52 protein-coding genes and 1 pseudogene (1 of these 53 running past the window's edge) are annotated in these 57,671 nt (G+C 42.2%); 37 read left to right on the top strand and 16 right to left on the bottom strand.

From position 1 onward, the window contains the following. A pseudogene (locus L2703_RS11125) lies at positions 1 to 208 on the top strand (transposase); the annotation flags it as partial. A gap of 240 nt (positions 209 to 448) precedes the next feature. Here the strand turns inward: L2703_RS11125 and L2703_RS11130 are convergent. The 3 genes from L2703_RS11130 to L2703_RS11140 form a co-directional block, all read right to left on the bottom strand. Beyond that, positions 449 to 721, bottom strand: a complete 273-nt coding sequence (locus tag L2703_RS11130) for a type II toxin-antitoxin system RelE/ParE family toxin (protein ID WP_248971164.1) — start codon at positions 719 to 721, stop codon at positions 449 to 451. Beyond that, entirely contained in the window at positions 721 to 990 is a 270-nt protein-coding gene (locus L2703_RS11135; protein WP_248971165.1) for a type II toxin-antitoxin system RelB/DinJ family antitoxin, read from the bottom strand. Before L2703_RS11135 ends, L2703_RS11130 begins: the two co-directional genes overlap by 1 nt. 635 nt (positions 991 to 1,625) lie before the next feature. Beyond that, positions 1,626 to 2,609 carry an FAD:protein FMN transferase gene (locus tag L2703_RS11140; protein ID WP_248971166.1) on the bottom strand — a complete coding sequence of 328 codons (984 nt, stop codon included), beginning with the start codon at positions 2,607 to 2,609 and terminating at the stop codon, positions 1,626 to 1,628. Between the two features lie 162 nt (positions 2,610 to 2,771). On the opposite strand from L2703_RS11140, the gene L2703_RS11145 reads away from it, so the two are divergent. Further along, positions 2,772 to 3,689, top strand: coding sequence for a 4'-phosphopantetheinyl transferase family protein (locus tag L2703_RS11145; RefSeq protein ID WP_248971254.1), 918 nt, complete (start codon positions 2,772 to 2,774; stop codon positions 3,687 to 3,689). Positions 3,690 to 3,774: 85 nt separating this feature from the next. Here the strand turns inward: L2703_RS11145 and queF are convergent, their stop codons facing one another. Then, positions 3,775 to 4,632 (bottom strand): NADPH-dependent 7-cyano-7-deazaguanine reductase QueF, encoded by an 858-nt coding sequence (gene queF, locus L2703_RS11150; protein ID WP_248971167.1) that lies wholly within the window; start codon positions 4,630 to 4,632, stop codon positions 3,775 to 3,777. A gap of 54 nt (positions 4,633 to 4,686) precedes the next feature. Here queF and syd point away from each other — a divergent pair, with 54 nt between their 5' ends. Next, positions 4,687 to 5,337 carry a SecY-interacting protein gene (syd, locus tag L2703_RS11155; protein ID WP_248971168.1) on the top strand — a complete coding sequence of 217 codons (651 nt, stop codon included), beginning with the start codon at positions 4,687 to 4,689 and terminating at the stop codon, positions 5,335 to 5,337. A 63-nt stretch (positions 5,338 to 5,400) separates the two neighbouring features. Here syd and L2703_RS11160 read toward each other — a convergent pair whose 3' ends face one another. Then, on the bottom strand, positions 5,401 to 6,174 hold the full coding sequence (locus tag L2703_RS11160; protein ID WP_248971169.1) for a Zn-ribbon-containing protein: 774 nt from the start codon (positions 6,172 to 6,174) through the stop codon (positions 5,401 to 5,403). A 3-nt stretch (positions 6,175 to 6,177) separates the two neighbouring features. Then, positions 6,178 to 6,534, bottom strand: coding sequence for a hypothetical protein (locus L2703_RS11165; protein ID WP_248971170.1), 357 nt, complete (start codon positions 6,532 to 6,534; stop codon positions 6,178 to 6,180). Between the two features lie 154 nt (positions 6,535 to 6,688). Here L2703_RS11165 and L2703_RS11170 point away from each other — a divergent pair, with 154 nt between their 5' ends. Continuing rightward, a complete protein-coding gene (locus L2703_RS11170) occupies positions 6,689 to 7,072 on the top strand; it encodes a DUF3192 domain-containing protein (protein ID WP_248971171.1) in 384 nt (127 codons plus the stop codon). Positions 7,073 to 7,101: 29 nt separating this feature from the next. Here the strand turns inward: L2703_RS11170 and L2703_RS11175 are convergent, their stop codons facing one another. Beyond that, positions 7,102 to 7,332, bottom strand: coding sequence for a DUF2789 domain-containing protein (locus L2703_RS11175; RefSeq protein ID WP_248971172.1), 231 nt, complete (start codon positions 7,330 to 7,332; stop codon positions 7,102 to 7,104). 183 nt (positions 7,333 to 7,515) lie between these two features. Here L2703_RS11175 and L2703_RS11180 point away from each other — a divergent pair, with 183 nt between their 5' ends. Together L2703_RS11180 and L2703_RS11185 are read left to right on the top strand one after the other, a co-directional pair. After that, complete coding sequence (locus L2703_RS11180) at positions 7,516 to 8,145, top strand: GNAT family N-acetyltransferase (RefSeq protein ID WP_248971173.1); 630 nt, start codon at positions 7,516 to 7,518, stop codon at positions 8,143 to 8,145. A 55-nt stretch (positions 8,146 to 8,200) separates the two neighbouring features. After that, on the top strand, positions 8,201 to 8,524 hold the full coding sequence (locus L2703_RS11185) for an Mpo1-like protein (protein WP_248971174.1): 324 nt from the start codon (positions 8,201 to 8,203) through the stop codon (positions 8,522 to 8,524). Positions 8,525 to 9,403: 879 nt separating this feature from the next. Here the strand turns inward: L2703_RS11185 and L2703_RS11190 are convergent. After that, positions 9,404 to 10,444 carry a GGDEF domain-containing protein gene (locus tag L2703_RS11190; RefSeq protein ID WP_248971175.1) on the bottom strand — a complete coding sequence of 347 codons (1,041 nt, stop codon included), beginning with the start codon at positions 10,442 to 10,444 and terminating at the stop codon, positions 9,404 to 9,406. Beyond that, positions 10,434 to 11,573, bottom strand: a complete 1,140-nt coding sequence (locus L2703_RS11195) for a GGDEF domain-containing protein (RefSeq protein ID WP_248971176.1) — start codon at positions 11,571 to 11,573, stop codon at positions 10,434 to 10,436. The genes L2703_RS11190 and L2703_RS11195 overlap by 11 nt, the downstream gene beginning before the upstream one ends. 1,023 nt (positions 11,574 to 12,596) lie before the next feature. Here L2703_RS11195 and L2703_RS11200 point away from each other — a divergent pair. Continuing rightward, the gene (locus L2703_RS11200) at positions 12,597 to 13,304 is read left to right on the top strand and encodes a hypothetical protein (RefSeq protein ID WP_248971177.1); all 708 of its coding nucleotides are present in this window, start codon (positions 12,597 to 12,599) and stop codon (positions 13,302 to 13,304) included. Between the two features lie 84 nt (positions 13,305 to 13,388). Here the strand turns inward: L2703_RS11200 and L2703_RS11205 are convergent, their stop codons facing one another. Beyond that, positions 13,389 to 13,775: a DUF3301 domain-containing protein gene (locus L2703_RS11205; RefSeq protein ID WP_248971178.1), complete on the bottom strand. Its 387-nt coding sequence runs from the start codon at positions 13,773 to 13,775 to the stop codon at positions 13,389 to 13,391. After that, positions 13,772 to 14,785: a DUF3549 family protein gene (locus tag L2703_RS11210; protein ID WP_248971179.1), complete on the bottom strand. Its 1,014-nt coding sequence runs from the start codon at positions 14,783 to 14,785 to the stop codon at positions 13,772 to 13,774. The genes L2703_RS11205 and L2703_RS11210 overlap by 4 nt, the downstream gene beginning before the upstream one ends. Positions 14,786 to 14,878: 93 nt before the next feature. Between L2703_RS11210 and L2703_RS11215 the strand changes: the two genes are divergently transcribed. The 6 genes from L2703_RS11215 (at position 14,879) to L2703_RS11240 (ending at position 21,484) form a co-directional block, all read left to right on the top strand. After that, positions 14,879 to 15,196: a YqcC family protein gene (locus L2703_RS11215; RefSeq protein ID WP_248971255.1), complete on the top strand. Its 318-nt coding sequence runs from the start codon at positions 14,879 to 14,881 to the stop codon at positions 15,194 to 15,196. 41 nt (positions 15,197 to 15,237) lie between these two features. Continuing rightward, on the top strand, positions 15,238 to 16,119 hold the full coding sequence (truC, locus tag L2703_RS11220; protein WP_283107864.1) for a tRNA pseudouridine(65) synthase TruC: 882 nt from the start codon (positions 15,238 to 15,240) through the stop codon (positions 16,117 to 16,119). A gap of 355 nt (positions 16,120 to 16,474) precedes the next feature. Further along, positions 16,475 to 16,939 carry a flavodoxin gene (locus tag L2703_RS11225; RefSeq protein ID WP_248971180.1) on the top strand — a complete coding sequence of 155 codons (465 nt, stop codon included), beginning with the start codon at positions 16,475 to 16,477 and terminating at the stop codon, positions 16,937 to 16,939. Next, a complete protein-coding gene (locus L2703_RS11230; RefSeq protein WP_248971181.1) occupies positions 16,891 to 18,372 on the top strand; it encodes a PTS transporter subunit EIIC in 1,482 nt (493 codons plus the stop codon). The genes L2703_RS11225 and L2703_RS11230 overlap by 49 nt, the downstream gene beginning before the upstream one ends. Before the next feature lie 144 nt (positions 18,373 to 18,516). Beyond that, entirely contained in the window at positions 18,517 to 19,386 is an 870-nt protein-coding gene (purU, locus tag L2703_RS11235; RefSeq protein WP_248971182.1) for a formyltetrahydrofolate deformylase, read from the top strand. Between the two features lie 202 nt (positions 19,387 to 19,588). Beyond that, the gene (locus L2703_RS11240; RefSeq protein WP_248971183.1) at positions 19,589 to 21,484 is read left to right on the top strand and encodes an HD domain-containing phosphohydrolase; all 1,896 of its coding nucleotides are present in this window, start codon (positions 19,589 to 19,591) and stop codon (positions 21,482 to 21,484) included. A 407-nt stretch (positions 21,485 to 21,891) separates the two neighbouring features. On the opposite strand, the gene dapD is transcribed toward L2703_RS11240, so the two are convergent. From dapD to map, 3 genes are all read right to left on the bottom strand, one after another. Further along, complete coding sequence (dapD, locus tag L2703_RS11245; protein ID WP_248971184.1) at positions 21,892 to 22,716, bottom strand: 2,3,4,5-tetrahydropyridine-2,6-dicarboxylate N-succinyltransferase; 825 nt, start codon at positions 22,714 to 22,716, stop codon at positions 21,892 to 21,894. 61 nt (positions 22,717 to 22,777) lie between these two features. Continuing rightward, the gene (gene glnD, locus L2703_RS11250; RefSeq protein WP_248971185.1) at positions 22,778 to 25,351 is read right to left on the bottom strand and encodes a bifunctional uridylyltransferase/uridylyl-removing protein GlnD; all 2,574 of its coding nucleotides are present in this window, start codon (positions 25,349 to 25,351) and stop codon (positions 22,778 to 22,780) included. 20 nt (positions 25,352 to 25,371) lie between these two features. Next, entirely contained in the window at positions 25,372 to 26,169 is a 798-nt protein-coding gene (map, locus tag L2703_RS11255; RefSeq protein WP_248971186.1) for a type I methionyl aminopeptidase, read from the bottom strand. 371 nt (positions 26,170 to 26,540) lie between these two features. On the opposite strand from map, the gene rpsB reads away from it, so the two are divergent. The 20 genes from rpsB to L2703_RS11360 all read left to right on the top strand — a co-directional run bounded on the left by rpsB (position 26,541) and on the right by L2703_RS11360 (position 49,810). Then, positions 26,541 to 27,269, top strand: a complete 729-nt coding sequence (rpsB, locus tag L2703_RS11260) for a 30S ribosomal protein S2 (protein ID WP_188739563.1) — start codon at positions 26,541 to 26,543, stop codon at positions 27,267 to 27,269. 117 nt (positions 27,270 to 27,386) lie between these two features. Then, the gene (tsf, locus tag L2703_RS11265) at positions 27,387 to 28,238 is read left to right on the top strand and encodes a translation elongation factor Ts (RefSeq protein WP_248971187.1); all 852 of its coding nucleotides are present in this window, start codon (positions 27,387 to 27,389) and stop codon (positions 28,236 to 28,238) included. A gap of 68 nt (positions 28,239 to 28,306) precedes the next feature. Then, positions 28,307 to 29,056, top strand: a complete 750-nt coding sequence (gene pyrH, locus L2703_RS11270; protein WP_248971188.1) for a UMP kinase — start codon at positions 28,307 to 28,309, stop codon at positions 29,054 to 29,056. Between the two features lie 122 nt (positions 29,057 to 29,178). Next, on the top strand, positions 29,179 to 29,721 hold the full coding sequence (gene frr / locus L2703_RS11275) for a ribosome recycling factor (protein ID WP_283107866.1): 543 nt from the start codon (positions 29,179 to 29,181) through the stop codon (positions 29,719 to 29,721). Between the two features lie 81 nt (positions 29,722 to 29,802). Continuing rightward, a complete protein-coding gene (uppS, locus tag L2703_RS11280) occupies positions 29,803 to 30,627 on the top strand; it encodes a polyprenyl diphosphate synthase (RefSeq protein WP_248971190.1) in 825 nt (274 codons plus the stop codon). A gap of 18 nt (positions 30,628 to 30,645) precedes the next feature. Beyond that, complete coding sequence (locus tag L2703_RS11285; protein ID WP_248971191.1) at positions 30,646 to 31,503, top strand: phosphatidate cytidylyltransferase; 858 nt, start codon at positions 30,646 to 30,648, stop codon at positions 31,501 to 31,503. A 5-nt stretch (positions 31,504 to 31,508) separates the two neighbouring features. Then, positions 31,509 to 32,699 carry a 1-deoxy-D-xylulose-5-phosphate reductoisomerase gene (gene ispC, locus L2703_RS11290; protein ID WP_248971192.1) on the top strand — a complete coding sequence of 397 codons (1,191 nt, stop codon included), beginning with the start codon at positions 31,509 to 31,511 and terminating at the stop codon, positions 32,697 to 32,699. Between the two features lie 12 nt (positions 32,700 to 32,711). Continuing rightward, the gene (gene rseP, locus L2703_RS11295; RefSeq protein WP_248971193.1) at positions 32,712 to 34,082 is read left to right on the top strand and encodes a sigma E protease regulator RseP; all 1,371 of its coding nucleotides are present in this window, start codon (positions 32,712 to 32,714) and stop codon (positions 34,080 to 34,082) included. Between the two features lie 31 nt (positions 34,083 to 34,113). Further along, positions 34,114 to 36,597, top strand: a complete 2,484-nt coding sequence (gene bamA, locus L2703_RS11300) for an outer membrane protein assembly factor BamA (RefSeq protein ID WP_248971194.1) — start codon at positions 34,114 to 34,116, stop codon at positions 36,595 to 36,597. A gap of 64 nt (positions 36,598 to 36,661) precedes the next feature. After that, complete coding sequence (locus L2703_RS11305) at positions 36,662 to 37,159, top strand: OmpH/Skp family outer membrane protein (RefSeq protein ID WP_248971257.1); 498 nt, start codon at positions 36,662 to 36,664, stop codon at positions 37,157 to 37,159. 5 nt (positions 37,160 to 37,164) lie between these two features. Beyond that, on the top strand, positions 37,165 to 38,190 hold the full coding sequence (gene lpxD / locus L2703_RS11310; protein ID WP_248971195.1) for a UDP-3-O-(3-hydroxymyristoyl)glucosamine N-acyltransferase: 1,026 nt from the start codon (positions 37,165 to 37,167) through the stop codon (positions 38,188 to 38,190). 29 nt (positions 38,191 to 38,219) lie between these two features. Further along, positions 38,220 to 38,681, top strand: a complete 462-nt coding sequence (gene fabZ, locus L2703_RS11315; RefSeq protein ID WP_248971196.1) for a 3-hydroxyacyl-ACP dehydratase FabZ — start codon at positions 38,220 to 38,222, stop codon at positions 38,679 to 38,681. Beyond that, positions 38,678 to 39,448, top strand: a complete 771-nt coding sequence (gene lpxA, locus L2703_RS11320; protein WP_248971197.1) for an acyl-ACP--UDP-N-acetylglucosamine O-acyltransferase — start codon at positions 38,678 to 38,680, stop codon at positions 39,446 to 39,448. Before fabZ ends, lpxA begins: the two co-directional genes overlap by 4 nt. Before the next feature lie 8 nt (positions 39,449 to 39,456). Beyond that, a complete protein-coding gene (gene lpxB, locus L2703_RS11325) occupies positions 39,457 to 40,605 on the top strand; it encodes a lipid-A-disaccharide synthase (RefSeq protein ID WP_248971198.1) in 1,149 nt (382 codons plus the stop codon). A 74-nt stretch (positions 40,606 to 40,679) separates the two neighbouring features. Beyond that, positions 40,680 to 41,267, top strand: a complete 588-nt coding sequence (gene rnhB, locus L2703_RS11330) for a ribonuclease HII (RefSeq protein ID WP_248971258.1) — start codon at positions 40,680 to 40,682, stop codon at positions 41,265 to 41,267. 110 nt (positions 41,268 to 41,377) lie between these two features. Continuing rightward, positions 41,378 to 44,854 (top strand): DNA polymerase III subunit alpha, encoded by a 3,477-nt coding sequence (gene dnaE / locus L2703_RS11335; RefSeq protein WP_248971199.1) that lies wholly within the window; start codon positions 41,378 to 41,380, stop codon positions 44,852 to 44,854. A 9-nt stretch (positions 44,855 to 44,863) separates the two neighbouring features. Next, on the top strand, positions 44,864 to 46,360 hold the full coding sequence (tilS, locus tag L2703_RS11340; RefSeq protein ID WP_248971200.1) for a tRNA lysidine(34) synthetase TilS: 1,497 nt from the start codon (positions 44,864 to 44,866) through the stop codon (positions 46,358 to 46,360). Between the two features lie 202 nt (positions 46,361 to 46,562). After that, positions 46,563 to 48,152, top strand: a complete 1,590-nt coding sequence (locus tag L2703_RS11345; protein ID WP_248971201.1) for a M28 family metallopeptidase — start codon at positions 46,563 to 46,565, stop codon at positions 48,150 to 48,152. Positions 48,153 to 48,603: 451 nt separating this feature from the next. Further along, positions 48,604 to 49,128 (top strand): hypothetical protein, encoded by a 525-nt coding sequence (locus tag L2703_RS11355; protein WP_248971202.1) that lies wholly within the window; start codon positions 48,604 to 48,606, stop codon positions 49,126 to 49,128. Positions 49,129 to 49,213: 85 nt separating this feature from the next. Continuing rightward, the gene (locus tag L2703_RS11360) at positions 49,214 to 49,810 is read left to right on the top strand and encodes a DUF998 domain-containing protein (RefSeq protein WP_248971203.1); all 597 of its coding nucleotides are present in this window, start codon (positions 49,214 to 49,216) and stop codon (positions 49,808 to 49,810) included. A 71-nt stretch (positions 49,811 to 49,881) separates the two neighbouring features. Here L2703_RS11360 and L2703_RS11365 read toward each other — a convergent pair whose 3' ends face one another. Next, positions 49,882 to 50,976 (bottom strand): GNAT family N-acetyltransferase/peptidase C39 family protein, encoded by a 1,095-nt coding sequence (locus L2703_RS11365; protein WP_248971204.1) that lies wholly within the window; start codon positions 50,974 to 50,976, stop codon positions 49,882 to 49,884. 74 nt (positions 50,977 to 51,050) lie between these two features. On the opposite strand from L2703_RS11365, the gene L2703_RS11370 reads away from it, so the two are divergent. Then, positions 51,051 to 52,505 carry a RimK family ATP-grasp domain-containing protein gene (locus tag L2703_RS11370; RefSeq protein ID WP_248971205.1) on the top strand — a complete coding sequence of 485 codons (1,455 nt, stop codon included), beginning with the start codon at positions 51,051 to 51,053 and terminating at the stop codon, positions 52,503 to 52,505. 403 nt (positions 52,506 to 52,908) lie between these two features. Here L2703_RS11370 and dgcS read toward each other — a convergent pair whose 3' ends face one another. Further along, positions 52,909 to 53,790: a diguanylate cyclase DgcS gene (gene dgcS / locus L2703_RS11375; protein WP_248971206.1), complete on the bottom strand. Its 882-nt coding sequence runs from the start codon at positions 53,788 to 53,790 to the stop codon at positions 52,909 to 52,911. Positions 53,791 to 53,951: 161 nt separating this feature from the next. Here dgcS and L2703_RS11380 point away from each other — a divergent pair, with 161 nt between their 5' ends. The 3 genes from L2703_RS11380 to L2703_RS11390 all read left to right on the top strand — a co-directional run. Beyond that, a complete protein-coding gene (locus L2703_RS11380; RefSeq protein WP_248971207.1) occupies positions 53,952 to 55,904 on the top strand; it encodes a monovalent cation:proton antiporter family protein in 1,953 nt (650 codons plus the stop codon). 401 nt (positions 55,905 to 56,305) lie between these two features. Continuing rightward, complete coding sequence (locus L2703_RS11385; protein ID WP_248971208.1) at positions 56,306 to 56,638, top strand: hypothetical protein; 333 nt, start codon at positions 56,306 to 56,308, stop codon at positions 56,636 to 56,638. Positions 56,639 to 57,353: 715 nt separating this feature from the next. Next, positions 57,354 to 57,671, top strand: partial view of a DEAD/DEAH box helicase gene (locus L2703_RS11390; RefSeq protein WP_248971209.1) — the 5' portion only. 2,889 nt of this gene lie beyond the right edge of the window; the window shows 318 of its 3,207 coding nt (coding positions 1-318); the start codon lies at positions 57,354 to 57,356; the stop codon falls past the right edge of the window.

Consider the following 57,671-nt stretch of genomic DNA (forward strand, 5'->3'; position numbering starts at 1 on the left):
TAAGCGTGGTGCCATTAGCTCAAGCAGTCAGGACATACTGAATAGGCTAAACATCCCCGCAGAGAATTGGCTTAAAATCACTACAGAGTTTGGTGCATTATTTAAAGGTGCTGTCGGTGCCTTACCAGCATTAACTGAATACTGTGAGCATTTAGAGCGAAAACGACGACAAGGCGCTGCAAATTGTCAGCGCTGGCTGTGCGCTTAAGTCATCATCCCCAATCAAATTACAATTCTTCTAATACTTGATAGCTATCAAGTTTTTCTGATGTGCTAAATTTCTTAGATGACATATATATCACTCATTTAACGATAATATTTTAGCTATATCGATAAAAATTGATGAGTTGTTCACATCGACGATATCTCTCGCCAACACAATGAGAACGGGTAAAGTTATTTTTCAAATAATGGGTGGAACGGTTTTCTGTTTATCCTACCGGCGTTGCTAGCGAAATAACTCACTATGGGAGCCAATTCTAGCTAACTTTAAAGTAATACTTTCTACTTTATAAATTAAAACTAAATCTGGCTTTACATGGCAATCACGATAATTTGCCCAATTACCTGATAACGAATGATCAACATATTTCTCTGCTAACTTTTGCCCTTGCTGCAAACTAGTGATCACGTGGCCAACTTCAATTACATCAGGTATTGGTAATTTTGCTACTTTTTTAAAGTCTTTTTTAAATTGGCTAGAGTACTCTAATTTATACATTAGGCCTCATTAACTCCAAGATCTTTAAACAATTGGCTTACATTTTCCGCTTTATTACCGTTACCACTTTCTAACTCTTTTATAGCTTCAAGTGTTTGTGTGCTTGGTAATTTCGAGCGTAATTCAAATGGTATTCCGCCATAGTTAATTACGGCCTTGGCAAATAGTTTAATCGCCTGTGATGGGCTCAAACCCACCTCATCACATATATGTGTAAATGCCAATTTTGTATCATGATCTATGCGGGCGCTAAGCATTTCAGTTTTCATATAACCACCTTTTGTATTACATAGTATTACAATGGTAGCAAAAAGCACCTAAAGAGTCACTTAAGTAAGACAAGTAAAGTTTGCTCGCTTCACTGCGTTCGCTATTATAGCCAAAACTATATTTGCCTCTTAGTGAGGTGTTCGCCTATAGAAATTTTTATATAACACTCACCTCAGAGCTTGCCACTTAAAACGTTTTTGTCCAAAAACGAGCTGGTTTCTGCTTGAAAATGTCCAAATTCAACTCCGAATTTGAGGCCGTTGAAGACGTTTTATATAAAAGGGCCCGCTAGCTTTTGTGATACAGGATGTACCATCGAAAGCGTTAGCATTTTCATTCTTTACCATAAAAAGGTAGCCGAAGCATGCTACCAATGACGTCCAAAGTTGGATCAATCCCCATAGCGACCTTTTCGCAGCTGTAGCTTTTAAATAGCCAAAATGTTGCGGGGAGGCTGGGCCAATTCTTTGATGAATAGAAAGAGGGAACAGCCGTTGGTTTTCTTTTGGTCTGGTGTGGGCGAAGCGCCACGACGTTAGTGGCCGCAGTACATAAGTTCATAAGTACAAATCAAAATAACCACTTGGATCCCGGCTCAACAGCATTACCGGGACGACGAGAAGATTGCTGATGATCAATCTTGTTGTAACCCCGTCGATACATGTAAGGTTTGTTGGTTATCGATGATGATGGCTTCGTATTCAGGTAACTCATTAATTAATGCCATGCCTTGTTGTAATCCCATCACAAAAATGGCGGTGGACAGGGCATCTACGTAAGTCGGATTTTTGCCAATAATCGATACACTCACCACATTACGGGCAGAGTCGCCTGTTTTGGGGTTAATAATGTGATGGTAACGTATGCCGTCTTCGATGAAGTAACGCTCGTAGTCGCCAGATGTGGATATCGATTCGTTACTAAGAGGTAACTGCACCGCAGTTTTGTCTTCGGCGCGAGGGTGTTTAATGCCTACAAACCACGGGCGACCGATACGATCGCCTAGCAGTGTTGTGTCACCGCCTGCGCTAATAAGTGCATGCTCAATGCCGGCTTCTTTAAGAATGGCGATACAGTTTTTAACCGCATGACCTTTGGCTATACCGCCTAAATCAATTTTAACATCAGCATGAGTAAAACGGACTGAAGAGCTGGATTTATCCAATGTGACAGCCTGGTAGTTTATTGCTTTTAAAGCGTTGTTAATTGTGGTTTGATCGGGCTTTTGATGCTTGCGGTAATCGTATTGATAACCGATAGAGGCATAAGTGATATCAAACATACCGTGAGTTAACACCGCAACATTATGTGCATCTGTGAGTAAATCGAACAGTTCTTTGCTGATGATCACTGGTTTAGTGGCAGCATCACGGTTAATGGCACTCAGCTCGCTGGTGGCGATGTAAGGACTCATCGTTTGATCTATGCGCTGCATTTCCTGTTCAACGGCTAAAATCAGTTTATCTGCTGTTGCCTGTGGGACGCTATCATCTAGCCAAAACTCAACGTGGGCAAGGGTTCCCATGACCTTAAAACTCTTTTTATGCCATTGGGCTAACGCTGAGTGCGAACTTAACGTGAATAACATAATGATAATAACGGCGCTAATTTTACCCATAACTCGATTCATTCTTGTAAGACGTAACGCTGATTGTTGATGAAATGACAGCAATCGGCAACAGCTTAAATCAAAATAAGTGTTTTTAGACAAAAGACTCGCTGAGTTGTCTATATTACGGTACGTTAGCACTATTCGTGTTTACTTGAGTTTTTTGTGTTAATGCCCATTCATGCCGCTGTAAATTCATTGTATCCCTTTACAAAAAGCTACATCTACTTTGTTTCACTCAATGCACAACTGTCAGCAGCAGACTTTGATAAGGGATTAGCTCTAGCCTGGTTAAGCCCTGATGAAGCGGCAAAAGTTGCTCGTTATAAGAGTCCATCTGCGCGTAATAATGCTCTACAAGTTCGCTTGGCCTTAAGGGCTATATTGTCGCGCCACAGTGCCGTTAATCCTGCGCAATGGCAATTTACTTATGGTGAAAAGGGTAAGCCGGCATTAAGCCAAGAATGGTTTGCCAAAACGGGCCTGTATTTTAACTTAAGTCATAGCGGCCAATGGTTAATGATTGGTGTGATAACAGGCACTAAATGTAACCTTAGTACCAATTTTCAAGGCCTTGATGAGTTATTTGTTGGAGTTGATATTGAGCGTGAACGCAGCAGTACCGATATTGTGCCAATATTACATCACTATTTTACTCAGGCAGAAACCGATGCATTATTGCAGTTGCCAATTGAGTTACAACGACAACGTTTCTTTGATTTATGGGCGGTAAAAGAGTCTTACATTAAGGCGCGAGGTTTGGGGCTTGCCTTGTCGTTGAAGTCATTTTCAGTTGATTTTAGTGCGACGGTGCTCAGCAATGCCACTCTAAAACTGCCAGACAATAGCAGTAAAATGATACCTATGTTTGAGCCGGTTAAATTGTCTTTTAGCGACGCGAATGACCCCGCTGCAACCGATGTGACTTGGCAAACGTTAATGGGGCGTTTGAATGAGGGATACCGTTTTTCTATGACATTAGGAATACCCCGTAGAGTTTGCAATAGCACTGATTTGCAGTCTGGCTCGATATCCAACACCTTGACGTGCGTTCAATTAGAACTCGGTGACTTATTAAACAACAAATAAGATGGTGAAAGGCATTGATAAGTGCAAACAAAAAGGCCAATCAAGTGAGATTGGCCTTTTTAAAATGAGTCAGCGTGCACACCATTTATTGTCTTGCGAGACGGTTAGATTCTGGTGGGTTTTCAAAGTCACTGCGATACGGGTTTATGTCTAAGCCGCCACGACGAGTGTAACGCGCATATACAGTTAACTTAGTGCATTGGCAGTATTTTTTTAAATCGACAAAAATACGCTCAACGCATTGCTCGTGAAATTCATTATGCTGGCGGAAAGAAATTAAATAGCGCAGTAGTTTTTCGCGGTCAATTTTAGGACCTTGATACCGGATCATCACGCTGCCCCAATCGGGTTGTGATGTGATAAGGCAGTTTGACTTTAATAAATTTGAGTTTAATGTCTCTGCCACGTTTTTGTCTGGATCTGTGCTGTCGATTAAATGATCTGGATTGAACTCATACTCTGTGACTTCAATGTCTAAATCGTCAATGCAAGACCCCGGTAAATCAACAATACGCTCAAGGTTGAAATGTCTAGGCTCTATGACCTTAACTACAACATCACCTTCGGCACATTTTGCTAAATCACGGCTTATGGTGTCTTGTACATCTTCAACGCTATCAAACTTGGTTTGATTAAAACTATTTAAATACAGTTTAAAGGATTTTGATTCAATTAAATTGCTGCTGTTGATATCAAGTTGTACTTCTAAAAGAGCGACAACCGGCTTGCCTTTAGCATTGAGCCAAGACAATTCGTAGCCTGTCCAAATGTCAGTGCCATGGAATGGGAGATCACCACTTAATTCAATTGCATCTCGATTAAGTTTACGTGGAACCCCTTGCAGCAGTGACGCGTCATACTCAGTTTGATAAGCAGTTGCTTGACCTAAGGTTAGGCCTTTAAGTGCTTCAGCATCACTATAAGGGTCGTGATTGTGTGTCATCTAATCGGTTTCCGTGTCAAAATATGGTTTTATTATAAACTACGAGTGGCTCAAGTGTCTTGTTCATCTGCATTAGATTGCTTCATAAAAAAATATCTTAAATCTTATCAAGATACTCTTTCTGAGTTTCCGCGCTATTATCCTTTGGGCGAAGATTCAATATGTATTCAAGGAACATTTAATCCAGATATCGACGAGACAGTGTTCTGGCAGCCGATGAAGCGTGACAACCTTGCTGACTTTAGTAATGTCGAGCATGCATTAAATATTCAATTACACACAGATATTCATGCATTTTATGGTCAGTATTTTTCAGCGCCATTACAGTTTACCGCTCCATTTGGTGATGGTGAATTATTACAAGTCTGGAATCAAGATGACTTTGAAAATTTGCAACAAAATGTGATTGGTCATTTGATTATGAAACAAAAGCTTAAACAGCCTGCGACTTGGTTTATTGGTGTTTTAGGTGAAGGTGATGAAATGCTCACCGTTAACAATGACGATGGCAGTGTCTGGGTCGAAATTCCCGGTGAAATACAGCGCACTAAGCTGGCGGGATCATTGGCTGAGTTTTTAGGTCTGATTTCGCCCATGATCACACCGCCACAAAAACCAATTGAAGATGAGGTTCTTCGTGTAAATCACCCTGGTATTTGGCCGCGTATTAAAACCATGTGGGATTATTTGGCTCGTAAAAAGTAATAAGACTGAGTTAGCCTGGCTGTTTTACCTTTGTATGTGAATTAATGGCACAATGCTGACGTATTATTGATGATCCCAAGACAAGTTAGACACAATACGGCAAGGTTCACACCTAAAATGAAACATATCTACTAGTGGCTCATCTAATTTCCAATCAGTTGAGCCACAACGAGGGCAGGGACGAGCTAACTCTGCCTGTAATGATTCTCCGCCTACCCGATATAAATAATAATAAGTGGGGATCTGAGTTAAATATTCTATCCGCCCGCGTAAATCCCAACCTCGTCTAAATAAGTCGCTGTCTGCACGACTTATTTCATCTAATGCTGCAAATTCTGCTTTAGTCGCTGCGGCCATTTGTAGCTCATCACAGGCTTGCCATTCAGTTTGCCACTTTATAATTTGCTTGTGATCGCCGTTAAAAGTAGCGGGTAACTGGTAAAGCGGAATGGGTAGCAGGTTGTCACCACTGCGAAGCGGTGAGCACATGTGAACGTAACTGGTGTACAACAATTGCCATGACGGCTTGTCGGTGTTGCTGACCTCTGAGTTTATGTCTTGGCCGATAAACTTTTCTCGCGGCGCAAGCAACTTTGCTTGAGTTAAGCCTTCAAGTGCCGATTTAACCCAGGGGCTATTGAATCGTTTAGCTAAACTGGTTTTTTCGGGTAACAGTAAACGAACCCTAAACTCTCCCTCATTAAACGCAACTGCAAATTCACGCCCTAAAATTTGGCCATTAGCGCGTAATGCTTCAAGCAAGCCGTTAATGGCTTTTTCTGCCGCATCAATGGTGGTGTCGGCATAGCATTCAAAGCGAAGTTCAAAAACAAACATGAATTATTCAGCCTTTAGGTGTTGAGTTGTAGGTAAGTGTTGGCTGAGTTGTTGCTCGAGTGCTGAAACACGACCGGTCAACTGATTAATCACCTGCTGCATGGTATCAATTTGTTGCTGTAACTGCACAATAGGGCCGGCAAGTTCGTCGGTATCATGGTCTGGCGTGGGAATATCGGTCAATTCTGGCAGGTTTTGCCATTCCGATTTAGGTAAGGCTTTAAATTGTTGAAGGCCTTGGATCAGTATCGGCATTGGAAAACGGCTGCCTAAACGGCCTTTTATTAAGGCTAAACTTGGTGAATGGCCATTGATGGCGATGGACTTAGCTGCAGCTAATACTTGTTCAATAGGACTCATTATTAGTTAAATTCCTTAATTATGATAGTCAGAATCACTACCTCTACAGAATGAAAAGGGTAAAACTCTTTTAATTCAATGTTTTGTATTTTGGCACGATCCTCGCTAATAGCTGCTTACCATGCGAGTTATATTTTAACAAAAAGGATGCAACATGAAATCAAAACTTATCGCAGCAAGTGTGATGGCAGTATTATCGTTAGGGTTAAGCGGGTGTGTGATTAGCGTAGGTGATCATGAAACAGATAAAAGCCACGATTATTGGGAAAAACAGCAAGATAAAAATCGTTCACTGTTAGCGGGCTTATCTTTGTCCATGACCAGTGAGCAAGTACAAGCGTTAATGGGTACAGCAGACTTTAGTGAAGCTTACACAAAAGCAGATTCGGCGAATAATGAACAAGCCATAAAAGTGCTGTTTTATCGCACTCAATGGGCTAAAGGCGACGGGAAAACCACAAAGGATGAATGCACCCCTGTGGTATTTAAAAACAATCGTTTAGTTGGCTGGGGCGACACGGCTTTACAGCAGATATAAGCTTTAATCAGTCGAGTGCTTATGGCAAGCTAACTTCTCATCATGACGTCCAACTGGTCGATGACTTCAGACCATTGGGCGTCTTCGCTTAACGCTTCTTTTATAAATGCGCGCTGGCTCTTATTCCAGCAGTCAGCATCAATTAACAGAATATCTTTGCTTAATTTATGGTTACTGACAAAGTTGTCTATTTCTTGTTGTGTATGACCTAATCCTAACTGCTGAAATAAGTGGCTTAAATCATTTTCTGTTGTATCCATTTTATTTCACCTCGTGATGATTAATTAATCAGTTTAAGTATCAAGCCTGATGAATAAAATTGCAAAAAACTGTCCAATAAAACCATTTTATAGGCAGAAAATGTAATCAACATTTGTGGATTGTTTCAATCTTGTTAACTTGGTAAGTTAGAGGTGAGAGTGATAAAACAAGGAATAACAATAATGGATAATACGACCTTGGACAATTTGCGTGCAGTGTACTTAACTGCTGAAGACTTACGCGTGGCGGCTTCAATTCTTTATAATGCCTATCATGACGATGCTTACTTTATGGAGGCGTTGGGCCAACAAGATACTCAACAATACGAGCAAAAGCTTAGGGCTGCAATTCGTGAAGAGTTAAATGAATTGTGGCAACAAGAGCAACCGCTTATTGGATTGTTTGATCAGGCGCGTCTAATTGGCGTGGCCTGTGTTATTACCCAGCAAGTGCCGTTGGGAGAGGCACGTTATTGGCATTGGCGATTAAAAATGGTGTTAGGCACTGGGTGGAAATCAACGCAAAGTCTAATTAATAAAGAAACCCGTATTCTCGAGCATTTACCATCTAATAAGTGCGGTATCTTACAATTTATTGCTTTGTCCCCTAATGAGCAAAATAAAGGTTATGGCGCAAAATTAATTCAGGCAGTGCTAAGTTGGTGTGATGAGCAACCTAACTTAGACGGGATAGGCGTGTTTGTCAGTAACAGCAGACATCACGGTGTATTTGTGCAGCAAGGCTTTTGCAGTATTGCCCAAGTGGATATGGCTAATGTTGCCGGTGAAATTTTGTTTTACACGAAAAAATAGTTTAAATATCAAGCACATTAAGAGTCTCTCTTCATGTTAAAAAAAGGACCGTACAATGCAACCTAAACGCTATTCGTCATTTGCTGAGTTTTATCCATTTTATTTGTCGCAACATCAAGATCCCGTTTGCCGCAAGCTGCATTATGTTGGCAGCACGATTATTTTAATTATTATCGTTAATACGTTAATTAATCAGCAGTGGTGGCAGTTACTCTTGCTGCCTGTGGTGGGTTATGGCTTTGCTTGGTTAGGGCACTTTATGTTTGAGAAAAACCGGCCTGCAACCTTCACCTATCCACTCTATAGTTTGTGGGCAGACTGGGTGATGTTTGGACAAATGTTAACGCGTGTGTGGCGTAAAGTCTTGGGGGCAAAATAGAGCACTAGCGCTAACTGTCTTGTGGTTGTGTGAGCATTATCCTACATCGCTGTAAGTTATCTTACGTAAATATGTGAGCGATCATTATCAAGCTTTATTAAAAAACATTTAAAAACAGTTATTTGTAGTTTTTTGGTTGTTTTTTGATATGTGAAATATTTGTTTCAGTCGTTTTTAGTGACTTTTCATGCAGTGGTTTTTAGCTAGAATGTTTACATCGAAAGCAAATAATTAACTGGTTTTCTTAGGATGAGAAATTAAGGTTAATTGCTGATGAGATATCAGATTTTCAAGGATGATATTAGGACACGTCCAAGGACACAGGGCATAAGCTCGGTAAAAGGATAGCCGAATCAAGGATGGGTGTAGTGCAAACTACACAAGGATAAAAGGATTGGACTGCAGGATGCAGCAAGGATGACTCAACGGATTGAATGCTCAGTCGATGGATAGACTGTTCAATGGAATGACACTCATAAGACGCTGAATATTAGCTCAGCATCACGGAAATGAGAACATGGAAATGGATGCAGGATGCATGATTGCAAGGACGATGCAGGGAGCAAACTTCAGCCGGATTGCTGACAAAAGTGTTAACGGGCGCAACCTTATAACTTAAGGTTGCGCCTTTTTGTTTTTGTACTATTGCACTGTACTAAATCATTGTGCATAGCGACGCTTAGCAGTAGGTGTAGTCGGATTGAACACTTATTAATGTAGATGGGGATTATGCTTGTTGACATTGTGTTGCTTGACCAGAACAGTCTCACCATGCTCATTATGCCTAAATTAGACACGGGCACTTTTATTTATCTGGTGCGAATTGAATAGTAAGGCACTGCTGCTTTGGTTTTGAGTGGATTATGGTTACTGAACACCTTAGGTAAAACAGACCACTTGATTTCGTCCTTGCATTTTAGCTAAATACATTGCTTTGTCTGCGTTGCTTAAGCTGGTTTTAACATCTTGAGTGAAACGACTAACACCAATGCTAACAGTACAAAAAATGGGCTTGGGGGTTATGAGTGTTTTGGTCGGGGTTATTTCTATTTTGCGACATAATTGTTCAGCTCTGGTATGGGCCGTTTCAATAGTCGTAGCATGTAAAAACAGAGCAAACTCCTCTCCACCGAGTCTTGCAACCTTGTCACGAGGTTCACAAAAAGAACGCATTAACGTACTAATGTGTTTGAGTACTTCATCGCCACATGCATGACCAAATTGATCATTAATTTGTTTAAAGTGATCAATGTCTAGCAATAATATGCAGTGCTCTGTGCTGTTGAGCTTATCGCTTTTTAGCTGGGTTAAAAACGCTCTTCGGTTGGCTACTTGGGTGAGTTCATCCATTTCAGATAAACATCTTAACTGCATATTAGTGGCTTTAATGTAATTGAAAAATAGCAAAAATGACCCAAACACAATTGAGCATAACGATATGATTACTGTAGTTTTAATGACCATTAATTCTGGAGCGGGAACCGTGTAAATGGGGCTGAAAATAGTTTGTGTTTCAGCAAAAACAAGTCCTAATGTACATAATACTGCCATTCTTATGCGTGGCCATATTTGACGCCGTGAAACAAAAATGTACGTGGCAGGGATCATGCCTATTGTGTATAAATGCATACCAGAATCACTGCCAATAAAAACAACTGACAGTAGTAAAATTTGCAGTAATGAAAGCACCATTAATAATTCTTTAATTAAGTGTGCATATACAGTAAAAGATAGGGCATATAACGTGATAAAAATGGTGATAAAAATGATATCCATCAATACAATATAATAATATTCTTGATAAAAAAAGTAGCTCACAAAAACCGCATTAATACACAACAACACTAATGAAAAAATCCGGCTGGCTTGAATGCCATAATCGGCTTCATTTATCGTTAAAACATCACGTTTAAGGCTCATTGGTTTCAACTTCCTTAATATCATGTTCTGCAAATACGACACAGTTTCGACCTTGTGCTTTTGCTTGGTAGAGTGCCTTATCAGATAATTGCATAGACAAAGAGTCGTTTTGTGTTAATTGGGCAACGCCAATACTGGCTGTACAGTAAAAATGTTCTCCTTCTGTAGACGTTATATGATGTGTTGCAATTGCTTCTTTGATCTCTTCTGCGATTGCAATGGCATGTTCTTTAAAATCAGTTTGACAGAGAAGGGCAAATTCTTCACCACCTAAGCGAGCAAATAAAGTGCCCTTAGGTATGATCTGATTAATGGTATTGGCAACATGAATGAGGGCATCATCGCCGGTAGCATGCCCATATTGGTCATTGATTTTTTTAAAGTGATCTAAATCTAAAGTGAGGATAAAGTGGGTTTGTTTCGTGTTGATAGCATAGTGTTTTATTGAAGACATAAAAAAACGTCTGTTAGGTATTTGTGTTAGTTCGTCTTTTTGGCTTAACGTGGTTAATTTTGCGCGGTATTTATCGATTGCTTTATTACTCATTTCCATTGCTAAATTAAGCGTAATAACTAAAAGTATACCTTCAATAAAAATTGAGACAGTTCTATAGTCTGTTGGAAAATCAAACAATGGTTCGTAATGAAGGCCAATTTCGCTGACCGTCATACCTAACATGACAGCAACAGCGAACATGAAGTGGTGCCAACGAGAGGCGTTAGGAAGCATTAAAAATGACGCAGGAATAATGGCGATTAAAAACCACTGGAAGCCTGCATTACGATCAAAAATTACTGTTGAGTAAATCATAAAATGGGTGAAAGCGGTAATAAGGCAATGATAAGAAGCGTAGTATGCTTTGCCTATTTTTATCCAAATAAAGCTTAAACCATAGCTGATACAAAATAATGCCGTGAGTAATGCTAATGGATAATACCCCAGCATTATCCATTGGCCTATGTACAGGGCACTTCCGCTAATTAAGAATACGCAAATTAAATTAATGCTTTGAATTGATTCAAAATTAGTTGTTGAATCAGGCTTTGTTCGATAGTTAATTATTGACGTAAATGCAGCCAGAAACAGAGCCTTGAGTCCATTATTTTTTTGTTCGCTTTTAGTGATCATGCTTTAACTTTATTGTTAGCCCAATTACAAGCGTAGTTAACATTCTATCAGTGTGAAATTAAATTAGTTCAAAAAACAGCCTGTGTATAGATTTTAATGTACTTATTCGTGTAAGCGGGTTTGTAGATGGTTAGATTGAGCGTCTACAGATTGCTAATACTCACTTTTTAATGTTTTTATAAGGTTTTTTACACATCATAAATCACGATTAAACCTGACTTTAAGCGAGTGTTATGTTGCGGCCATTAGATGGTAAAGAGTTATCAGTGTTGTAGGGTAAATGTTAAATTTTAACGTTATGTTTACCGCAATTGCCTTTTGTTGTGTGAGATATATCTCACACAACATGTAAGACTAAGTACCTATTTAATTGGGATAGAATAGGTTTGGTTTATTTAGGTTTATGATATTTATGGATTTATTTTTGTGTGGTTACATTTTTTTTGCTTTATTCATTTAGAGGTATCTGTTTACGCTAAGGTAAATGAACTATTATTTATCTCGTTCCTAGGACGGAACAATACAAGGAAGTGAGTAGATCATAGATGACTCGATGTAAACGGATGTTAATGGACGAATAATAGTTTCAGGAAGAAACGCAAAACACGTTAAACGCTTTATAAAGCATGACGGGTTTTAAACATTATTAGGACGATAATGTTGCAGGACGCACAATACTCAGCAAACGATTTGCATCAGGATAAGTAAAGATTTCACGGACGATACAAGGACACGCTTAGGATGGAGCAGGCTCGGTCAATGGATAATCGAGTAAGAAGGACAGTACGTAAGTACACGGATAATCACGGAATGACCAGGGATTGAGCAGGACGCAAGTGACACGCATGGATGGTGCAGGGAGCACTGCAATAGCGGGAAAGCTTAACAAGAGATCAAAAGGCCGCGACATTTTTTGTCGCGGCCTTTCTTTTTGCGTTTTTAAAATGATGGAACTTTATCTGCATAGGTTGTCAAATTGTAAAATACATATCAAATACAAGTTCACACGGTTGAGGAGATGGCATGAAAGGGTTTCGAATTGCTCTACTGATGGGGTTTTCATTAGTTTGCTATAGCGCCAATGCACAAGTTACTGAAGAACAACAGCAATGGGTTGAGCAAGCGTTAACTGATATTAATAACAATACTGATGATACTAAGATGCTTTGGCAGTACTCTCAACAAACTATGATGCCTGATATGGCCCGAGTGGAGCATTTTAATGCTACGTTGCCACAGACCGAGCGCTGGACGTTAGTGTCTGAAAATGGCAAAAGTCCGAGTAAAAAGCGTATAGCTGAATACCGACAACATCAACGCGACCTTTATGAAAGTAAAGATGAAAAAACTCATGAGCTTAAATTCTCTGATTTAATTGATGTGTCTACTTTAGTTTTTATGGGGGAAGATGATGGCTATGTCGCCTTTCGCTTTACTCCTAATATCGATGAACTCGACAATGCTGCGTTAACTGGAGTGATTTATTTGGATAATACATCCAAGCATCTTCGTAAAATACTCATCAGTAACACCGATGAGTTAAATCCGGCTTTTTCAGTTACCTTAACTCAATTTGAATTAGCGTTAGCTTTTGATGTATTTGACGGGATGGTGATGCCTGCTCACACGTCAACGACCATTAGTGGAACGGCGGCAATTTTTAAGTCGCTCGACAGCGTACAAACTGTGACATATCGTGATTATAAGTTGCTCAACAAGCCGCAAACTTAATGTTGTGTTGCAGAAAACGCTATTTTTGCAAATAGCGTTTAGAGGTGCAATACGGATTAACAATGTTTAGGTTAATGTTGTGGGTTAATGGCACTTGCCTGAATGACAGCTTTTACTTGTACCACATCCCCCAAATTTACCGCTTGCAGTAGGCGATTCCATCCATTCTGGTTCTGGGAAAATTGGCCATTCAATCTTTTGGGCGCGGTTTGCGTGCATCACAATATGACCGCGATATTGATTGATACCGTCGGTGCTAAATTCGAACATAAATGTTGCCTTCCAGCAAATGCCGGTACTACCACCAATACTGGGGCGTGCAGACTCCATTGCAATTGCTAATAATTGCACATTTTGCTTTTTACAGGCTTGTTCAGCAAGTACACGACTCAACTCGGCCATTTGTCTAAGTTGCCAAAAAAATGCACCAATAACGACTAAAGCAACAAATAATAAAAAATCACTCATCATAGGCTGGCTGCCTTAAATAATCCGCCAATTGCGGTTGCTAATTGAACACTGCGCTCAGGGTGACGTAAATCGGATAATAATCCCTGGCGCAAGCTAGGTATCGCCACGATATCAGCAAATACTTGATTAAAGAAGTGCTGTGGCTGTTTTGCTAACGCTTCTAAATAGTCTTTGCGAGTTGCATCATCTTTTAATGCTATCCAGTTACGTGCAGCAATGGTGATTAAACCATTGTCGTTTAATAATTGCTGATCATTAAGTTGTTTAATCGCTGCCATACTTAATTGAGGCGCAGAGGCTAAAGCGGCAAGGTACATGACTTTTAAATCAGGTTCTGCTTGCGACATTTTCAGAAACAAGCGCTCAGCTAATCTTTTATCAATAGTGATATGCTCTAAACATTGACACAAGGCCGCTTGCACCTCAATAGGGGCCTGTTCAAATGCATTAATGATGTCATCAAGGTGGTCAAATTGATGTGCACGAACGCAAATATCTGCCAATCCTTGTAGACCTAATTGTTGCCATGTGTCAGCGGGAGCTTGGCCAGATAAATACTGCGCAGCAAATTCGTATTGGCTTGATGCAGCTTGGCCGAGTTGTAATCTAACTAATGCATTAAATAAAGCCAATTTTTGCTGATTTGGTTTAAAACTAAATGGATGATTGGCTAATTGCTCTTGTTGCTCATCTGTTAATGCTTGAGTGGGATCTCGACCGAGGGCTGCTAAAATCATTTTGATAAATTGGGTGCGCGGCGCTGGCGACAATAACCCTTGTTCATCCAATGGCAATTTTACAAACCAAATATAGGGTTGTTGCTGTTGCTGCCAAAATACGATGGCAAATTGCGCGTGTCCTTGTATAGGATAGGGATACGGTGCCAATAAAGAATCAATCTGGTGAAATGCCAACATATCAATGTGCTGAACACGGCGACCTAAATCATAAATTTGGAATTGGGTATTGGCTGTGCTCAGAAATTGGCTAAGTGTGGTTATTTCAGTCATGGTATCTTCACTAAATCAAACAAGTTGGATGGGTATTCAAGAAGCTAAATGATATCATAAACAAACATAGCCTCGGTATTGTCGTTCAAGTTTATGCTTTATTTAGCCAGCAAAAGTCATTTAATTACATTAGAACAACTGCTTAAACAGTGTCAGCTTTGGTCTGACACTCCGCCGAGTGCCTCGGCTTTAGCCAGCAATGCGCCATTTGCATGTGATACGATGACATTTGAACAATGGCTGCAGTTTATTTTTATTCCTAAAATGACTGAATTGATCTATCGACAACACCCATTGCCTTCTTCAATGGCCATTGCACCAATGGCAGAACAACTCTGGCAAGGCATGGCTCAGCGCCAGAGTGTGATTAATCATCTGCGGGCATTTGATGCCTTATTGAATCAGCAATAATCCCAATTAGCTGTTTATTTTTAGACCTAAGTGATACCAAAATGAATGCCAAAGATAGCCATGCCCCACAAGCAATTGATCATGATGAATTATACGATCCAGATTTTGTTGAAGAGGCGATAGACACTAGCGATGTTGATGAGCGTGATGATGTTTTAGCACAACCGCCCAAGATTGAATTATTGTATGAAGATGACCATATAGTGGCCATTCATAAGCCTGCGGGCTTATTAGTTCATCGAAGCTATTTAGCCAGAAAAGAGCGATTTTTTGCGATGCAAATGACACGTGATTTAGTGGGGTGTCATGTTTTTCCTGTACATCGTTTAGATAGACCGACCTCAGGAGTGTTGTTGTTTGCTAAATCAAGTGACATAGCCAGACACTTATGTGAACAGTTTGCTAATCATAGTATTAAGAAACAGTATTTGGCTATTGTACGCGGAAATATGCACGAACAGGGCACATTAGATTATGCCCTCAAACAAGAATTTGATGAACTAGGGGACAAACATGTTGACCCTAATAAAGCCGCTCAAGAGGCTGTGACAGATTACCAACCGTTATTAAATTGCGAGATCCCATTTAGTTCAGGTCGATACCCAACAAGTCGTTATGCGTTAATTCGTTTACAACCTCATACAGGTCGTAAACACCAATTACGTCGACATATGGCACATTTACGACACCCCATCGTCGGTGATACAACCCATGGTGATGGTAAACAAAATAAGTTTTTTCGGGAGCATTTTGCCATTAACCGTTTATGGTTAATTGCCAAAAGTTTAGCGTTTATGCACCCTGTTACTCAGCAAGTTATCCATATTGAAACCGAACTTGAGCCAGAGTGGTTAACCATTTTTGAGGCAATGGGGTGGGATGATGAGCAATTATCTGCGACGGCGAGCATGACGTTGAGCTAACACCGCGCATTTGGGTATAACATTAGCCTATTCCATGTGGTCTGCAATCGCCCTTTTGAGTTTTTCAAACTCTGCGATCGGAGGAAGCTGTTGGTGGTTTTGTTGCTCAATATGAAAATAATAATTACGGCGAATATGGGCGAATTTGTGCTGTAGTTTAAGTTTTCGCTTTCTACCGACTTGTCGCATAATATTGATTCCGTAATGTCTTTATTGGTTTAGAACATAACACCTTATGCCCTTTGCAGATTTAGCCTACGCTATAAAAGACACTTGCGATAAGCGTGATGAATGAAGTAAGTTATTCACTATCAACGTTTTTTATATCGTATTATATTTTAGGGAATAGTATACCATGAAAAAGGTCAATGTTGTTTTTGGTACTGTCTATGGTAGTGCACAATTTACTGCTGAAACCATTACAAAGGCGATTGCAAAATTGGGGTTTAGCACTAAACTTTGGCAGCCAAACGAACTATCAGGGTTTGTACCCGCACAAGATGAGTTGTTGATTGTGGTGTGTTCAACCACAGGTCAAGGTGATATTCCTGACGACATTGCCCCTTGGTTTAATGAATTGAAGCATAATGCGCCTTATTTGCCGGCACTTAAATACAGTTTGATTGGTTTAGGCGATTCAAGCTATGACACATTTTGTGGTGCCATAAAACAGTTTGATGAGCTGTTTACTGAGTTAGGGGCTAAATCGTTACTTGATAGATTAGACATTGATGCATGCGAAACAATGGAACCTGAAATTGAAGCGAAATCATGGATAGCCAGTTGGCAAAACGCAGTCAGTTCGGCAATCGAAGCCTAAGTTTTATTACCCAGCAGTGGTTTAAATTTGCCCAGCGCTTGAGCCAAGCGCTGTTGATCCCTATTGCCATATTACCTGCCGCTGGGGTGATGCTTGGTCTAACCGTTAACCCTTTGCCTTTTATTCCGGCCGAACTCAATATTGTGTTGTCAGCAGTTGGTAATTTGGTATTTACCATGATGCCACTGTTATTTAGTGTGGCAATTGCCATTGGGTTTTGCCGTGATCAAGGTATTGCGGCGTTTTCTGCGGTATTTGGTTTTGGTGTTTTTTTATCAACGATGGGCGCGCTTACTGACATTTATGGTTTAGTGTCACGGCCATTGTGGGGAATGCAAACCATAGATACAGGAATTGCAGGAGGCATGTTGGTTGGCGGCATCACTTGCCTTGCGGTGAATTTAAGCCAACATGTCAAACTGCCGGCAATATTTTCTTTTTTTGAAGGCCGCCGAAGTGCGCCAATTATAATTATTCCCTTATCTATGATGTTGGCGTATGTGTTAAGTCACGTATGGCCTCCATTGTCTTTGGTTATTGAACACCTTTCTGATTGGGCCGTTTATCAAGATCCTGCCATCGCTTTTGGCGTGTATGGGACGGTAGAGCGCCTGTTAATTCCATTAGGACTTCATCATATTTGGAATGCGCCATTTTACCTTGAAGTGGGCCAATATATTAATCAGGGTAACCTTGTCAGAGGGGAGGTTGCTCGTTATTTGGCAGGCGATCCGCTTGCTGGCAATTTAGCGGGCGGCTATTTAATTAAAATGTTTGGTCTGCCTGCTGCAGCACTTGCTATTTGGCGATGTGCTGATAAGTCCGAACGTAACAGGGTGGCGGGTATTATGTTATCTGCTGCAACAGCAAGTTGGCTTACTGGCGTGACAGAGCCAATTGAGTTTGCTTTTATGTTTATTGCGCCAGTGCTCTTTTTTGCCCACGCCTTGTTAACGGGTATTGCTTACAGTGTGTGTATTTTATTAGAAGTTCACCACAGCATTGTGTTTTCTCATGGTTTAGTTGATTTTACGTTATTGTTTTCTCGCTCGGCCAATACCTACTGGATTTGGATCCTTGGCCCAATTACATCCATTATTTATTACAGTCTTTTTAGAGCCAGTATTTTAGCCTTTAATTTAAAAACGCCTGGTCGAATTGACCCACAAGACGATCCACACTCTGAACCAAAAGAAAGCTTACGAGCGATGATTTCTGCTTTAGGGGGGCGAGGCAATATTGTTGAAATTAATGCTTGTCTCACTCGTTTACGGATTAGCGTGAATCAGGCTGATTTAATCGATAAACCCAGGTTAATGCGCCTAGGCGCCAAAGGGGTTGTTGTTATGGGCAAAGGTGTACAGGTGGTATATGGCACAAAAGCCGAGTCTTTGCGTAAATTGCTGCAAAAGTATCTTGATTCTCGTAAATAACACTCAGAGCGCGTTTATTGGCGTGCCAACGTCGGTTTTTTGAGCCTTTATGAGAATTTATCATTAAAAAAACTCCCCAAAGTGACCGGTTCAATGGCAAACTGACTGCATTCTATTTTTAGCTGTTCATTTGGAGTCACCAGCGTGAGTAAACAATCTAACCAACCCCATTCCACCCCATTACAGCGTAAAGTGCTAATTACAGATTGTGCTGATGCTAAAGGACTCATCGCAAAAATTACCCATGTGTGTTTTGCCAATGAGCTTAATATTATAAAAAACACTGAATTTGTCGATCATGCCCAAGGACGCTTTTTTATGCGTGCAGAACTTGAAGGGCATTTTGATGATGAGCGTCTGCTTGCTGAACTACGCGCGGTATTACCTGCACAAAATCACATGAAATTGGTCGATATGTGTACCAAGCGTATTGTGATTATGGTAACAAAAGAAGCCCATTGTTTAGGTGATATTCTGATGAAGTCATACTATGGCGGCTTAGACGTTGAGATTGCGGCGGTTGTCGGTAACTATGATGTATTAAAACCGTTAACCGAAAAATTTGATATCCCATTTCACTATGTTAGCCATGAAGGCTTAAATCGCCAAGAGCATGAGCAAGCCATGCTCGAGGTGATTAAACCTTACAATCCCGATTTTGTTGTACTGGCTAAGTTTATGCGTGTGTTAACGCCAGAATTTGTATCGGCGTTTGCGGATAAAATTATCAATATTCACCATTCATTTTTACCTGCTTTTATTGGCGCATCACCTTACAAACAAGCGTGGGATCGTGGGGTTAAAATTATTGGTGCTACAGCACACTTTGTTAATAATCATCTTGATGAAGGCCCGATTATTAAACAGGATGTGATATCTGTTGATCATAGCTACAGTGCCGAAGAGTTGGCTCACAATGGTCGTGATGTTGAAAAAAGTGTGCTGAGTAAAGCATTGCAGTTGGTGTTAAACGAACAAGTGGTGGTTTACGGTAACAAAACAGTTGTTTTTTAGTCTCTAAGTTGGCATAACTTGAGTGATATTTAATTGATAATGTTATCTTTAGTTATGCCGTATTCTTGCCGATATAAATCGTATGCTATTGTTAGTTATATTACTAATACAGTCATTCAAATATCGTTAATTGCTCTATTCGATAAGTGTTTATTCAATGCTCAAAAATAGTTAGGTCATTTAATATTTTATAGGATGAACCATGTTACAAAAAGCTGATTTTTTCCTCAAACCGTCTGAAGTGCCTAAAAGTGCCAATTTGTGTTGGGGAATTTTAAACGATCGGCTAGAGCTCATTAAGTTAAGTGAGCCCTTGTATAAATTAATTAAAAAGCCTATTTCTGCAATATTAAAACAGCCGATATTAAATGCATTTCCGACGTTAGCGCTTGAGGGGATTGACTTTAGTGATCGTAAAAAAAACCATGTGATTAACTTTGTCGACGACAAAGGTCATGCGCTTCAAGCAAGGCTTACCGCAATAGAAGAAAGCGGCGAGCATTGGTGTATCTCGATTATTGAAATTGAATTGGATAAGGCCTGGTTAAATGAGCTGCATCCCGATTATCACCAAGCCATTCAGTCCAGTGATGATTGGCTTGAGCAAATCGAAGAAGTGATTAATGCCAGTGGTGATTTAGTATTTACTACCGCAATAAAACAGGGGTTATCATTAACTAAATCTCAAGTCGGCTATGTTCACATTTATAGTGAAAAGTCGAATCAAATTGTCAAAACAGCCTGGAATGAAGATGTCGGCGATTATTTTTCAATTCCTAAGCAACAAACATATAAAGCCGATTCTGGACTTTGGGCTGAAACCATTAAAACGCGCAAACCCGTTATCCATAACGATTTAACGGAGATCATTGCGGGTAAAAGTCAAAAAGACGGTTTTTTTGCTTTTAAAAACCACCTTTGTATTCCTATTCATTATCGCAAAAAACTGGTGGGGATCATTGGCGTAGGTAATCGAGATAATCCTTATACCCAAGTTGATGCCAAATCATTAACTATTTTTGCCACCATTTTATGGCACAGTGTTGAACTGCCTAGGACGATGAAAGCGGTATCGCATCAGTCCAGTATTATTAAATCCCAAAAAGAAAAGATGACGCTCATTTTAGTGCAGCTGATTGGGGCGATTTCAGAAGCACTTGAACTTAAAGATGCTTACACTGCCGGACATCAAAAGTCAGTTGCACAATTAAGTTATTTGATGGGTGAAAAAATGGGTTTATCGCCCGAGTGCCTTGAAGGGCTAAAATTAGGGGCTCTGATCCACGATATCGGCAAATTGGCATTACCAAGCCAAATATTATCCAAACCATCACGATTGACCGAGGCAGAATTTGCCATGGTTAAAGAGCATCCTGAGCAAGGGGCATTAATTATTGATGAGGTCGAGTTTCCATGGCCGATTAAGCAAATGATTTTACAGCATCATGAGCGTTTAGATGGCTCGGGTTACCCTAAAGGGCTTAAAGGGAAAGACATTATATTAGAGGCTAAAATCATTGCGGTAGCAGATATTGCCGATTCCATTTTAAGCCACAGACCCTACCGTGCATCATTAGGCATGGACGTATTAACTAAAGAGTTATTAAGAGGTCGGGGCAAGCAGTATGACGCTCAGGTTGTTGATGCTTGTTTAGATATTTTGGCGGTTGAAGACTTTAATGAGCAAGAATATGTGTCCAGTTTAACCTTGTCGCCGGTGGTCATCCTTGAGGAGTACCATACCTTAGAACATGCAGAAGCCATGATGAAAAAGGCTAAACTAGGTGTTGCTGTGGTGCTTTCAGAAAAAGAGCGCAAGCCCATTGGCGTGGTTGATAATCAAATATTAGCCTTCTGGCATAGCCCATTTATTGATACTGCTGCTGAGCGGGCCGCAGACAGAAGTTTACTCAATAAACGGGTTCATCAAATTATGGCGCATAAAATGAACGTGATCCGCGATCATACTTTTTTAAATGACGCTAAAATCAGTTTAGAAAAAACCAATGCTAATTATTTGTTAGTGCAAAATGATAAAGATCAGATCACCGGCATGCTAACGTGGCAGATTTTGGCCAATGCAATGTTAAAAAAATAATCCCAATGATATGAATAATATATAGCACAGGAAAAATCGCTTAGAACAAGGCAGAGATTACAGCGAGGTAGTTGTTAAAGCGGGGGAGTTATTAGTGCGTGGTAGCTGTTTTATCTTCAACATGTTTTACGAGGTAAAAAGCGATGTTAATCAGTAGGCATGAGCATACTTTGTGCTGATTGGTAACATTGACAGTGCAGCTTGCTAAAAAAGGCGCTAAATAGCGCCTTTTTGATGGTTGTTTGTTACCAAGATATTAATCAACCTGAGATCGGAATAATAAACGCCTTTAAACAGTCCTTTGCCCTGTTAACTGCGTTGAGCAGAACAAATGACAAGCTTGAAAGTGATAAAGGGTAACATGTTGATTTTAATGGCATAAGTTCATTCCTTATCCCGAACTCAGGTTAATCAACAATACGCAGTAGTTCGTTAATACCTACTTTACCGCGTGTTTTAGCATCGACTTTCTTGACGATGATGGCTGCATACAAGCTGTATTTACCACAAGCAGAAGGCAAGTTGCCAGATACTACCACTGAGCCAGCAGGCACTCGACCATAATGGATTTCGCCGGTTTCACGGTCAAAAATGCGCGTGCTTTGGCCAATATACACCCCCATTGAAATCACGCTGCCTTCTTCAACCACAACGCCTTCTACGATTTCGCTGCGCGCGCCGATAAAGCAGTTGTCTTCAATAATGGTTGGGCCGGCTTGTAATGGCTCAAGAACACCACCAATGCCAACACCACCAGAGAGGTGAACGTTTTTACCTATTTGTGCGCATGAGCCAACGGTTGCCCAAGTATCAACCATGGTGCCTTCGTCAACAAATGCACCTAAGTTTACGTAAGATGGCATTAATACGGTATTTTTACCGATAAATGAGCCTCTACGCACTGTCGCAGGTGGCACAACACGGATACCTTCAGCTTTAAAGCGTGCTTCGTCATAGTCGGCAAACTTTTGCGGTACTTTGTCGAAATATTTAGTGTCACCACCGTCAATCACACCGTTATCAAAAATACGGAACGACAATAACACCGCTTTTTTTAGCCATTGGTGAACATGCCATTCACCGTCAATTTTTTCAGCAACGCGTGCTTCGCCTTTATCTAACATGTTGATGACAGTTTCAACATCAGCACGGACACTTGCATCTACACTCGTTGGTGAAATGTTTTGGCGTGTTTCGAATGCTGCTTCAATGCGTTGGCGTAAAGCCTCCATCGTTTTCTCCTGGTCGGTAATGATTAGCTCAAAATTAGCATAAACATTGTGTTTAAAAAAATTAATTAGACGATTTCAGTGCCTGGATTAAGGCTTCTGATAATTGTTGCTGTTGCGTCTCATCTAGCGCTGCGCCGCTATGGGTTTGCAAGATAAAGAAATCTTCTGCGCGTTCACCAATAGTGGTGATTTTGGCCGCTAATAATGTCACTCCGCAACGATAAAATGTGTCACCGACTTTAGCCAGTAACCCGGGGGTATCTAAAGTGATTAATTCCATCATACTTGTACCATGACGGGCACTGGGTAAGAAACTCACGTGAGTAGCAACATTAAAAGGTTTCATGATCCGCGCCAGTTTTCTGAACTTAGGCAGCTTTGGATTTTCACTCGCTAAAGCTTTTTCGAGCGCTTTACGAACACTTTGAATGCGCGACAACTGAATAATCGGCTCACCATCTTGTTCTAATATGACAAAAGTATCGAGTGCATAGTTGTCTTTTGAGGTCATGATGTTGGCATCATGGACATTGATGTTTTTATTGTCTAGTACGGTCATTACCGTGGCAAACAGTTTGGGCTTATCTTTGCTGTAAATAAACAGTTCGGTGCCGCCTCGGGTGGTGTGCTTAGACATTAACACTAATGGCTCGTCGCGGTTGTGCTTTAAAATGGCTTCGGCATGCCAGGCAACTTGGTTTGGCTGGTGACGTAAAAAGTAATCCGTTTTAAAACGTGACCATAATGTGTCCATGTCTTTTTCTTTTAAGCCACGACGGATCAGTTCTTTTTTGGCCTTAGCTTGGATCTCGCTTACGCGCGCTTTCACATCGACTGGTTTTTCCTTACCTCGGGCCAATACGCGCTGTGTCGAGAAATATAAATCGCGAAGTAGAGACGCTTTCCAGTTGTTCCAGGTTTTTTCATTGGTGGCGCAAATATCGGCAACGGTAAGGCAATACAAATAGCTTAAATGAATCGTGTCATGCACTTTATCGGCAAACTCAGCTACTACATCAGGATCTGAAATATCGCGACGTTGGGCGGTAACAGACATCACTAAATGATTTTCAACTAGCCATGCAACAAGGCGTCCGTCATGATCGTTCATGCCATGCAATTTACAAAAGTCGATGGCATCTTTTGAACCAAGCTTACTGTGATCGCCGCCACGACCTTTGGCAATATCATGAAATATTGCGCCGAGTACCAATAAGCCTTTTTTAGGTAGCTGGTTGATTAATATCGCCCCAAGAGGGAACTCATCTTTTTGTTCCGCTTGAGAAAAACGTTCAATGTTAAGCAGTAATCTGTGGGTGTGTTCATCAACGGTATAGGCATGGAATAGGTCAAATTGCATTTGGCCTTCAATTTTACGCCATGCGGGTAAATACGACGATAAAATACCGTGTTTATGCATAAATGATAACGCTTCAATGCCTCTGGGATGCTTTAAAATTTCCATCAGCACTTTGCGACAGGCAGGGTTATCTTGCAATGGCGCGGTTAACCCACGGCGAGCGTTTCGCAGTAAACGTAAGGTTGGGGCGTAAATATCTTGAATGTTAGAGTTTTTCGCTATCATTAAAAATAAACGTAAAATCTCTTCATTAGCGCGAGTGAATAACTCATCGTCTAATACTTCAATGTAACGACCACGGCGTTGAAATTGCTCGTTGATGGGTTGAATTTCTAATGCTTGCGTGTGCCCAAGTGTGGCGCGTTTAAATAGTTGCAATAGCATTTGATTTAGCTCCATCACTCGGCGTACCGTGCGATAGTAGCGTTTCATCATTTGCTCAACCGCGAGCTGTGTCGCGTCTTCATAGCCAAGTAAACTGGCTATTTGTCGTTGTAAATCGAACAGCAGCCGGTTTTCATTGCGATTGGCGGTGATGTGCAGTGCAAAACGGATTTCCCACAAAAAGTTTTGGCACTCTAGTAGCTCTTCAAGCTCTGCAGGCGCTAGAAAGTCATGCTCGACCAGTTCTTCTAAGGTGGCGGCATCAAAGTGGCGCATGGCGACCCAAGCAATGGTTTGAATGTCGCGCAGGCCACCAGGGCAGGTTTTAATGTTAGGTTCTAAATCAAAGGCGCTGGCTTTGCTGTGGCGGGTAATCTGCTCGTCTTTTTTGGCATTATAAAACTCAAAAGAAGGCCAAAAATCGTGCTGGCGAATGTTATCGTAAAGCAAATCAAATAAATGCTCATTTCCGGATAAAAGCCTTGCCTCGATTAAATTGGTTGCAATGGTGATGTCCAATTTACCTTGCTCAATCGTTTGAGCAACGGTTCGAACACTATGGCCAATTTCAAGCCCGGTATCCCAAAGGTAAGTAATAAATTGACTTAGTTGACTTTCAAGCTCTGCTGATAATGGTTCATCGCTAATTAAAAATAATAAATCAATGTCAGAGTAGGGGTGCAGTTCTGCGCGGCCGTAACCACCGACCGCAACCAAGGCAAGTGCATCGGTATTTAATGCAAAGTCTTGCCATGCTTGGGTTAATAAGGAATCAACAAATTGACTGCGATGTTTAACAATCTCAGCGATGGGATGCTTTGCTGTGTATTGCTCAACTAAGCGCTGGTTTAAGTCTAGTAATGCATTTTTGGCGGCCAGCGCAGTATTCATTGAAAACCTTACTTATTAATTTAGTGGTTAATGATACGAGGGAAGTCTTCTTCTTCGCGTAAAGTTAATACTTCTACTCCGGTTTCGGTCACAAGCAATGTATGTTCCCATTGAGCAGAGTTTTTACCATCGGAGGTGGTCACTGTCCAATTATCGTTTTTGTCCAATACCGTGGTGTGTCGACCAGCGTTAATCATTGGCTCTATGGTAAAACACATGCCTGGTTTGAGCACTGTTTTATCATTGTTTTTATAATGAACAACTTGCGGCTCTTCATGGAAACCCGCACCAATACCGTGTCCACAATAATCTTGCACGATGGAATACTTATCAAGTCCTGTTTTGCTTGCTTTGATGAATTTTTCGATAGTTGTGCCTATTTCGCCTAATTTTAAACCAGGGCGTACTTTTCGTATGGCAAGGTACAGGCTTTCTTGGGCAATTCGGCTTAAGCGTTTATCTTTGGCAGATACCTCACCAATTAAAAACATTTTAGAGGTATCACCATGGTAACCATCTTTGATAACTGTAATATCAATGTTAATCATATCGCCTTCTTTTAATACATAATCAGAAGGAATACCGTGGCATACCACTTCGTTTACCGAGGTGCAAATTGACTTAGGAAAACCATGGTAATTGAGTGGGGCTGAAATCGCACCTTGCTCTTCGGTGTATTTGGCACAAATATCGTTTAACTCATTGGTGCTGACGCCCGCTTTTACAAAAGGAGCTACCATTTCTAATACTTGTGCCGCTAATTTACCCGCGGCACGCATTTTTACTATTTCGTCTGCATTTTTTATCACAATACTCATGAAAACTCTCTATCTTTGGACGGTCAAAATTGGCTGGTTTACCCAAGGATTTTACGGCAAAAATTTGTATTTAGCTGCCGATTATGGTATAAAGCGCGCCGTTGTGTGTAAGATCGTTGTTGTACGGTTCGAGTTATCTCGATGTTATTTGATGTAATGAAACGCTTATTTTTAAGCATTTTAAACAAATCATCACAAAGAGTTCGGCAAATCGTAAAATATGGCGGCTATTATACATGGCAATTAACTTAAATACTAAATCACACACGTATCGACACATTTTTCGGGGTGCTTTCTAATAACAAACGTTATTAGAGGGTCGAAAACATGGGATGCGTGGAGGTCTAACCCCTTACATTAAGGTATATACAATGACTACTGTTTCAATGCGCGACATGCTACAAGCTGGTGTTCACTTCGGTCACCAAACACGTTACTGGAATCCAAAAATGAAGCCTTTCATTTTCGGTGCTCGTAACGGTGTACACATCATCAACCTTGAGCACACTGTACCAATGTTCAACGAAGCTTTAGCTTTCATTAGCAACGTTGCTTCTAAGAAAGGTAAAGTATTATTCGTAGGTACTAAGCGCGCTGCTGGCGAAGCTATCAAAGAAGCTGCAATTTCTTGTGACCAGTACTATGTTGATCACCGCTGGTTAGGCGGTATGTTAACAAACTGGAAAACTGTTCGTCAGTCAATCAAGCGTCTTAAAGAGCTAGAAAGCCAATCTGTAGATGGTACTTTCGACAAGCTTACTAAGAAAGAAGCGCTAATGCGTTCACGCGAATTAGACAAGTTAGAAAAGTCTTTAGGCGGAATTAAAAACATGGGCGGTTTACCAGACGTATTATTCGTTATTGGTGCTGACCACGAGCATATCGCTATTAAAGAAGCAAACAACCTAGGTATCCCTGTTGTTGCAGTTGTTGATACTAACTCTGCGCCAGACGGTGTTAACTACATCGTTCCTGGTAACGACGACGCGATGCGTGCTATTCGTTTGTACACTACTTCTGTTGCTGCTGCTGCCAACTCTGGCCGTGGTCAAGATTTAGCTGTTCAAGCTGAGCAAGACGGTTTCGTAGAAGCTGTTTAATAAGGCGTGATGGTTACCATCTCCCTTATTTGCCAATAAGATAATTGGTGAACAGGGGCCTTTTGGCCCCTGTTTTATAAATGCAAAATTAAACGAATTAAATTAGAGGATTTAACAATGGCAATTACTGCTGCCCAAGTTAAAGAACTTCGTGACCGCACTGGCGCTGGCATGATGGACTGTAAGAATGCACTGACTGAAGCTAACGGTGACATCGAATTAGCAATTGATAACATGCGTAAAAGCGGTGCTGCAAAAGCAGCTAAAAAAGCCGGCAACATCGCTGCTGATGGTACCATTTTAATCAAGAATGGCGACGGTTTTGCAGCGCTTTTAGAAGTTAACTGTCAAACAGACTTCGTAGCTAAAGATTCAAACTTCCTTGGCTTTGCAAACGCAGTGTTAGACGTTGCTGCTGCAGCTAAAGTGACCATTGACGATCTTAAAGCTCAGTTTGAAGAAACACGCGTTGCTTTAGTTGCTAAAATTGGTGAAAACATCAATATTCGTCGCGTTGAGTATATCGACGGTGCTAACCTTGCTTCTTACCGTCACGGTGAGCGTATTGGTGTAGTTGTAGCTGGTGAAGCTGACGAAGAAACCTTAAAGCATATCGCCATGCACGTAGCTGCTTCTAAGCCTGAATTCGTAAACCCAGAAGACGTGCCTGCTGAACTTGTTGAAAGAGAGCAAGCGCTTCAAATCGAAATCGCGATGAACGAAGGCAAGCCTGCTGACATCGCTGAGAAGATGGTTGTTGGTCGTATGAAGAAGTTTACTGGTGAGATCTCTCTTACTGGTCAAGCTTACATCATGGAACCTAAGAAAACTGTTGGCGAAGTTCTTAAAGAGAAGAAAGCGACAGTGTCTAACTTCATCCGTTTAGAAGTTGGCGAAGGTATCGAGAAGAAGGCTGAAGATTTTGCTGCTGAAGTAGCTGCACAAATCGCTGCAACTAAAAAAGCGTAATCGCTTTTCTCTAAGTACCCTAAGACCGCAGTAGCCGCTGCGGTCTTGTTATAATCAGGACGAAAATTATGAGCACCAACCCCAAACCAGCATTTAGACGTATTTTGCTTAAATTAAGCGGTGAAGCATTAATGGGCGACGAAGGCTTCGGCATTGACCCAAAAGTACTTGATCGTATGGCACAAGAAGTAAAAGAGCTTGTTGAACTCGGCATTCAAGTTGGTGTGGTTATTGGTGGTGGTAATCTGTTCCGTGGTGAAGGCCTTGCACAAGCAGGGATGAACCGCGTAGTGGGCGACCACATGGGTATGCTAGCAACGGTAATGAATGGTTTAGCCATGCGTGATGCCTTGCACCGTGCATATGTTAACGCTCGTTTAATGTCTGCTATCCCTCTAAAAGGCGTGTGTGACGACTATAACTGGGCTGAAGCGATTAGCTTATTAAAATCTGGCCGCGTGGTGATTTTTGCTGCAGGCACAGGTAACCCATTCTGTACAACCGATTCTGCTGCGTGTTTACGCGGTATCGAAATTGAAGCTGAAGTGGTTCTTAAAGGAACAAAGGTAGATGGTGTTTACTCTGCTGATCCAATGAAAGATCCTGAAGCGGTCAAGTATGATACGTTAAGCTATGCTGAAGTCCTTGAATCAGAATTAAAAGTAATGGATCTTGCAGCATTTACCATGGCACGTGATCATAATATGCCTATTTTAGTGTTCAATATGAACAAGCCCGGCGCGTTAAGACGTGTAATAATGGGTGAAGATGAAGGCACTGTTATTAGCAGTAAACAACCTGCTTCATCACAGAAATAGAAAATAGTGCTACCAAATAAATTAACTGTTTGAGCTGTATTATTGCTTGTGTCATTCTTAGACTAAAGCTCAAGCACACATGAATTTGAGACAAAAAGGAAATTATTGTGATTGATACAATTATGTTAGATGCGCAAGAGCGTATGGGTAAGTGCGTAGATGCAACTAAAAATCAAATGGCTAAAGTGCGTACTGGCCGTGCACACCCAAGTTTATTAGATTCTATTCAGGTTTCTTACTACGGCTCTATGGCGCCGCTTAAGCAAGTTGCTAACGTGGGTGTTGAAGATTCTCGTACTTTAACAGTCACTGTATTTGACCGTACAATGGTGCAAGCAGTTGAGAAAGCCATCATGAGTTCGGATTTAGGTTTAAACCCTATGTCTGCCGGTGCAACTTTGCGTATCCCATTACCAGCCTTAACCGAAGAACGTCGTAAAGATTTCATTAAAGTGGTTAAAAATGAAGCTGAAAACGGTCGTGTAGCGATTCGTAACGTACGTCGTGATGCCATCAGTGAAGTTAAAAAGCTTGAAAAAGCCAAAGAATGTACTGAAGATGATGTCCGTCGTAGTGAAGAAGAAGTGCAAAAATACACTGACTCGTACATTAAAAACATCGATACACTTTTAGCGGCGAAAGAAAAAGAGTTGATGGAAGTATAATCTGTCGATATAGACGCTAGAGTTAACACGCCGTGTAAGGGTATACTACACGGCGTTTGTTTTTATAAAGGATTGCCGTAGATGTCATCTACAGTTGAGTTTGAACCAGACCCAAATGCTGAATTGGAGCAAGTGACTTCGAATATGTTGCCGTGCAAATTATCTGATGTTGTTAAACAATCTCTGCCAAAGCATGTAGCAATAATCATGGATGGTAATGGTCGCTGGGCACAACAGCAGGGCAAAGCTCGTGTGTTTGGCCATAAAGCCGGTGTTAAGGCTGTTCGTCGCGCGGTGAGCACGGCAAGTCAATTAGGTATTGAATCATTAACCTTGTTTGCGTTTTCAAGCGAGAATTGGCGCAGGCCAGATAAAGAAGTCAATTTATTGATGGAGCTATTTTTTACAGTATTGCAGCGTGAGCTTAAATTACTCGATAAAAACCAAGTCAAACTGAATATTATTGGTGATATCAGCCGTTTTTCAGCGCGTTTACAAAAACAAATTGCCACGGCTCAAGAGAAAACAGCAGCCAATACTGGGTTAACATTGAATGTTGCTGCTAACTACGGTGGGCGTTGGGACATCTTGCAAGCGGCACAAAAATTAGCCGAAAAGGTCGCAACTGGCGAAATCAACAGCAGTCAGATGACTGAAGATGCCCTAAATGAACATTTGTGCATGCAAAATCAGAGCGAAGTTGATTTAATGATCCGTACCGGCGGTGATTACCGCATTAGTAATTTTGTTTTATGGCAGGCCGCCTATGCCGAATTGGTGTTTATTGACACCCTGTGGCCTGATTTTGATGAGCAAGCATTTCGTGATGCACTTGCCATATTTGCCAGTCGGCAGCGCCGTTTTGGTTTGACTGGGAGTCAAATCGAAGAAATACGCGCAATATAATATTAAGAGGATTAGTTTTTGCTAAAACAACGAATAATAACGGCATTGTGGTTAATCCCAATTGTACTCGGGGCAATCTTTTTACTTCCTGCTACATGGTTTGCATGGATACTCGTCCCAGTCTTTTTAGTGGCTGCAAAAGAGTGGGGTAGTTTTATTGACCCACAGTGTAATGTGACTCAATGGTCTTTTACCGCCACATTAGGTGTGCTATTAATTGCGCTTAATTTAGCCGTACCCGTTGATGCGTTGTGGTTTAAAGGACATTTGAATCCTATGTATCTTGCCATCATCAGTATTGGTGTTTTTTGGTGGTTGATTAGCTGTGTATTGGTGATGAGTTTTCCTAAAAGTGCTAGGTTTTGGAAAACCAGTCCAATGTTAAAGTCGATGTTTGGTCAACTGACATTAGTCCCTTGTTTTGCCTCGCTAATTGCACTTAAGTCACTCAGTTATAATGTTGAACCTTATTACGGTGGCGCGTTAGTGTTTTTGGTGATGTTGGTTGTGTGGGCTACAGATACAGGTGCTTACTTTGCTGGCCGTACGCTAGGCAAACATAAGTTAATGCCTAGCGTTAGCCCTGCAAAAACCTTAGAAGGTTTAGCTGGTGGATTGTTAACGACAATGGTGGTTGTGGCTGGGGTGATGTACATTGCGCCAGAACAAGAGCTAGGTTTACTGGTTGTTGTGACATTAGTGACTGCGCTAGCTTCTGCTTTTGGTGATTTATCTGAAAGTATGTTTAAACGCGCTGCAAATATAAAAGATTCTGGCACAATTTTGCCAGGCCATGGCGGCATTTTAGATCGCATTGACAGCTTAACCGCTGCATTTCCAGTGTTTACCTTTATTTATATTGCCATGGGGATGTAGTTCCTATGCAAAATATGGTTATTTTAGGAGCCACTGGCTCAATTGGTGCCAGCACTCTGCGGGTTATGGAACATAATCCGGCAGATTTCCATCTTTATGGTTTGGTCGCAAATGCCAGCGTAGATAAAATGCTCGCCCTTTGTGTGAGATACCAGCCTGACTATGCTCATATGGTCGATGAGCGTGCGGCTATGCAGCTTAAAGCACAATTACCTTCTCACTGTATTACGCAGGTTACCACTGGCGCTGCAGCGCTCAATGCGCTAGTAACAGACAGTAAAACAGACACTGTGATGGCCGCCATTGTGGGGGCTGCTGGCTTGGTCCCTACCTTTGATGCCGTAAAAGCCGGTAAACGTGTGTTATTGGCCAATAAAGAAGCGCTTGTCATGTCTGGCGAGTTGTTTATGAATACCGCTAAATCGTCAGGTGCAACAGTATTACCTGTCGATAGCGAGCATAATGCCATTTTTCAGTGTTTGCCCTTACAAGTTCAAACAGAGCTTGGGTATTGCGATCTTAATGAACATGGCATTTCGCATATTTTATTAACGGGTTCAGGTGGGCCGTTTTTACAGGCAGATCTTAAGTTGCTAAGCACAATGACTCCGGCCCAGGCGTGTAATCATCCTAACTGGTCTATGGGACCTAAAATTTCAGTTGATTCAGCCACCATGATGAACAAAGGCTTGGAGTTTATTGAAGCAAGATGGTTGTTTAATACTAAAAAAGATCAGCTTAAAGTGGTGATTCACCCTCAAAGTGTTATCCATTCCATGGTGCAATATCGAGACGGTTCTGTGATTGCACAAATGGGTAACCCTGATATGCGCACACCAATTGCTCATTGTATGAGCTATCCGCAAAGAATTGACGCCGGCGTTGAACCTTTGGACTTTTTCAAAGTCGGACAATTAAGCTTTTGTGAACCTGACTTTGTTCGTTTTCCTTGTTTGCGCTTAGCCATGCAAGCCTGTGAGAAAGGACAAGAAGCTACCACAGTGTTAAATGCGGCAAATGAAATCGCCGTTGATGCTTTTTTAAAAGGTCAGATACGTTTTACCGACATCGCTGATGTAAATCATCATTGTTTAGACTCGGTACAACAAACTCGTTTAGCCACAATAGACGATATTTTACAGCTTGATGATCAAGCTCGTAATACCGCTAAATCGTTTATTAACGTGCTTAATTAATTCAGGGGAATGATGATAGATTTTTTTTGGAGCCTTGGTTCATTTATCGTTGCATTGGGCATTTTAATTACTGCCCATGAATACGGTCATTTTTGGGTCGCTCGCCGTTGTGGCGTAAAAGTAGAGCGTTTCTCTATTGGCTTTGGTAAAGCGATTTGGCGCAAAGTCGGGCAAGATGGTACCGAATATGTGGTGGCCATGATCCCATTAGGCGGATATGTCAAAATGCTTGATGAGCGTGTTGATGAGGTGCCAACTGAGTTAGTTGATCAAGCCTTTAACCGTAAAACCGTTTGGCAGCGTATTGCGATTGTTTCAGCAGGGCCAATTGCAAACTTTATCTTTGCCATCTTGGCACTTTATATTATGTATATGATAGGCACGCCATCGTTAAAGCCTGTTATTGATAGCACGAAAGTGGGCACGCCTGCCGGTATAATTAATGTGGTTGAACCTCAGCAGATTATTGCGGTGTCAGGGCAAAAAGTAAGGACATGGGAAGAAGTTAATCTCGCGTTAGTTGGCCACATTGGTGACAGTAGCTTAACGTTAACCTTGGCTTCATTACCGACACTGTCTGGTATGGATATGCCCAGCAAAACAGTGACATTAGATACCAGTAATTGGGTATTTGACCCAGAGAAAACATCGCCAATTACATCCTTAGGGCTTGGGATATTCAGACCCGGTATAGAACCGATAATTGCGTTGGTATCTGCAGATAGTGCAGCAGAACAAGCAGGTATTTTGGTTGGTGACACACTTACTGCAATTAACGGTGAGCCTTTCAGTGATTGGAAAGCGTTTGTTGATGTGGTACAAACGTCAGCAAATAAAACGATTACCATGACATTAATACGAGACAATCAAGTGATTAATGTCGATGTAACACCAAAAGCTCAACAAAATGCAGATGGACAAACCATTGGTATTGTTGGCATAAGTCCTACTCAAGCGCCATGGCCTGATAATATGCGCTTTGATCTTGAGTATGGCATAGTAGATTCTTTCATCGCTGCGACAGATAAAACATGGCAGCTGGTTGTTGTCAGCTTTAAGATGATTGGAAAATTATTTACCGGCGATGTGTCGGTGAAAAACTTAAGTGGTCCTATATCGATTGCACAAGGCGCAGGCGCGAGTGCAAGCTACGGTTTAGTGTACTTTCTTGGGTTTATCGCGCTCATCAGCGTTAATTTAGGTATCATTAATTTAATGCCTTTACCCGTGCTTGATGGTGGACACTTGCTGTATTACTTTGTTGAAGTGATTACTGGTAAGCCTGTACCCGAAACGGTTCAGGAAATAGGTTTCAGATTTGGCGCAGCATTGCTGCTAATGTTGATGGGTGTTGCCCTATTCAACGATTTTGCCCGACTCTGAGCAAGGACAGACTAATAATTAGAAGTGCTCTATGAGATTGAATAAAATTTTTGCCTCGATGTTATTCGTCGGTGCGTCTTTTTCAGGGAATGGTTGGGCAGAGTCTTTCCAACCTTTTGAAGTGACCGACATCCAAGTAGAAGGTTTGCAACGAGTTGCTCTCGGTGCGGCGCTATTAAGTTTACCTGTTAAAGTAGGTGACACGATAGATGAAGTTAAATTACAGCAAGCCATTAAAAGTCTTTATGGCTCGACTAACTTTGAGAGTATCAGCGTTAGCCACGAAAATGGCATACTTTACGTTGCTGTCAAAGAGCGTCCAACTATCAGTGTTATCTCATTTGAAGGTAACAAAGATATTAAAGACGAACAGTTGCAAGAAAGTTTAGATGGCTCAGGTGTTAAATCTGGAGAATCATTAGACAGAACCATGTTGTCTGGCATTGAGAAAGGTCTGCAAGACTTTTACTACGGTGTCGGTAAATACGGCGCTAAAGTAGAAGCGCAAATTATTAACTTACCTCGTAACCGAGTAGAGCTTAAATTTAAGTTCACAGAAGGCTTGGCAGCAGAAATTCGCCAAATTAACGTGGTAGGTAACACCGTCTTTTCTGACTCAGAGCTTATTAGCATGCTTGAGCTTAAAGACTATGTTGCATGGTGGGATTTATTCGGTGAACGTCGCTATCAAAAGCAAAAGTTACAAGCCGATCTTGAAACCATTAAAACCTATTATCACAACCAAGGTTATATTCGTTTTGAAGTGACCTCAACCCAGGTTGCGATGACCCCAGATCGTAAAGGTTTGTATATTACCATTAACGTCGATGAAGGCGAAAAGTACAAAGTTAAAGACGTTAACCTTGTGGGCGATCTAATGGGCCGCGAAGAGTTAATGAAGTCTATTTTGCCTATTAAAGCTGGCAATATGTACAACGGTGCTGACGTAACGTTTACCGAAGAAATGTACAGCAAATACCTTGGTCGTTTTGGTTATGCGTACCCAGAAGTTAAAACGTATCCAGAAATTGATGATGAAAACAAAGAAGTTGTTTTAAATATCAATATTAAACCGGGTAAGCGCGTTTATGTTCGTTCGATTAACTTTACTGGTAACACGGTAACCAAAGATGAAGTTATGCGTCGTGAACTTCGTCAAATGGAAGGTGCTTGGTTAAACTCAGCGCAAATTGAACAGTCTAAAACGCGTCTTAACCGTTTAGGTTATTTCGAAACCGTTGAAACTGAGACCATTCAAGTACCGGGTAGTGATGATCTTGTTGATGTTGCAGTTACCGTTAAAGAGCAACCATCGGGTTCATTTAATGCTGGTGTTGGTTATGGTACTGAGTCAGGCGTGAGCTTGCAGTTTGGGGTTGAGCAAAATAACTTTTTAGGTACGGGTAACCAAGCCGGTATTAGCATCAACACTAACAAGTATTCGAAAAGTGCGACTGTGTCTTATACCGACCCTTACTTCACCAAAGATGGTGTGAGTTTAGGTGGGAGTGTTTACTGGAATGAGTTCGATGCTAACCAGGCTAACCTCGAACGCTACAAGAATAAATCTTATGGTGTTGCACTTAACTCTGGTTTCCCGATTAACGAATCTAACCGCTTAAACGGTGGCATTGGTTATCGTCATAACACGATTTCTGAAATATCGTCTTATGAGCAGGCTGTTCGTTTTTACAACATTTACCGTGAAAACGATGAAGTGGATTCTGATTTAAGTTTCGATAACTTTGAATTAACTGCTGGTTGGTACCGCAGCACACTTAACCGTGGTACGTTCCCAACAGACGGCTCATCTCAGCGTTTGAGTGGTAAAATCACGGTTCCGGGTTCTGATTTACAGTATTTTAAAACAGACTTCGATACTAACTATTACTTCCCATTAACACGTCAACACGGCTTTGTATTATTAGCGCGTGCTCGATTAGGTTATGCAAATGGTTATGGTCAGTTTAACGATAATGACCAGATTTTACCGTTCTGGGAAAATTACTACTCAGGTGGTTCAAGCTCATTACGCGGTTTTAAATCTAACTCTGTAGGGCCTCGTTCATTCTACTTATACCGAGGTAGCACCGCTTGTTCGCCAGATCCGTCAGGTGATGGTTGTAGCTTGCCAGGTGATATTGACACCGTTTACGTCAGTGAAGGTAATTCTATTGGCGGTAACGCGATTGCCACTGCAAGTTTAGAAATGATTGTGCCAACACCATTTTTAGATGAGGCGTACACAAACTCTGTGCGTACCAGTTTCTTCGTTGACGCCGGTAACGTGTGGGATACTGAGTTTGATTACGATGGCTACCGCTATTTACCAGCCGATCAATTCTCTCAGTTAAGCGATTACAGCGATCCTAGTCGTCTTCGTGCTTCTTGGGGGATGAGCGTGCAATGGTTATCGCCAATGGGTCCTATGGTGTTCAGTTTGGCATGGCCTATCAAAGAATATGAAGACGATGAAACAGAGATTTTCTCGTTCAATATTGGCAAAACGTTCTAAAACAAATACACTCGGCAGGTTTTGCTGATAACAACAAGTTTAATAGGAGTCTACTTTGAAAAAGATGGTAAATCGCGCATTAGTAACTTTGGCATTAATTGCAACACCTATGCTAGCTCACGCAGAAAAAATTGCTGTGGTTGACATGGGTGAAGTATTTGAGCAGTTGCCTCAGCGCGAGCAAATTTCTAAAGCATTAAAAGCCGAGTTTGGTGATCGTGTTGCAGAAGTACAAAAAATGCAGGAAGAAATGCGTTCTTTGGTAGAAAAGCAACAACGTGACGGCGCTTTAATGAGCGATACACAAAAAACTGAATTAGTTCGTAAAATGGATTCATTAAAATCTGAATTCCAATTAAAAGGCAAAGCACTGGACGAAGACATGCGTCGTCGCCAAGGTGAAGAGCAAAATAAACTATTAGTTCAAGTGCAAAAAGCGATTAATACCATTGCTGGTAAAGAAAATTATGACCTAGTGCTACAACGTGGCGCGGTTATTTTTGTTAAGCCAGAAGCTGACATCAGCGGTAAAGTGGTTGAAGCCTTAAGCAAAGGCAAATAAGTAATATGCAAAAAGTGACTTTAAAAGAGCTTGGCCAGCAATTGGCAGCAAAGATAAAAGGTGATGACACATTGGTGATTACCAGTGTGGCAACACTTGAAGATGCTGTGCAAGGTCAACTCTCTTTTTTAGCCAATAGTAAGTACCGTGCTCAACTTGAGGCAACTCAAGCGAGCGCGGTATTGCTAAGCGAAAAAGATGCAGAATGTTATCAAGGTAACGCCCTGATTGTGGCCGATCCGTATGTTGCCTTTGCCCGGGTAGCTCAGTTACTCGATACCACGCCTAAACAGGCAGTAGGTATTCATCCTTCAGCACAAGTTGATCCAACCGCCATTATTGGTGAAGGGGTTGCCATAGGTGCAAATGCCGTCATTGGTGCAAAGGTTATTTTGGGTGAACACGTCCAAATTGGCGCCGGCTGTGTGGTTGGCGAAAGCAGTATTATTGGTTCTCACACTCGGCTTTGGGCAAATGTGACCATTTACCATGATGTCCATATTGGTCAGCAGTGTATCGTACATTCAAGCACGGTAATCGGCTCTGATGGCTTTGGTTATGCTAATGAGCGCGGTAATTGGATTAAAATTCCTCAAACGGGTGGCGTGCGTCTTGGCAATAACGTCGAAATAGGTGCATGTACCAGTATTGACCGTGGGGCACTATCCCATACCGAAATACACGATGGTGTCATTATCGATAACCAAGTTCAAATTGCTCACAATGTTGTGATTGGGCAAAATACCGCAATTGCTGGCGGTTCGATTATTGCTGGCAGTTCAACAATAGGTAAGTATTGCATTATTGGTGGTGGTAGCGCGGTGGCTGGCCATTTGAGTATCGCAGATGGTACGCATATTTCTGGCGGAACAAATGTGACCAGTGAAATCCGTGAGAAAGGGATATATTCATCTGCTACAATAGCGATGGAAAATAAGTTATGGCGTCGAAACACAGTACGTTTCCGTCAATTAGATGATTTATTTAACCGCGTTAAACAACTCGAAAAAAGTGCCAAGGGCGACGAATAGCCAAGTTAGCCTTGATTAAGGAATGTAGTGTGTCAAATCAATTAAACACCATGGATATTAAAGAGATCCTTAAGTATCTACCTCATAGATATCCATTTTTGTTAATCGATCGAGTATTAGACTTTACCGTAGGTGAGCAATTACATGCGATTAAAAACGTCACAATTAATGAGCCATTTTTTCAAGGCCATTTTCCTGTGCAACCGGTAATGCCTGGCGTATTGATTTTAGAAGCAATGGCCCAAGCAACGGGGTTACTCGCTTTTAAAACCTTGAGCACAGAGCCTTCTCCTGACGTATTGTACTATTTTGCTGGTATCGATAAAGCGCGTTTTAAACGGGTTGTAGAGCCAGGCGATCAAATACATTTCCACGTTAAAATGATTAAAGAGCGCCGTGGTATAGGTGTATTTATTGGTGAAGCATTGGTTGACGGCGAGCTTGTATGTTCAGCCGAAATCATGTGCGCACGTAGAGAGATTAAAAAGTGATAGATAAATTAGCGTTTGTTCACCCAACGGCCAAAATCGGTCACAATGTCACGATTGGGCCTTGGACTTATATTGGCGAAAACGTTGAAATTGGCGATAACACATGGATTAGTTCTCATGTGGTGATCAAAGGCCCAACGGTGATTGGTAAAGGCAATCGGATTTTCCAATTTGCGTCAGTTGGCGAAGAATGCCAAGACAAAAAGTATGCCGGTGAACAAACTCGCTTAATTATCGGTGATAACAACATTATCCGTGAGTCTGTGACCATTCACCGCGGTACTACTCAGGATAATAGCGAAACCCGTATAGGTTCTAACTGCTTGTTCATGGCTTATGTTCATATTGCTCACGACTGTGTTGTTGGCAATAACGTGATTATGGCTAACAATGCTTCAATCGCAGGCCATGTGCATGTTGGTGATTGGGTTATTCTTGGTGGTATGACCGGCGTTCATCAATTTGTACGTATCGGTAATCATGCGTTTACAGCAGGTGCATCGCTTATTTTGCAAGATGTGCCACCGTTTGTGATGGCTGCGGGTTCTCCGGCCGTACCTCGTGGTTTAAATCTTGAAGGATTAAAGCGTCGAGGCTTTAGTAAAGAAAGCCAACGTGCCATTTTAAATGCCTATAAAGCGGTGTTCCGTAAAAGCTTAACCATTGAAGAAGCCAATGCAGAAGTAAGCGAAATGGCAAAAACAGATGACAATGTAAAAGCCTTTATGGCGTTTATTAATCATCCTGGTCGCGGCATTATTCGATAGAAGATACGATGACACAAGGTTCTCAAAAAATATTTGCCATTGTCGCCGGAGAAATCTCCGGCGATATTTTAGGTGCGGGTTTAGTCAATTCACTAAAAAAGCGCTATCCAGATGCTCGGTTTGTTGGCATTGGTGGTCCTCGTATGCAAGCGCTTGGCTTTGAAAGTTTATTTTCAATGGAAGAGCTGGCGGTCATGGGCTTAGTGGAAGTGTTATCGCGCTTACCACGATTACTTCATATCCGTTCAAGTTTAATCAAACAGATAACAGCGCTTGCACCAGATTGCTTTATTGGGATTGATGCCCCCGATTTTAATATCGGCCTTGAGCTAAAGCTAAAGGCCAAGGGCATAAAAACGGTGCATTATGTTAGCCCGTCCGTGTGGGCCTGGCGCCCAAAACGCATCTTTAAAATAGCCAAGGCCACCAACATGGTGTTGTCTTTGTTACCGTTTGAAAAAGCGTTTTACGATAAGCATCAAGTGCCTTGTACTTTTGTTGGCCATACCTTGGCTGATGATATCCCAATGCACAGTGATAAGTTAGCTGCTCGAGCCTTACTAGGGCTTGATCCAAGCGCCGAATACCTTGCCGTTTTACCAGGGTCTCGCGGCGGCGAGCTTGCTCAGTTAGCTGAGCCGTTTATTAAAGCTGCTGTGCTGGTACAGCAGGCTTATCCTGACATTAAGTTAGTGACCCCAGTTGTGAATGAGGCTCGACGTAAGCAGTTTGTTGATGCACTAGAGGAATTTGCGCCAGATTTAGCCATACATATTGTCGATGGCCAGTCGCGCGAAGTGATGGCGGCAGCCGATTGTATTTTGTTGGCATCTGGTACAGCAACCCTTGAAGCCATGCTGGTTAAACGTCCTATGGTTGTCTCGTATCGTGTGAGTCCAATTACTTATGCGATTGCCATTCGCATGATGAAAATTAGCAATTATTCTTTACCTAATTTATTGGCAAACGAAACCATTGTACCCGAGTTAATGCAAGCTAACTGTCAACCACAATTAATTGCAGATGCGGTTGTTGAACAGCTTAATAAAGATTTTGCACCATTAAATGCTCGTTTTGAACAGCTGCATCGATTGCTGAAATGTAATGCCAGTGAGCGCGCGGCCGATGCCGTGGTTGCCTTGTTAACAACGCCATAGGCTGACAGGACTTTTAGATGACAACAGGCTTTCTTCCGGTCGTAATTAAACAGATCACCCCAGAACAGGTTGCCATGATCTCTAACGGCGTCGTTGCCGGCGTTGATGAAGTTGGCCGTGGACCTTTGGTTGGCGATGTCGTGACAGCTGCCGTTATTTTAGATCCTAATAATCCGATAGACGGTTTAAATGACTCTAAAAAACTCAGTGAAAAACGCCGAAATGCTCTGTATCAAGAAATTATGGACAAGGCATTAAGTGTCAGTATTGGCCGCGCAAGTCCTGCGGAAATTGACGAGCTTAATATTTTGCACGCCACCATGCTAGCCATGCAACGCGCTGTGGCAGGCTTGAGCACAGTGCCTGAACGCGTACTGGTGGACGGTAATCGTGTACCCGATTTTGGTATTGCCAGCCATGCGGTTATCAAAGGTGATGGATTAGTGGCTGCCATCAGCGCTGCCTCCATTATTGCCAAAGTGACTCGAGATGCAGAAATGGATACGCTCGATCAGCAGTATCCTCAATATGGTTTCGCTAAGCATAAAGGCTATCCAACTAAAGCCCATTTTGACGCTCTAGCGTTACATGGTGTATTACCTGAACACCGTAAAAGCTTTAAACCTGTGGCTGAACGTATTTTACTACAGAATAAATCTTGATATTAAAGACAATAACCTACTTAATCATTGGAGAAAGTAGGTTAGTTTGATAGTCTAAATCCCGCATTTTCGTGTTGTTACATTCATCTTTTTCGAAGAAAAATTAATCTATGTCCGATCCTCGTTTTGTTCATTTGCGCGTCCACAGTGATTTTTCAATGTCAGATGGCGTTGCTAAAGTGAAACCTATTATTGCCGCCGCTGAAAGTCAGGGCATGGCAGCAATAGCGCTAACCGATCAGAACAATTTTTGTGGTCTGGTTAAGTTTTATGGTGGCTGCCATAGTGCCGGTATTAAGCCTATTGTCGGTGCAGATTTTTGGGTAAATACCCCAGGCTTTGACAAAGAGTTTTGTGCATTAACCATTATCGCAATGGACAACGAAGGCTATCAAAATCTCACTCAACTCATTAGTGAAGCGTACTTACGTGGTCAAATCGATGGACGAGTGGTGATTGATCAAGAGTGGCTGATTAAATTCAATCGTGGCTTGATTATTTTATCGGGTGCTAAAGAAGGGGATGTGGGTAAAGCGTTATTAAAAGGCAATCAAAATCAGGTTGATTCCTTAGTGAGTTTTTACCAACAGCACTTTAACGACCGCTATTATCTTGAACTCATTCGTACAGGGCGGGCCGACGAAGAACGCTATTTGCACATGGCCGTAGAGCTTGCATCAAGCCGAGGTTTGCCAGTTGTTGCCACCAACCAAGTGGTATTTTTAAAAGCTGACGACTTTGAAGCCCATGAAATTCGAGTCGCCATTCATGATGGGTTTACCCTAGCCGATCCTAGGCGCCCTAAAAAATACAGCGAACAACAGTACCTGCGCAGCGAAGATGAAATGATAGCGCTGTTTGTTGATATTCCCTCTGCTATTCAAAATACCGTTGAAATTGCCAAACGTTGTAACGTCACCATCCGTTTGCATGAATATTTTTTGCCTAACTTTCCCACTGGCGACTTATCGATTGAAGACTTTCTTGTTGAAGTGTCGCGCAAAGGTTTAGAAGAACGCCTTGAGTTTTTATTTCCAGATCCTCAAGTGCGCGCAGACAGACGTGGCGAGTACGACGAGCGTCTTGAAGTTGAACTGCAAGTTATCAACCAGATGGGCTTTCCTGGTTACTTCCTCATCGTGATGGAGTTTATTCAGTGGGGTAAAGACAACGGTATTCCGGTAGGGCCAGGTCGTGGTTCTGGTGCGGGATCGTTGGTTGCTTATGCGCTAAAAATTACCGATTTAGACCCACTCGAATACGATTTACTCTTTGAGCGTTTCTTAAACCCAGAACGTGTTTCGATGCCCGATTTTGACGTCGACTTTTGCATGGATCGTCGTGATGAAGTGATAGACCATGTGGCAGAGTTGTACGGCCGCGAAGCGGTATCACAAATTATTACCTTTGGTACCATGGCCGCGAAAGCCGTGGTTCGAGATGTGGGGCGGGTGCTAGGTCATCCATACGGGTTTGTTGACAGATTAACAAAGATGATCCCCGCGGAGCCCGGGATGACGCTGGCCAAAGCATTTGAAGTTGAGCCAGCATTACCTGAAGCCTATGAAGCCGACGAAGATGTAAAAGAGCTTATTGATATGTGTCGTCGCCTAGAAGGGGTGACACGTAATGCCGGTAAACATGCTGGTGGTGTGGTAATTGCTCCCACACGCATTACCGACTTTGCGCCGCTGTACTGTGATGCAGAAGGCTTAAACCCTGTTACCCAGTTTGATAAAAACGATGTTGAAACCGCAGGGCTTGTTAAGTTCGACTTTTTAGGGTTACGGACCCTAACGATTATTGACTGGGCGCTGCAGATGATAAATCCGCGCTTAGCCAAAGAGGGTAAAGAGCCGGTGCGAATTGAGGCGATTCGTCTTGACGATCCTGCCTGTTTTAGATTACTGCAACGTTACGAAACTACCGCGGTATTCCAGCTCGAATCTCGCGGTATGAAAGACCTCATTAAGCGCTTACAACCCGACTGTTTTGAAGACATGATTGCACTGGTGGCACTGTTTCGCCCAGGTCCTTTGCAGTCTGGCATGGTTGATAACTTTATTGAACGTAAACATGGCCGCGAAGAGGTGTCGTACCCTGACTCGCAATACCAACATGAATCGTTAAAAGAGTTATTGTCACCTACTTACGGCATTATTTTATATCAAGAGCAGGTGATGCAGATTGCTCAGGTGCTTTCTGGTTATACCCTGGGCGGCGCTGACATGCTGCGCCGTGCTATGGGTAAGAAAAAGCCAGAAGAAATGGCCAAGCAGCGAAGTATCTTTAAAGAAGGGGCAATTAATAACGGCATCGACGGCGAATTGTCGATGAAAATATTCGACTTGGTAGAAAAATTCGCTGGCTACGGTTTTAACAAGTCTCATTCAGCAGCGTATGCCTTAGTGTCATACCAAACCCTGTGGCTGAAAACCCATTTCCCTGCGCAATTTATGGCGGCGGTAATGTCTGCCGATATGGATAACACCGACAAAATCGTCACCCTGGTTGACGAATGCGAACGTATGGGGCTCCCGCTTATTCCGCCCGATGTGAATAAAGGTTTATTTAAATTTACCGTTGATGACGACCTTAATATTGTTTACGGTATTGGCGCCATTAAAGGGGTGGGCGAAGGCCCTGTTGAGTCTATTTTAGAAGCCCGTAAAGATGGGCCGTTTACCGATTTATTTGATTTTTGTGCCCGGGTTGATTTAAAAAAGCTCAACAAACGTGTCATTGAAAAACTCATCTTAGCTGGGGCATTAGACACCCTAGGTCCACATCGCGCCGCGATGATGGCAACATTACCAGAAGCCATTAGTGCCGCAGCGCAGCACGCCAAGGCAGAAGCCATTGGCCAGCACGATATGTTTGGTTTACTCAATAGCGAACCCGAAGACAGCAAACAAAATTTTGTGCAATGTACGCCATGGCCAGACAAAATTTGGTTAGAAGGCGAGCGTGAAACTCTAGGGCTTTATTTGACTGGCCATCCCATAAACCAGTATTTAAAAGAACTTAAGCAGTACACCAACGGCCGTTTAAAAGACATTCACCCAACCGAGCGTGGCAAAACCGTTAAGGCCGCTGGGCTGGTTGTCGCAACCCGAGTGATGATCACTAAACGTGGCTCTAAAATGGGGTTAGTCACCCTAGACGACAAAAGCGCCCGATTAGAAATCATGCTGTTTACCGAGCCGTTTGAAAAGTTTGGTCATTTGCTTGAAAAAGATCGTATTTTAATTTGCGAAGGCGATGTCAGCTTTGATGACTTTTCTGGCGGCAACCGCATGAATGCCCGTAATGTTATTGAGATTGGCGAAGCCCGAAGTCATTTTGCCAAGGCCGTTGAAATTAATGTACAAGGCAATGATGTAACCCCGCAATGGCTTGAACAATTTGAACAAACCCTCACGCCTTGGCGAAATGGCGCCGTGCCAGTGGTGATAAACTATGTTAAACCAGAAGCCAGCGGCAAAATTACCCTAGGAGATGAATGGCGAGTTAATCCAAGTGATGAGCTTATGTTGTCGCTTGAAAGCATGCTCGGGTCTAATAACGTCAAAATCACCTTTCATTAGGCTATCAATATGACACAAACTGCGTTGATGTCTGATCCAGTCACTGCCACACAACTGCTAGCGCTATTAGAGCAAAGCATTTTGCCATTGTATGAGCAAGGCTCACGGGGCCAAGCGCAAGCACCTAAGTTAGTGCTGGCTTACAGTGGCGGTGTCGACTCAGAAGTCTTAGCGTTTGGGTTAAGTGCTTTTGCCCAAAAATATCCGCACATTGCGTGTTTGCTTATTCATGTTCATCACGGTTTAAGCCCCAATGCCAATATGTGGGTTGAGCATTGTATTGGCAGAGCAACTCATTACCAACTGCCTGTGCAAATAGAGCGGGTAAACGTTAACAAAGGCCCAAGAGAAAGCTTAGAAGCCAAAGCCCGTGATGCGCGCTATGAGGCGTTTGCACGTTACCTTAATCCAACTGATATTTTACTGACTGCTCATCATCAGGATGATCAACTCGAAACCCTATTGCTGGCCTTAAAGCGTGGTCAGGGGCCAAAAGGGTTAGGGGCAATGGCACCACTGCAAGTGTATAAGCAATCATGGCTGTTAAGGCCACTATTAACGATTAGTCGGCAGCAAATTGAGCAATTTGCAGCTCAATATCGGTTAAGTCACATCGAAGATGAAAGCAACCAAGACGACAGTTACGACCGCAATTTTCTGCGCTTAGAGATTATTCCACGGTTAAAGCAACGTTGGCCAAGTATTGCTACCACAGCGTCAAGAAGCGCCGCTTTATGCGCCGAGCAGCAACAAGTGATTGAAGATGAAGTGAGTCACCGCTTACCTCAATGGTTAGCCTTACCTGGCGATACAGCGGGATTAATCACTGAGCCAACTGGGTTTAAACTGGCGCAGTTGAGTCAAATAAGCCCAGCTTGGCAAGCATTGCTGTTTCGAGGTTATTTACAACATTGCGGTGTGAGTTTGCCATCGCAATCGCAATTGCAGCAAATATTGACACAACTGCTTGAGGCAAAAGAGGATGCCAAGGTGACAATACAATGGGGCGATTATCAAGTTAAACGTTTTGCCAATGTTGCCTATGCCTTGAGCAATCTAGCATTAGCCCCAGTAGAGGCAGGGCGTTTGCAAAGTGATATTCGGGCGGTGTTAGCAGGCGAGCTTAATCAAGCCTCGGGCAACATAGGGCAACAGAGTTTTAGTGTACAAATACAGACGCAAGATCTCACGCAGCAAGATGGTTCAGCAGTCATACCGCGACTGGCCTTGCCTTTAGAGCAACTGGTGACGGTAAAATTTGGCGCAGCAGGCTCAATTAAATGTCTGCCACAGTTTGCAACATCGCAGCGCAGCAAACCACGTGAGCTTAAAAAGCTCTGGCAGGAGTGTCAGGTCCCGCCTTGGCGTCGCCAGCAAATACCATTAATTTTTTACGGTGATGTGTTAGTTGCCGCCATTGGATTATGGATAGACAAACGTTACCTGGCAGCGCCAGGCCAACCCGGCCTTAGCGTGCCGCTTTTAACTTTCGGTGAAGCGCACTAAAGGTGCAAGGTAATAGCAAGTGATAAAACGCTTAGGTGCTACGCCACTTTGCGACTAGAGACGATAAAAGCGGTAGCACTGTTTATTGCTTCAGACTATATTGGTGAGCCTAGCCTTTATTGCCTCAAAGCGTTCTAGCAGGATGAAGTCCGCGCTAATACCGGGCCGTTGCTACAATCATTTTCTTAATATTTAACAAAGGATGTTGTCTGTGAATACCTTTCGTTTATTAGCTGTATTGGGTGCGTTTTTAGTACCAGGCGTTAACGCCACGCCATTTCAATTTGATGAAAAAACCTACCGTCACGATGTAGAAACCCTCGCCAGTGATGAATTTGAAGGTCGTGGACCTTTGTCAAAGGGCGAGACACTGACCGTTGAATATTTAGAAAAAGCATACAAAGCAATAGGGCTAAAACCGGGCTTTGGTGACAGCTATCGTCAAGCAGTGCCTATGGCTAAAATTACGGCCGATCAAACCATGCAGCTAACCATTGCTGATGTGGTGCTTAAAAATGGTCGCGATTTTACTGCCCGTACCGAACAAATTCAGCCTCAAGTGTCATTAGACAACAGCGACGTTGTGTTTGTGGGTTACGGTATTAATGCCCCAGAATATCAATGGAACGATTACGCCAATGTCGATGTCACAGGCAAAACTGTTATTGTGTTAGTTAACGACCCAGGCTTTGCCACACAAGACCCAAACGTGTTTAAGGGTAATGCCATGACTTATTATGGCCGCTGGACCTACAAATACGAAGAAGCTGCAAGGCAGGGCGCCAAAGCCGTGTTTATTGTGCACGAAACCGCGCCAGCAGCTTATGGCTGGAACGTGGTTGAAAACAGCAATACCAATACCAAATACACTTTAGTGGATAACCACAAAAACCAATCGCACATCGGGGTTATGGGCTGGGTTTCGCACCCTAGTGCACAAAAAATCTTTAGCGCAGCAGGCCTTGATTACGACACGTTGAAACTCAGCGCCGCAAAGCCTGGTTTTAAAGCGATACCTCTTAAACTTAACTCCAATTTAACCCTCAAAAATCAAATCGAATTGGCGACCTCTTATAACGTTGCCGGCATTCTACCCGGCAGTTCACAAGCCGATGAATGGCTCGTCATGCACGCTCATTGGGATCATTTAGGCAAAACCATAGAAGACGGTAAAACGGTTATTTTAAACGGTGCAGTGGATAATGCTTCTGGCGTGGCTGGTGTATTGCAGCTTGCACGTCATTTTACCGACCAAGCCAGCGCGCCCAAACGCTCAATTTTATTTTCAACGTTCACCGCAGAAGAAACCGGATTGATTGGCGCGCAATACTTTGCTGAAAATCCACCGGTACCAACTAAACAGTTGGTGTCATTTCTTAATATCGATGGCATGAACGTTGGCAAAGGCGTGGATTACATTTTGCGATATGGTCAAGGCGTGTCTGAACTTGAAAATTATTTAGATGCCGCCGCCAAAGCGCAAGGCCGTGTGGTTAAAGCAGACCCTCGTCCACAAAACGGCCTAATGTTCCGCTCAGACCATTTTGCGCTTGCGCAGCAAGGGGTCCCTGGATTGTTGTTTATGAGCTTAGGCGACACAGACCCTGACTATATTGCTCATAAATATCATCAGGGCGCAGACGATTATGACGCCAGTTGGCATTTAGGCGGCGTAAAGCAGGATCTTACTTTAATCAGTGACATTATTGAAAAGCTTGCCAACAACAACGACTGGCCAAAATGGCTTGAAGAATCAGACTTTAAAAAGCGTCGAGCGCAAGATGGTAAGTAGTGTTAGCTAGTTGGATAAAGAGAGGAGGCGACAGCCTCCTTTTTTATTAAAAGCGGCGTACGGTTTGCGGCCACCACGACGTGAGTGGCTATTTTTCGAATAATGGGGGGCATTGCTTCTCTTTGAAGGGGCTATCGGAGAGTTACCTGCCTTAACTGAATACTGTGAGCATTTAGAGCGAAAACGACGACAAGGCGCGGCAAATTGTCAGCGCTGGCTGTGCGCTTAGGCATTAATTCTTGAAAAACCACCATCTTCCTTATACTTGATTGGTATCAAGATTTTCTGCTGTGCCGAGTTTTTAAAAACACAGTAAAAACAGTTTTTTAATTTCAATTTTTAGTCGTATCGATAAAAATTGATGAGTTGATTACATCGATCGTAACCTTCGACAAAACCATGAAAAAGAGTTAAGTTACTTTTATAAATAATGGGTGGCTAAATTTCCGTCATGAAGAAAATTGTTCTCAAAGATGTTTCAGAGATACAGGATTATATTGAAGATATTGCCCATTCTGCGGAGCAAGCTCAATTGCGGATTACCGAAATATCTGAGGAAACAAATGCCTTGTCTTTGATGGAAAGGCTGAAATTTGAAAGGCTCGGATACGATCCATTAAATTCAAGTCGTGATCTAAATTTCATAGAACAATTAAATCAGACTTTTACATATTTGGCATCATTAAAGGCTGCTGAATTCATTTTCGATCGGCATCCAGGCATTTCATCTTTAACGTTAAACCTTGGCACCACGTCTGGGTCGGATATTGAAACGCCTGATTGTGGAGGTATTGCCGCAGAGGTGTTCGCTGCCACACACCCAAACAGCAATAGCAAACTCAAAAAAGATATAGAAAAAGTTTCAAAAACAGCAGCTAATTACAAATATTCCTTTTTTATGTGTCCAAACATTGAGGAAGGAGAGTATGTTTCAAAATCAACCCCTGATGTCATTGTTTGGTCATTGGGGCAATGAAATGAATATAACAAATAAAGGCAAACCGACGCGCAAACAGCGTGCGCGGTCGCTTTAGGCGTTAGTTCTCAATTAGGATTCAAGCATGGATAGTTTGATTCAATATTCAGGTATAGTAGCATCGGTCTGGATAGTGGTAGGTATATATGTTACTTCGCTTTTCTATCCAAACTTTAGTCATTCTAAGCAATTCTGCAGTGAATTAGGTGCTTTCGGTAGCCCCACACAAAAGCTTTCACCTATTATAAATAATTATCCCCTTGGACTCCTGTTTGTACTTTTTGGCTGCTACTTAGTCGCTAATTTTCCAACTCACATACCAACCGTGTTCATCGGCCTTATGGCAATAATTCACGGCTTATGTACCTGGGTTTGCGGTTACTTTCCTATGGACGCTGACCCATACACGAAAAACCCGTCTCGAAGCTGTTTAATACATTCATGGTCGGGCATGTTTATGCTTCTTTCATTCGTTATAGCCCCGGCCATCGTCATTTTTTCTAGTGACTATTCGATGCCAATCCGGCTTATTTCGTTGATTTGCATTATTGGTTGTTTTTATTTTGCTTACCGACTTAAACTAGCATTTAAAGCCGAAACCGTACCGGGTACTCATCAGCGTCTGAGTTATGGCTTTCAAATACTGTGGCTGTTTGTTTATTCTTTCTTCGTAGTAGCATGAGAGCTAACAATCTGGTGTGGGTGAAGCGCCACGACGTTAGTGGCCGCAGACCATAAAAAAGCTTAACCATCTTAAGCCAAAGATGTTTTCACCACTAAACAAGAAACCTGTTTCTGTTTACCATACTGCATGACCTGTGCAAGCTCTGCCTGGCTGATGGGTACGTAAGCGGCGTTAATCGCATCTTTTTGCGCCTCAACAAACGGGTCGTGGATAAACATAAATTGCTCGTTGTAACCGCTTAAAACCACCCAATGTGGGCCTTTTTCTCCATTAAAACGATAAGTGCTTATCATCAACAGCACCACACATCCTTGGTCTATCCATTGTTTTAACTGAATGATTGTTGGCGAAGCGTTATGCACCGTAATGTGTTGTGAAGCCAACTGCTGGCAAAAATCATTGTGTACTAGGGTGATAACGGCTTTTTTGTTTTTATCGCGCACGCTATCAATAAATGGTACCGACGAAGACTGGCTGTAAATGGCAATCTGTAAGCCTCGCTTAATAGCCGCTAAGGCTAAGCCATGAACGCTGCAACCGCCATGGCCGCTGGTCATAAATATGGTGGTGGCTTCGCGCCAAATACTTAACTCATCCACTCTACTGGGGTTATATTGTGGTTTTACCGCACTCATCGCCATCATTAAACATGCTGCGCCGCAGGTAAACGGCGTGGTTTGTACATACAAGGGCATTTTAATCACTTTGCTTGGCCCTGGCGGGTCTAAGCGTTTATGCATTCGCACGCCATCGGCCAGGTCATCGTAATAATGCACTAGGGTTTTTAATACTTTGTAACCCATTTTTAAGTAAAGATTTTTGGCGGCGATATTGTCGTTTCGCACTTCGAGGCGTAATGTAATAAAGCCACGTTCGACAACTGCTTGCTCGCAGCGCTTAACAAGCTCAAAGGCGATATTGCAGCCTCTAAACTCAGTCGCAACGGCAATAGAGTAAAGCCTTGCGAGGCGAGTGCCACGATGAAACAGCACCAATGCATAAGCGGCAATGATGCCATCGACCTCGGCGACTAATAAATAATCTAATGGCGAGTTGATAAAACGTTTCATTTGCCGAGGGCTAATTTTATCGCCGTTAAAGGCATTTTCCTCGAGCGTGTTTAGTTGTGAAAGGTCGCGTTGAATGGCTTGTCGCAGCAGCATGAGTTGGCTCGAATTGGCAAACAGAGTAGTGGGTTAATTTACGCGCTAAATCGCATAAGAGGCAATAGGTATTTATGGCTCAGTTTTTAATTGTCACCGACGATGTCAATGATTGGCGTCCTTATTTGCCGAGTGACAATATGGTCACGGTTCATGATTATTTAGAAATGGGAGCATTTGCAAATCAAAATGCGATGCAAGTGATTAACCTATGCCGTAGTTACGATTATTTGAGCACAGGGTATTATTGCTCGCTTATGGCAGAGGCGCGTGGCCATCGTGTTATTCCGAGAGTCATGACCATTAATGATTTATCACAAGACCGTTTTTTTAGCATGCCACAAGCTGGGTTAGATAAATTGCCCGACAGCGTGACCGATATTTCGATGAAGGTGTTTTTTGGTTACTGTGATACCCCGTCACTTGATAAAATTGCCCGCAAAATTTTTGAACGTTTTACTGTGCCAGTGTTACAAGTCAATTTGTTAAAAATATCTGGTCGTTGGCAAGTTGACGTTATCGAGCCTGCAGCATTTCAAGATTTAGCCGAACATGAGCAAGACTTATTTGCTCAATACCTTGAAGTGTTTTCGCAAAAAGTGTGGCGATTACCTAAACCATCAAAACGCTACCGTTATGAAATCGCAATGCTAGTGGACGAGCATGAAAAAATGCCGCCGTCAGATAAGTCTGCACTTAAATTATTCACTAAAGCGGCCAATCGTATCGGTATGGATTTAGTGCAAATAGGCAAACACGATCTAGCGCGCTTGAGTGAGTTTGATGGCTTGTTTATTCGCTCAACCACTAACATTAGTAACTTTACTTATCGATTTGCCAAAGCAGCAGAGCAGCTTGGTTTAATTGTGATGGACGACCCTGAATCCATTATGAAGTGCACCAACAAAGTGTTTTTAACTGAGTTGCTAAATAAACATAAAGTGCCAGTGCCTAAGAGTATTATTTTTAAAGCGTCGGATAAAAACTGGGCTGATAAAGTGATTAATGCGATTGGCTTACCCATAGTGCTTAAAGTGCCAGACGGGGCATTTTCGCTTGGCGTGGTTAAGGTTAAAAACCGTGAGACACTGCTTGAGCAAGCGGAGCAAATTTTTCAGCACAGCGCATTAATTTTAGCGCAAGCCTTTATGCCAACCGACTATGACTGGCGCATAGGTGTATTAAATCGCCAACCTATTTATGCTTGCCGTTATTTTATGAGTCGTGGTCATTGGCAGATTTATCAACACCATCAAAGTGGTCGAGTCAGTAGTGGCGACTTTGATTGTGTAGACTTAAAAATGGTGCCACATCATATTGTCGATGCAGCGGTTAAGGCGTCAAACTTGATTGGCAATGGGCTTTATGGCGTTGATTTAAAAGAAATCGATGGCAAAGCCTATGTGATAGAGGTAAATGATAATCCAAGTATTGACCATGGGGTTGAAGACCTCTTTTTAGGTGACTTGGTGTATGACCGCGTGATGACCGAGTTTTTAAGGCGTATTCAGCTGCGCGGAATGTCATGACGGCAAAACTGTTTGTTATACCATTGCGCGTGAGTAAGTGATCTCTTTGCGAGAATTTAACAGGGCTTAAACAAGGCGAATGACTGAATGAATAGTGATTTATTTCGACGTCTGCAATGCAGTGTAAGCCCTTTTTACACTCGCCATAAAGGAATGTTCGACCCTGTAACTGCTTTTGCTCTGCGTTCTCGTTATTTGAAAGGGAACAACCATGACTACATAGCGACGCCTTAATCAAAAACCGCTGGACGCATGTACAGTGGCCACTTATTAATGCGCAGTGGTATTACGGCACATAACAGTGAATGCCAAAAGCCCTTATTTCAGCATCAGCAGACATCACTGGTGATATAAGGGCTTTTTGTGACTTAATCTGCTGCCTATTGCTACAAAATGCCGCGAGTTAGCCTTTATTGATGCGATAACAGTTTCGGCCAGCGGCCTTTGCTGCATACATTGCTTTATCTGCACGATCATACAAATTATCGGCGTGCTGCTCAGGGATAGCTTCTGCAATGCCTAAACTGCACTTTATGTCGTATTCGGTTAATTGTGCATGTTTGGGCATCATGTCAATAATACGTTGGCACACTATTTCTGCCGCTTGTGTGTCACCTTGAGTAATAATGACAAACTCATCACCGCCAATTCTAAAGGCTTGGTCGGTATTGCGAATGGCCTCATTAATGAGTTCAGCAAAACCAACTAATACAAAGTCGCCCGCTTTATGACCATATATGTCGTTAAGCTGTTTAAATTTGTCTAAATCTATCACCACCAATGACACCTTACCTTGGTGACGATTAGCACGAGCCAAAGCCGTACCAATGGCTTGGTGATAATAATGGCGATTTCCTAAGCCTGTTAACGAATCAAACATGGCTTGTTTTGACATGCTTTGATACTTAAGCGCATTGTTAAGCGGCTGGATAAGCATCGATTCAAACCGGCTTAACGTCACCATTTGAATGTTACTCAAAGGCACAGTTAGCTGATAAGTCATGTTAAACAGGTCTTGTTTATCTGCAATGGTACGTTGCAGTTCAATACCGTAATGACGTCCCCAAACAAATTTTTGTTTGTCTAGGGTCAACTGCAATCCTTTAATCGGCAAATGTTGTCCTACTATTTTGCCAAAACAGGCAAAAACTGTCCTAGGATCTAAACTTCCATGTAGTTGTTGAATTACTTGAATAAGGTCGAGCTCAGGATCTGCACTCAAGTAAGTGTCTGAACGGTACCAGTAATCTTCAGGATATAGTTCTGTCGCGAGGGCGAAGTCCATAATGTTTACTCCAGTACGTTACTACTAATTACATCCTAATTAGCAATAATCGTGCCTACGAATAAAATACTATATTTATTAGTTATTTGATGATTTACTGTAACAGGTAAAATGAATTAAATTACGTATCGACATTTTTTTGACGAGGAGCCTACACCGTAATGGAACACAGCATTTTTATTCATATATTGTTAATGCTAGTGATTGCGATTGTAGCGATTGCATTGCTAAGACGCCTTGGTTTACCGGCTATTTTGGCTTATTTGTTAACAGGCGTGGTGAGCGGCCCGAGTGGTTTTCATTGGTTTACTCAGTTGCAAATGCAGTCAGTTGCCGAGCTTGGGGTGGTACTACTGATGTTTACCCTAGGGCTTGAGTTTTCGGTGCCTCGCCTGTGGGCTATGCGCCGTACTGTATTTGGTTTAGGCAGTGCGCAAATGATCATTACCGCCTTAGTTGCCGGCGGTATAGCGATGCTTGTGGGCCAGGATGTAGTCGCAGCTGTTGTTATTGGCTCTGCTATTGCGTTGTCATCGACCGCGATAGTGTTGAAATTATTAAATGAGCAAAACTGGTTACGGCGCAGGCACGGTGAGCTATCGGTCAGTGTGTTGTTATTTCAAGATTTAGCGGTCGTTCCGCTGTTAATTTTAATGCCGTTACTTGCCAATGACGGTACCCAAATGAGTTTTAATGGTATTGCTTGGGGATTGCTCAGCGGCATTTTAGCGTTTTTAGGGTTAATGTCGTTTGGTAAATGGATTTTGCCGCGTATTTTTGATGAGGTAGCACGCTCGCGTTCAAACGAATTATTTGTGCTGTCTACGTTGGTGGTGGCGTTAGTGACAGGGGCATTTACCCAGTGGTTAGGGTTGTCTATGGCGCTTGGGGCGTTTATTGCCGGTATGCTATTAGGTGAGAGCCAATATCGTAGACAGTTAGAAGCCGATATTAGGCCATTTCGTGATTTGCTAATGGGGCTGTTTTTTATCTCGATAGGCATGTTGCTCGATTTCAACCTAGTTATGCAGTATTGGTGGCAAGTATTGTTGCTGTTAATTGCCGTTGTTGTCGCTAAGGTTGTTATTGTTCATGGCATACTCAGGCTTGCGGGCGAAAACAGTAAAATCTCATTAAGTACTGCTATTAGTCTTGGCCAAGTGGGCGAGTTTAGTTTTGTATTATTGGCGCTGGCGGTAAATTATCAGTTACTTGAAACCGAAGTCAGCACTGTGTTAGTTGCCGTTGCGGTGTTGTCTATGTCCATTGCGCCTTGGCTAATTCGTCATAGTGTCGATATTGCTAAAAAGTTCAGTGGCAATACTAAAAAGCCAGAGTACGAGCCGTTAGACATTACATTGCCCAATACTGACGAAAGCGACTTAGTGCTGATTTTAGGGTATGGACGAGTAGGGCAAACAATTGCGCGTTTTTTAAAAACAGAAGCCGTACCTTATTTAGTGTTAGATATCGACCCTACTCGAGTCGCTGAGGCAAGAGCTGCTGGTGAAAATATTCACTTTGGTGATGCTTGTAGAATGGCGTTACTAAAGAAAATGGGCATCCGACAAGCAAGCCTTGTGGTGGTGACATTTTGCGAACCTAGGCAATCTGAAGAATGTTTGGCGGTAGCGCGTAAACTTGCGCCCGATGTAAAAATTTTGGTGCGCACCCGAGATGATGCAAACTTGCATGAGCTAAAAGAAGCTGGGGCAACTCAAGTTATACCAGAGTCATTAGAAGGGAGCTTGATGTTAGTGTCGCAAGTGTTATTTAAATGCGGCGTGCCGTTAACGCGGATCATTAAACGCTTAGAGTCTGAACGACGTAACCATTACCCATACTTACACGGCTTTTTTTCAGGTACCGAAACAGACTTTACCCTCGATTCGCTGCATGCGGTATCGTTAGCAACGGGCGCAAGTGCAGTCGGTAAAACGGTTGCCGATATTCCGTGGCACACGTTAGATGTTGAATTGCGTGCTGTGCGCCGCCGTGGTGAAGAAATTGATCCTCCACCGCCTGAGTGGATATTAAGACGTAATGATATTTTAATGCTGGTGGGTAAACCGCGCAGCATTGAAAAAGCCGAGGAGTACTTACTGCAAGGTTAACGTCATCTAATGGCAAGGTTTACGCTGTTGAACAAAAACACCATCCATCACGTATGGTGTTTTTTTGTAGGTAATAACAATTAGCACAAAATGTGATCATGCTTACTAATATCGCTTATAACCTCGTTAGACATGTTGAAGGTCGAACAACTACCTTGTTGCAATTTCTGCCTTGTTTTAAGCGATTTTGCCCACGCCATCTGTGATCACATTTTATTTTGATAGGTATAAAAGTGTACTGTTCATCTTGCAGGTTACAGTTGGCATTGTGAATACTTATTAATGTTAGGAATTGAACTTGGTTTGACTTTTTTTGTCTTACTTTGTGTATTTGTTATTTTAGCTATCTGATATTGTTAGTTTTTATTTTTAGTCTGTGATGTGCTGCAAGAGGAACAAGAATGGTATTGCTGAGTTGGTTGGTATTAACCGCGATTTCGTTGGGATTTTTTGTTTATCGTTTACATCGCGTGACTCAACATATTTGCCATTATATTAAGCACACTTATCCAACGCTGTATGCTGAGTGCCAGCACATAGGCAGTAAAATGGGGCAAGCACAAAAAGGCACCGAAGTCATGCTGATGGAATCGTTTAATACCGGTGGCATCTCGCATCTTAACGATGCAACTTTATACGATTATCGGCAACAGCTAAGCCGTTTAAAAGCAGGGCTGGTGTGTTCGCCTTGGTTACTCATGTTATTAATAAACCTGTTGTGTGAATATTGGTAACTGACAAAGACGCATTAATACTCATTGGCTTTTTACCAAACATTGCATCAATATTATCTGTTTTTATCAAAATTGGCCGCGCTTTTTGTTTTCTCGCCCAGAGTAAACTTTTCAATAAATACCCACGTACTAAGATTTAACCAGTGCTCATGCCTTTGTTGCTCAGCGCAATCAATCACTGCAATTTAAGGTATAAGTAACCTGAGCTCGGGATAATAAATGCCTTTCAAACAGTCCTTTGCCCTGCTCACTGCGTTGAATCGACTTACAATAGGCTAGCTATTGACGCGTCAATTCGCCTTGTTAGCAGAACAAATGACAAGCTTGAAAGTGAGAATGGGTAACATGTTGATGTTAAATAGTATAAGTTCATCCCTTATCCCGAGCTCAGGTTAAGTAATATTTACAAGCAAATGTTAGGGCCTGTTGAACTTTGTTGGTTAGTTATTGTTTGAGTTAACAATGTTTTTAGCCGAACCGTTTAGGCAGCATTTTAGGCCATTTTTACGGTGTTATCGGCCTCAAATGCGGTATAAACACCGCTTTACGTCTCTGCCGTGCAGCTCAATACATGAGAAAAGACCAACAATTTGCAGCAAAAACAACCTTGAAAGATCAACAGGCTCTAGATATTGCCTGCTTTCTTCCATAGAATGGTAAGTTAACTTTTTATCAGCAGTCATCATTTTCTGCTGGGTTTTAATTAGGTATATTGATGTCGGCGAAACTGTTTAATCTTCCTATTAAGCTATCATTAGAAATGATTGCGAAACTGTTTTCGGCCACGCAAATTCAAAAAGCACAAAATTACTTGATCCAGGGTCGGGTACTTGAAGTGACTGCCAGCAGTAATAATCATGACATCGAAGCCTATGTTGAAGGCTCCGCAGATGAGCCGTATCGTCAAGAAATCACCCTGGTTAATGTCAACCACAAAATTGTTATGCGCTCGCATTGCACTTGTCCTGTTCGCAGCAATTGTAAACATGTTGCCGCAGCCATGCTGGCGCTGGTAGACAAAAAGCCAGTAGAA

Origin of the sequence: Shewanella basaltis (genome assembly GCF_023283885.1) — a bacterium.
Classification (GTDB): domain Bacteria; phylum Pseudomonadota; class Gammaproteobacteria; order Enterobacterales; family Shewanellaceae; genus Shewanella; species Shewanella basaltis.

What these genes read in the sequence shown, in the direction of transcription:
- L2703_RS11385 (WP_248971208.1), top strand. Translation starts at nt 56,306, where the DNA reads ATGGTATTGCTGAGTTGGTTGGTATTAACCGCGATTTCGTTGGGATTT.
- dgcS (WP_248971206.1), bottom strand. Translation starts at nt 53,790, where the DNA reads ATGGACTTCGCCCTCGCGACAGAACTATATCCTGAAGATTACTGGTAC.
- glnD (WP_248971185.1), bottom strand. Translation starts at nt 25,351, where the DNA reads ATGAATACTGCGCTGGCCGCCAAAAATGCATTACTAGACTTAAACCAG.
- uppS (WP_248971190.1), top strand. Translation starts at nt 29,803, where the DNA reads ATGTCATCTACAGTTGAGTTTGAACCAGACCCAAATGCTGAATTGGAG.
- L2703_RS11240 (WP_248971183.1), top strand. Translation starts at nt 19,589, where the DNA reads ATGTTACAAAAAGCTGATTTTTTCCTCAAACCGTCTGAAGTGCCTAAA.
- L2703_RS11160 (WP_248971169.1), bottom strand. Translation starts at nt 6,174, where the DNA reads ATGTTTGTTTTTGAACTTCGCTTTGAATGCTATGCCGACACCACCATT.
- L2703_RS11210 (WP_248971179.1), bottom strand. Translation starts at nt 14,785, where the DNA reads ATGACTGAAATAACCACACTTAGCCAATTTCTGAGCACAGCCAATACC.
- L2703_RS11365 (WP_248971204.1), bottom strand. Translation starts at nt 50,976, where the DNA reads ATGCTGCTGCGACAAGCCATTCAACGCGACCTTTCACAACTAAACACG.
- queF (WP_248971167.1), bottom strand. Translation starts at nt 4,632, where the DNA reads ATGACACACAATCACGACCCTTATAGTGATGCTGAAGCACTTAAAGGC.
- L2703_RS11355 (WP_248971202.1), top strand. Translation starts at nt 48,604, where the DNA reads ATGAAGAAAATTGTTCTCAAAGATGTTTCAGAGATACAGGATTATATT.
- rseP (WP_248971193.1), top strand. Translation starts at nt 32,712, where the DNA reads ATGATAGATTTTTTTTGGAGCCTTGGTTCATTTATCGTTGCATTGGGC.
- L2703_RS11345 (WP_248971201.1), top strand. Translation starts at nt 46,563, where the DNA reads ATGTTGTCTGTGAATACCTTTCGTTTATTAGCTGTATTGGGTGCGTTT.
- L2703_RS11230 (WP_248971181.1), top strand. Translation starts at nt 16,891, where the DNA reads ATGGATAGCCAGTTGGCAAAACGCAGTCAGTTCGGCAATCGAAGCCTA.
- L2703_RS11170 (WP_248971171.1), top strand. Translation starts at nt 6,689, where the DNA reads ATGAAATCAAAACTTATCGCAGCAAGTGTGATGGCAGTATTATCGTTA.
- L2703_RS11190 (WP_248971175.1), bottom strand. Translation starts at nt 10,444, where the DNA reads ATGAGCCTTAAACGTGATGTTTTAACGATAAATGAAGCCGATTATGGC.
- dapD (WP_248971184.1), bottom strand. Translation starts at nt 22,716, where the DNA reads ATGGAGGCTTTACGCCAACGCATTGAAGCAGCATTCGAAACACGCCAA.
- L2703_RS11205 (WP_248971178.1), bottom strand. Translation starts at nt 13,775, where the DNA reads ATGATGAGTGATTTTTTATTATTTGTTGCTTTAGTCGTTATTGGTGCA.
- L2703_RS11225 (WP_248971180.1), top strand. Translation starts at nt 16,475, where the DNA reads ATGAAAAAGGTCAATGTTGTTTTTGGTACTGTCTATGGTAGTGCACAA.
- L2703_RS11370 (WP_248971205.1), top strand. Translation starts at nt 51,051, where the DNA reads ATGGCTCAGTTTTTAATTGTCACCGACGATGTCAATGATTGGCGTCCT.
- bamA (WP_248971194.1), top strand. Translation starts at nt 34,114, where the DNA reads ATGAGATTGAATAAAATTTTTGCCTCGATGTTATTCGTCGGTGCGTCT.
- rnhB (WP_248971258.1), top strand. Translation starts at nt 40,680, where the DNA reads ATGATCTCTAACGGCGTCGTTGCCGGCGTTGATGAAGTTGGCCGTGGA.
- ispC (WP_248971192.1), top strand. Translation starts at nt 31,509, where the DNA reads ATGCAAAATATGGTTATTTTAGGAGCCACTGGCTCAATTGGTGCCAGC.
- map (WP_248971186.1), bottom strand. Translation starts at nt 26,169, where the DNA reads ATGAGTATTGTGATAAAAAATGCAGACGAAATAGTAAAAATGCGTGCC.
- L2703_RS11165 (WP_248971170.1), bottom strand. Translation starts at nt 6,534, where the DNA reads ATGAGTCCTATTGAACAAGTATTAGCTGCAGCTAAGTCCATCGCCATC.
- truC (WP_283107864.1), top strand. Translation starts at nt 15,238, where the DNA reads ATGAATGCCAAAGATAGCCATGCCCCACAAGCAATTGATCATGATGAA.
- L2703_RS11305 (WP_248971257.1), top strand. Translation starts at nt 36,662, where the DNA reads ATGGTAAATCGCGCATTAGTAACTTTGGCATTAATTGCAACACCTATG.
- rpsB (WP_188739563.1), top strand. Translation starts at nt 26,541, where the DNA reads ATGACTACTGTTTCAATGCGCGACATGCTACAAGCTGGTGTTCACTTC.
- L2703_RS11180 (WP_248971173.1), top strand. Translation starts at nt 7,516, where the DNA reads ATGGATAATACGACCTTGGACAATTTGCGTGCAGTGTACTTAACTGCT.
- L2703_RS11175 (WP_248971172.1), bottom strand. Translation starts at nt 7,332, where the DNA reads ATGGATACAACAGAAAATGATTTAAGCCACTTATTTCAGCAGTTAGGA.
- lpxB (WP_248971198.1), top strand. Translation starts at nt 39,457, where the DNA reads ATGACACAAGGTTCTCAAAAAATATTTGCCATTGTCGCCGGAGAAATC.
- L2703_RS11195 (WP_248971176.1), bottom strand. Translation starts at nt 11,573, where the DNA reads ATGATCACTAAAAGCGAACAAAAAAATAATGGACTCAAGGCTCTGTTT.
- L2703_RS11200 (WP_248971177.1), top strand. Translation starts at nt 12,597, where the DNA reads ATGAAAGGGTTTCGAATTGCTCTACTGATGGGGTTTTCATTAGTTTGC.
- L2703_RS11140 (WP_248971166.1), bottom strand. Translation starts at nt 2,609, where the DNA reads ATGGGTAAAATTAGCGCCGTTATTATCATTATGTTATTCACGTTAAGT.
- L2703_RS11135 (WP_248971165.1), bottom strand. Translation starts at nt 990, where the DNA reads ATGAAAACTGAAATGCTTAGCGCCCGCATAGATCATGATACAAAATTG.
- dnaE (WP_248971199.1), top strand. Translation starts at nt 41,378, where the DNA reads ATGTCCGATCCTCGTTTTGTTCATTTGCGCGTCCACAGTGATTTTTCA.
- L2703_RS11360 (WP_248971203.1), top strand. Translation starts at nt 49,214, where the DNA reads ATGGATAGTTTGATTCAATATTCAGGTATAGTAGCATCGGTCTGGATA.
- L2703_RS11145 (WP_248971254.1), top strand. Translation starts at nt 2,772, where the DNA reads ATGCCCATTCATGCCGCTGTAAATTCATTGTATCCCTTTACAAAAAGC.
- L2703_RS11380 (WP_248971207.1), top strand. Translation starts at nt 53,952, where the DNA reads ATGGAACACAGCATTTTTATTCATATATTGTTAATGCTAGTGATTGCG.
- frr (WP_283107866.1), top strand. Translation starts at nt 29,179, where the DNA reads ATGTTAGATGCGCAAGAGCGTATGGGTAAGTGCGTAGATGCAACTAAA.
- tilS (WP_248971200.1), top strand. Translation starts at nt 44,864, where the DNA reads ATGACACAAACTGCGTTGATGTCTGATCCAGTCACTGCCACACAACTG.
- pyrH (WP_248971188.1), top strand. Translation starts at nt 28,307, where the DNA reads ATGAGCACCAACCCCAAACCAGCATTTAGACGTATTTTGCTTAAATTA.
- L2703_RS11215 (WP_248971255.1), top strand. Translation starts at nt 14,879, where the DNA reads ATGCTTTATTTAGCCAGCAAAAGTCATTTAATTACATTAGAACAACTG.
- L2703_RS11130 (WP_248971164.1), bottom strand. Translation starts at nt 721, where the DNA reads ATGTATAAATTAGAGTACTCTAGCCAATTTAAAAAAGACTTTAAAAAA.
- L2703_RS11185 (WP_248971174.1), top strand. Translation starts at nt 8,201, where the DNA reads ATGCAACCTAAACGCTATTCGTCATTTGCTGAGTTTTATCCATTTTAT.
- lpxD (WP_248971195.1), top strand. Translation starts at nt 37,165, where the DNA reads ATGCAAAAAGTGACTTTAAAAGAGCTTGGCCAGCAATTGGCAGCAAAG.
- tsf (WP_248971187.1), top strand. Translation starts at nt 27,387, where the DNA reads ATGGCAATTACTGCTGCCCAAGTTAAAGAACTTCGTGACCGCACTGGC.